The organism is Kitasatospora sp. NPDC023118, assembly GCF_055560875.1.
This window is the reverse complement of sequence record NZ_JBVHHW010000040.1, coordinates 1-56,194: the sequence shown is the minus strand read 5'-3', so window position 1 is coordinate 56,194 and position 56,194 is coordinate 1. Positions and strand designations below refer to the sequence as shown.

The window sequence follows — 56,194 nt, the reverse complement described above, 5'->3', positions numbered from 1 at the left end:
GAAACCGGCTAAAAAATCATGCCGGGTGCACGTGGATGGCGGATTCTTCCAACGAGCCAAAGACCTTACATGAGTCTCCGGAAGATGCGAAGCGGGCAGGATGTCTACACCACTGATTCGTTGAGAATTCCGGGGAGGACGTGACCCCTCCGCGTGCGCCACCCCATCGCGCCACCCGGGGAGAATCACCAAGCGGGTGCGAGCGGTTATGAACATATGACCACTGCCCCGACGGGTGGGGAATTTTCGGGAGCACCATACGGAATCTTTAATCCGGCAGCCCGGGTGGATCGACCGAGGAATTCCAGGTAGCATGCAGGAAATGAGCTATTAAAGGTCGCCCGGATTGCGGATATTCGATGGGCCATCCCCGTCGTTGACCGGGGCATGGGTGTAATTCATCAATGGCAAAATTTGCCCCCGGCAGACCGGGACCCCGTATGCAGCGTCGGCACCTGGCTTTTTGTGCCCGATCGTCGAAATGCCGCAGGAGACGTGCAGTGCGGCTACCTGGCACGCAACGGGGAGCGCGTCGTCCTGGCGCACTGCTCCCGACTGCTGGCCGACTTCCTGCGTACGATCCGCCACCTCCAGGAGAGCCACGCCCAGCGTGCCGGCTCCTCGGCCCCGGCCGAATGCTGACCCGCGCGACTCGGCGACGGGCGAGCAGGGCAGCGGACGGCACAACGTTGGGAGTTGGCGATGTACGACCCGATGGGCGAGTCCTCCGCCTGGTTCAGGACCGGGGCCAGTGTCCTCGGCGCTCCGACCACCGAGGGGTGGGTCAATTGGGAGAGCGGGCAGCCCGGGCCGCGCCACGCCTACGCGTCGCTGGACGACCTCAGCCTGCTCGACACCGTGCCGCACCAGGCGACGCGGGAGCCCGCTCCGGCCGTCCGGCACCGCCGCGAACAGTCGGTGACATCGTGGCCGCTGGTCTTCCGCAAGCTGTTCGGGGTGCTGACGGCCGTAACGGTCACCGCCGTCTGCGTGCTGGACTGGCTGCTCTGCTACAACCCGCTGCGCGACCTCGCCGGACCCCGGGTGCCGCACGGAATGGACCACCTGTGGCCGGTGATCATCTACGGGCCGTGGCTGGTGGGCAGCCTCTCGACGCTGCGCAGCACGCTGGAATCACGCAGGCTGGTGCACGCGTGGGTCGTGGTGGTCGTCTTCTCCGGCATCGCGACGGGGCTGTGTTCCTTCGAGGTGTACCGGACGTCTCTCGATCCGCTCGACATCGTCGTCGCGGGCCTGCCGCCGATCACCTCGGCCGTCTGCTTGCACCAGTTGGTGCGTCAGCTCGCAGCGGCCTCTCGTCCCCGCCGCCCGTCGCCACGGCACACCGACCACCGGGCGTCGCGGCGGCGAAGGCGCTGAGCCCGGCGCGGCGGCGGCGATCCCCTGTCGATCCGGGCTTCTACTCGACGGGTCGGGTATGTCATCATGCGATGACATCGTCTGATGACATCGCATGATGACAGCCGTCAGACACTCGATCTCCGACAAGGGAGGGCGCGTCCATGGAGACCCGAACGGGCCTGTCGACGCGACGTGAGCGGGCCCTGGTGCCCGTGCTGGTGTTCCTCAGTGGCGTGGTGGCGGTGATCAGCAGCCTCGGTGCGCCGATGATCCCGACCATCGCGGCCGTCGACCACGTGTCGCTCGCCGAGGCACAGTGGTCGCTGACCATCACGATGCTGGTCGGGGCGGTCGCCACCCCGGTGCTCGGACGGCTGGGCGACGGGCCGGCCCGGCGTACGGCCACCCTCGCCGCCGCCGCCATGGTGGTGGTCGGCAGCGTGCTGGCCGCGCTGCCGCTCGGCTTCGACTCGCTGATCGCCGGGCGCGCCCTGCAGGGGGTCGGGGTCGGGCTGACCCCGCTGGCCATCGCCACCGCGCGGGACGCGCTGCCCGGCCCGGCCTCCCGCTCGGCGGTCGCCCTGCTCTCCATCACCACCGTCGCCGGCGTCGGCCTCGGCTACCCGATCACCGGCTTGATCGCCCAGTCCTTCGGCCTCTACGCGGCCTTCTGGTTCGGCGCCGTGATCAGCGCGCTCGCCCTGGCGCTGGCCGTCCTGGTGCTGCCCCCGACGACGGACCGCGAACGACGACCGCTGGACGCGCTCGGCGCGGCGCTGATCGGGCTGGCGCTGGTCGGACTGCTGCTGGTGCTCAGCGAGGGCGAGAGCTGGGGCTGGGCCAGCGCTCGGCTGTGGACGGTGGCGGGCGTCTCGGTGCTGCTGCTGGTCGGCTGGGTGTGGCACGAGCTGCGCGCCGCCCACCCCCTGGTGGAGCTGCGCAGCCTGACCAACCCCGTGGTGCTGACCGCGGACGTGGCCGCCCTGGTCGCGGGCGTCGGGATGTACCTGCTGTTCTCGCTGGTGATCCGCTACGTCCAGACCCCGGCCAGCACCGGCTACGGCCTGGGCGCCTCGGTCGTGGTGGCCGGCCTGGTGCTGCTGCCGTTCTCGGCGCTCAGCCTGCTGTCCAGCAAGGTGGTCCCGGCCCTGGCCCGGCGCACCTCGTCCGCCCTGGTGCTGCCGCTCGGCTGCGCGGTCTCACTGGTCTCGGTGCTGGTCTTCCTGTTCGCCCGTGACCACCTGTGGGAGCTCCTGGTGGTGATGGGGATCGCCGGGCTCGGCGTCGGCTGCACCTTCGCCGTGATGCCGGGGCTGATCGTCAACGCGGTGCCCGCCGACGAGGTCGGCAGCGCGGTCAGCTTCAACCAGCTGCTGCGCACCGTCGGCTACTCCACCGGCAGCGCGTTGTGCGGCGCCGTCCTCCAGGCGCGCACCGCGCCGGGGCAGCTGCTGCCCGCCGACAGCGGCTACCGGGACGCGGCGCTGATCGGCTGCGCGGTGTGGGTGGTGATCGGGCTGACTACGATCGTCCTGCCGCGGCTCAGTGCCGCGACCGCCGCCCGCAAGGGTGCCCGCGTGGACGAGGAGCTGATGGTGGAAGAGAGCATCGCCGACGGCGTGGCCGGCGAGGGCGAGGTGCCCGTGCTGCGGGCCGGAGCCGAGCGGTGACCGAGGCGGCCCCCGGGGCCGACGGGCCCACCGTCGCGGACGGCGGACAGCCGGAACCCGCGACCCCACGGCGCCGGGACGCCGCCCGCAGCCGGGAGCTCCTGATCCGGGCGGCGATGGAACTCTTCGCCGACCGCGGCTTCGAGCGCACCACCATCCGGGAGATCGGCGACCGGGCCGGCGTCGACCCGGCGCTGATCGCCCGCTACTTCGGCGGCAAGACCCAGCTCTACCTGGCCACCGTGCGCATGGAGCTGGGCGACTCGGCACCGGCCGACCTGCTGGACGACGACCGCCTGCGCACCCTGGTGGAGCGGCTCACCCGCCGCGGCCCCGGCCCCTCCTTCATGGCCGCGGTCCTGCCCGGCGACAACACCGAGGTCCAGCAGTCCGCGCGCACCTACCTCCACGAACGGATGGTCGAGCCGCTGCACCGCCGCTTCGCCGCCGAACACGTGGACCGCCCCCAGCTGCGGGCCGAACTCGCGGCGGCCGCCTTCGCCGGGATCATCCTGGCCCGCTCCAGCGGAGCCTTCACCGAACTCGCCAAGGCCGAGCCCGAGGAGCTGTTGCCCCTCCTCCACGACCTCCTGGCCGCCAGCCGCCCGACCGCCTAGCGGGGGCGGCCGGCCCCCACCGCGGCCTCGGGCCGGCGCGTCGCCTGAGCGGGCCGGTCCGCTAGGAGGGCTGGTCGACCAGCAGCTGGACGCCGTCGAGGATCCGGGCGAGGCCGAACTCCAAGGGGTCGACCGGGTCGGGGGCGAAGGCGCCGGCGGCGATGGCGCGGGTGAGAGTGGGGAAGCGGTCGGCGTGGCGCTCCAGGAGCTCGCCGGTGAGGCGGTTCCACTCCCGGCTGTGCTGCTCGTCGAAGTCGAGGTCCTGCTGGACGAGCGTACGGACCAGGCCCGCGACCAGCACGAAGACCCGGTGCTGCTCGGCCGCGGTCAGCCCGCTGGGCTCCAGGGCGGCGAGGGCCGCGTCGAGCCAGCCGAGCTGGTTGGGGCCCATCAGCTGACGGCGCATGGCGGTGGCGGCCAGTAGCCAGGGGTGGGCGCGGTGGGTCGCCGCGGACCGGCGGGCCCAGTCGGTGATCCGCTCCCGCCAGCCGGTCCCGGCCGTCGACGGGTCAGGGGCCTCGGCGAGGACGGACTCGACCATCAGCTCGATCAGTTCGGCCTTGCCGGGCACGTAGCGGTAGAGCGCCATCGCCGACACGCCGAACTCGGCGGCGACCTTGTTCATCGAGACGGCGTCCAGCCCCTCGGCGTCGGCGATCACCACCGCGGCCGCGGCGATGCGCTGGGGGGTCAGGCTCGGCTTGGGCCCCCGGGTCGGCTGGTCCTGCTCGCCCCACAGCAGTGCGATGCCCGCGCGCAGGTCACGCGCCTTCTCCCTGGCCATCCGACGCTCCCTCTCAGCTGGTGTTCCGCGGTGCCCGTTGACACCGCCCAGAACTGTATATACCTTAAACGCATCTGCTGACGCGATAAACAGTTTGGGAGACACGCCGTGCTTGCCACCATCGCCACCCTCTCCGCCGCCGCTCTCACCGCTCCCGTCGCCGGACTGCTGGGCTACCGGCAGCTCAAGCGCGCCGCGTTCGCCGAGCGGCTGCGGATCACCGGCCCGAAGGGGATCGAGGAGGCGGGCTTCGTCCGGATCGGCGGCATCGACCAGTGGGTCTCCATCCGCGGCGAGGACCGCGACAACCCGGTGATCCTGGAGATCCTGGGCGGCCCCGGCTCCTCCAACCTGGTCTTCATCCCCCGCACCCGGGGCTGGGAGAAGCACTTCACGATCGTGCGCTGGGACATGCGCGGCGCCGGCTTCACCTTCGCCGCCACCGGCCCGGAGGGGCAGGGCGAGCTGAGCTTCGAGCGGCTGTACCACGACGCCCTGGAGGTCACCGAGCACCTGCGGACCCGGCTCGGTGTCGACCGGCTGCTGCTGGTCGCCAACTCCTTCGGCACCGTCCTCGGCCTGCGGCTGGCCCGCAACCACCCCGAGCTGTACTCGGGTTACGTCGGCACCGACCAGAACATCATCGACGGCGGCCGGGAGCGCTCGGCCTACGACGCGCTCGTGGGCCGACTGCGCGCGGCGGGCCGCAAGAAGGAGAAGGAGCTGGCCACCGCCCTGGCGATGGGCGCCGACCGGTCGACGTGGACCACCAAGGACGTCGGCGAGTACAACAAGCTGGTCCTCACCAGCGACCCGCTCTCCTTCGACACCATGAAGACCGTGGTGGTGCGCTCACTCTGGTTCTCGCCCCTGCACACCCTGCGCGGCCTGCGGTCGTACCTGAAGGCCATGGAGTTCTCCGAGCGCCTCCAGCTGGAGGCCGCGGCCTTCGACGAGCGCGCCGAGGGGACGGAGTTCCGGATCCCGTTCTTCGTATTCCAGGGCGACAGCGACGTCCTCACCCCGCCCGAGCCGGCCAAGCGCTTCTTCGACGAGGTCACCGCGCCGGTCAAGGAGTTCGCGCTGATCCGGAACGCCAGCCACTTCGCGGGCTTCCGCCACCCCGACCAGTTCCTCGACCTGATGCTCACCGTGGTCCGTCCGGCGATCACCGACCGGCCGGTCGCGCGCTGAGCGCGGCGGCAGCCGTCACTCGGCCACCACGGCTATCTCGTGCCTCGCCGCCACGGCGGAGCCCGGGCGGGTGCACCGCACCCGCCCGGGCCGTCGATCACCGTCGATCACCGTCGCTCACTGCCTGCTGACGCTCAACTCCCGCTCAGCGCCTGCACATCGGCGTACCCCGGCACCGGCCCGACCGGCCCGCCCGAAGCGACGGCCGCCGCCGTGGCCACCGCCGCCGCCAGCGCCGCCCGGTAGAGCAGCGAACCCAGGCTGACCCGGGCCACCCCGAGTTCGGCCAGTTCGGCGAGGCCAGGGCCGGTCGGCGTCAGCAGGATGTTGAGCGGGACGGCGACCCGGCCGACCAGCCGGGCGATCACCGCCGGTTCGGTCACCCCGGGGACGAACACGCCGTCCGCGCCCGCCCGCTGGTAGACCTCCAGCCGCCGGACGGCCTCCGGCTCGGGGTCGTCCTGCCCGCACCAGTAGGTGTCGGTGCGGGCGTTCACGAACAGCTCCGGCACGGCCGCCTTCACCGCCGCAACCTTCGCCGCGTGGACGGCGGCCGGTGTCAGCGTGCCGTCCGCCCGGCCGTCCTCCAGGTTGATGCCGACCACCCCGGCCTGCGCCAACTCCACGGCCAGCTCCGCGACTTCGTCCGGGTCGTCGCTGAAGCCGGACTCCACGTCGACGCTGAGCAGGAAGTCGTCGCGGCCGAGCCGGCGGGCCAGCCGTACGGTCTCCGCGCGGGTGGCGGCGGCACCGTCCGGCAGACCGGCGGCGGCCGCCACGCCCAGGCTGGTGGTGCCGATCGCCGGGTAGCCCTCGGCGGCGAGGGCGACGGCCGAGGCGTGGTCCCAGGCGTTCGGCAGCAGCAGCGGGCGGCCGGGCCGGTGGTGCAGTGCGGCGAACGGGGTCATCGGGTGCAGTGCGGCCAAGGGGGTCATCGCTCCACCTCCGGGTTCAACTCGCCGACGGAGTCCGCGTAGTAGCCGGACGCCCGGGCGAGGTGGCAGACGATCTGACGGAAGCTCCAGCCCGCACCGGCGAGTCGTCCAGGTGATCCTCCGGCAGCGCGGCGACCCGCTGGGACCAGATCCGCCCGAGCCGGGTGAGCCGGCTGCGGGCCTCGTCCAGGTCGGCGACGGTGAACGGCGCGAGGTCGGCCGGGGTGGTGACGTTGGAGGCGTGCCAGTGGTCGGGCTCGGCCGGCTCGCCGGCCAGTCGGGCCTCCAACTCGGCCAGGTGGTCCAGGAGATGGTCGGCGACCCGGCGAACCACCTTGTGCGGGGTGTAGGTCCGCCCGTCCGCGTTCACGATCGGGCGCCCGTCCCAGGTCGTCCAGGTGGCGGCGAGACCGAGGACGTGATCCATCATCTCCGGGATCAGCACGGCGAGTTCGGCCTGATCGACGTCCCGCGAGGGCGGCACCGAGTCGTCCGCCGGGTCCGAGGAGCCGTACAGGATGCCCTCGGCGATGACCAGCGCGTGCGAGCGGCCCGGGCAGAGCCGGGGCTCGGCGCCGAAGGCCAGCGGCTCGCGGTCCGGCTGCTGGGCGGCCGCGACGTCCAGCAGGACGTGCGCCCCGGCGGGTACGGCGACCCCGCCGACCTCGGTCGCCCGGGCGGCGAAGCGGAGCATCGTCCGGACGGGCGAGTCCTCCCGCAGGGCGCCGGCCAGGCCGTCGGGGTGCCGCCGGGCGTGCTCGACCAGGGCGGCCGTGGCGTCACAGGCCTGGACGAGCAGGCCGATCCGGTTGGCCGCAGTCTCCTCGTCGGCGTCCCCCATCGCGGGCAGCAGCCGGGCGACCGCCGCGTCCGCCTCCGGGTCGTCCGGAGCCGGCTCGAAGTACGCCCGGGACACCACCGTCACGTCCCGCGCGACGGCCTCCGGCTCGGCCAGCCCGAGCGCCGCCGCCAGCACCCGGACCACCCGCAGCCGGACGTCCGTCCCGTAGCCGCCCGCCGCCGCGACCCGCAGCGCGGCCGGGTCCAGCCGTTCCAGGTCGGCCAGCACCAGCGCCCGCCGCCGGGCGTGCGGCCCGCCCGCGCTGAACCGGGCGACGGCGGCCCGCAGCCAGGCCACCGTGCCGTACGGGCCGGGCGTCGCGGGCGGCGGGACCAGCGCCGGGTCGGCCAGGGCCGCGGTCACGTCCTCGTACCGGGAGAAGTCGATCCGGATCACCGTGGGATCGCTCATGCGCCCACCTCGCTTCGCTCGGCGAGGGCATTCGCCCACGCGCACCTCTCGGTGATTCGCTCACTGCGCTCGCTCATGCGGCCATCGTGGCCCCGGCTCGTTTCGGTCCCGGCCGAACTGTGCCGGGGCGACCATGGCGGTATGCCCGACCATGGACGCATGCCGCTGGACCACCGGGGCTCCGCGCTCGCCGCCCTCGCCGCCCTGCTCGCCGACCCCACCCGCGCCGAGTTCTGCTCCGCGCTGCTCGACGGCCGCGCCTGGACGGCCGGCGAGCTGGCCCGGACCGCAGGGGTCGCGCCGTCCACCGCCAGCGAGCACCTCTCCCGGTTGATCGCGGGCGGGCTGCTGGCCGAGGAACGGCAGGGGCGGCACCGGTACGTCCGACTGGCCACCCCGGCCGTCGCCACCCTGATCGAGGACGTCACCGTCTTCGCCGAGACGGTCTTCGCCGAGGCCGCCGAGCTGCCGGACCGGGCGCCCCACACCCTCCGCGAGGCCACCCGGCAGAGCGCCGAGGCCCGCGCCCGGACCTGCTACGACCACCTGGCCGGCCGCCTCGGCGTGGCCCTCGCCGACGCGCTGCTCGACCGCGGCCTGGTCAGCGACGACGCCGGCCTCGCCGTCACCGAGCGCGGCCGCGCCTGGCTGGCCGCGCAGGCGATCGAACTTCCGCCGCGCGCGGGCCGCCCCGGCGGGCGCCCGGTGGTGCGCGGCTGCCTGGACTGGACGGAGCGCCGCAGCCACCTCGGCGGGGCGCTGGGCGCGGCGCTCTGCCGCACCGCCCTGGACCGCGCCTGGGTGGAGCGGATCGGCTCCGGCCGGGCCGTGCGGGTCACTCCGGACGGCGGCCGGGCGCTGCGCGAGCTGCTCGGGGTCGAGGTGTCCTGAGCCCCCGAAGTGCCCCGAGCCCCCGAGCCCCCGAGGCGGCCTGAACCCGCTCACCCCATCGACTTCGCCCCGTCCAGCGACTCCCGGATGATGTCCGCGTGCCCGGCGTGCTGCGCGGTCTCCGCGATCAGGTGCAGCAGCACCCGCCGGGCCGACCAGCTCGCCCCCGGCTCGAACCAGGGCGCCGGCGGCAGCGGGCGGGCGAGGTCCAGGTCGGGCAGGCTGCGGACCAGTTCGTCGGTGCCGCGCGCCACCGCCTCGTACGCGTCGAGCAGCCCGGCCAGCGTCTCGCTCTCCGTCATCCGGAACTGCGCCGCCCAGTCCCCGTCGCCGCTGCGCATCGCCTCCGCGCCGCCGGTGATGAACCGCGCCCAGCGCGCCTCGACCGCGGCCACGTGCTTGATCAGACCGCCGAGGCACAGCGCGCTGACCGTGGTCTGCCGGGCCGCCTGCTCGTCGGTCAGGCCCCGGACGGTGCGGCGCAGCAGGCCGCGGTGGTTGTCCAGGGTCTCGACGAGGTCCTCCCGCTCCCCCATCAGACGTCCACGGTCCTGGGCTGCTCGCCCACGGTCCGGCCGAGGTCGATCAGGCCGAAGGCCGCACCCTGCTGGTCGCCGACCGCCGCGAACCGGCCGAACGGGCTGTCCATCGGCCCGAAGTACACCGTGCCGCCGCGGGCCGTCAGCCGCTCGATCGCGGCGTCGGTGTCGTCCACGGCGAAGTAGACGCTCACGTACGAGGGCGCCTCGGGCGGCAGAAAGTCGCCCTCCGCCCCCATCCGGCCCAGCACCGGCCGGTCGCCGACCTGGAACATCCGGTAGTCCACCTGCTCGGAGTCCATCTTCTTGGTGCCGTACGGGAAGACCGCCGGGAAGAAGGCGTCGGCCTTGCCGGGCTCGCGGGTGACGATCTCGGCCCAGCTGTACGCGCCGGGCGCGCCCTGCTTCTCGAAGCCCTCGTGGGTCCCGCCCTGCCAGACACCGAACACGACCCCGCCCGGGTCCTTGGCGAGCACCATCGTGCCGACGTCGCCGATCGCCACCGGGCCCATGACCACCTCGCCGCCGTTGGTGCGGATCCGCTCGGCGGTGGCGGCGGCGTCCGGGGAGGCGAGGTACAGGCACCAGACGGACTGCGCCTGGTAACCGGGCATCGGCGGCACGAGCGCGGCCACCGCCCTGCCGTCCGAGTACGCCGTCGTGTAGGTGCCGAACTCCGACGAGCTCTCGCCGAAGGTCCAGCCGAGGACGTGGCCGTAGAAGGCTTTGGCGCCCTCCACGTCGGTGAACATCGCGTCGGCCCAGCAGGGTGTGCCCTCAGGTAGCGCAGCCATCTCTCAGCCCTTGTCCGTGACGATGCGGGCGCGCGTCGGAAGGCGCGCGGCCCCCGACTCGTCAGCCTAGCCACGACGAGGCGCACCCGCGCGGGCTTGCACGCGTGGGTGCGCCTCGGGTGTGCCGCCTCAGTTCGCCGGGACGACCCCGGTCAGCGGCGGGCGCAGCGAGGCCGTGCCGAGGCCGGTCGGGCCGAGCGGCACCGCGCCGGTCACGGCGGCGGCGCTCGGCTCGGCGTCCGGCGCGGCAGCGGGTACGGGTACGGGTACGGGTACGGGCACCGGCGGGACGGGGGCGGTCGGGACGGCCGTGGCCACCGGCACCTCAGGTGCCCCGGGCGTTCCAGGCACCTCAGCCACCACCCCGGGGGCCGCCGCCCGCGCCCGGACCGCCTCCGCGAGATCCCGCTCGGCGCCGAAGTGCCGTTCCAGGTCCTCCGTGCGGTAACGGCGGCAGTCCTGGTGCCACTTCAGGACGCCCGCGAGCCAGTTCTCCAGCTCCTTGACGTACCCGCCGAGCAGCTCCCGGGCGGCCGCGTCCAGTCCGAAGTCCTCGTACATCACCGGGAGTTCCCGCTGCGCGACGTGCTGGAACTGCTCCAGCCGGGAGTGCATCAGGTCGTCGACGATCCGGACCGCCGACGGATAGTCGCAGTTGAAGAAGTTCTGCACCACCAGCACGATGTTGTGCAGCTCGCCCTCGTACTCGACCTCCTTCTGGTACGAGAAGACGTCGTTGATCATGCACCCGTAGTCCATGGCGGAGTTCTCCAGCGCGCGCATCGAGCCGTGCCGGTACACCTCCTCCGGCACGGTCCGCCCGTGGCCGAGGCGGGCCAGCAGTGTGGTGAGCTCGGAGCCGAAGGTGGTGCGGCGCATCTCCAGGTAGTCGACCGGGTCCGGGATCCGGTTCTGGATCTGGTTACTGAGCTCCCAGATCCAGCTGGCCGTCATCACCTCGACCGACTCGCGCAGCCGGCCCCGGGCCTCGACGGCCATCGGGCCGGCGGTCCGCTCCCAGATGTCGGCGAGGCCGCGCTCCAGCGCGTTGACCGGCTCGGGCACGGGGCCACCGTCCAGCGGCATGAACAGCGACAGCCGGGCGTTGGCGGCCTTGGCGCCGGCCAGGTCACGGGTGCGCCCGAAGACCTTCGGGTAGTAGTCGTCCGCCCAGGTGCCCCAGGCCAACCAGGCCGAGGAGATGTCGAGTTGGTCGGCGGTGGCGTCCGGGTGAATGCCGGCCGCGCAGAGCGGGAGGTCGTAGTCGCGCATCGACTCGGCGTCCCAGATTCCGGAGCCGGGGACGTCGGGGTGCCCGGCGAGCATTCCGACCCGCTCGGCCCACTCGATCACCCGTTCCCGGGCGCCGTCCAGGTGCGGGCTCAGCGACAGGCTGAACGGCAGCCTGAACTCGGGCAGTCGGGACGGGCCGACGGGCTGGAACGGCACGTGGCCGTGCGAGCGCGCCCGCCGCTCGGCGGGGGCGACGGGGGCCGCCGCCTTCTCAACTCCCTTGCGCAGGACGTCCAGCGCCGAGGTTCCGATGCCGCCGATCGCGTACTGGTCCCACCAGTTGCCGGAACCCGGCAGGCCGGGCAGGCCAGGCAGGGCGGGCAGACCGCCGCCCGTTCCGGGTGTCACCTCGTCGGCCGAACCGGCCGCCGCACCCCCGCCGTTCATGTAGCGACTGGAGCGCATGTGCCACTCGTGCCCGCCGGCCTGCCAGTCCTGCAGGCCCTTGACGTACGCCGTCACCCGGGCGCGGCCCTCGGCGTCGAGCCCGGTCTCCGCGAACAGCACCGGCAGTTCGGTGAACACGGTGTTCTCGAACTGCTGGAGCCGCGAGGTGAGCAGGTCGTTGACCGCCTCGGCGGCCTCCTGGGTGGAGCACTCCAGGAAGCGCTCCAGCACCAGGATGCCGTTGCTCAGCTCGCCCTCGTCCTCGACCTCGCGCTGGTACGAGAAGATGTCGTTGCGCAGGTGCACCCCGTCGGAGAAGGCGTCCATCAGCACCCGCAGCGCGCGCGAGCCCGAAACCTCCTTCGGCACCTCGGCGTCGGCCGCGTACTCGACCAGCTGCGCGGACCACGGAGCGCCGCCGACCTTGCGGCGCATCTCGATGTACTCGACCGGGTTGGCCACCCGGCCGGCGTTGATGTTGGACAGCTCCCACAACGACTCGTTGAGCAGGTTGCGGGTGCTCTCGGCGAACCGGATCCGCCAGTCCTCGCCCATCGCCGGCACGGTGCGCCGCCACAGGTCGGCCAGGCCCGCCTCGACCGGGTTCTCCGGCTCGGGCGTCGGGGTGGTCGGGTCGGCCGGCATGAACAGCGGCAGCCGGTCGAGGTGCGCCTTGCCGCCCTCGCGGTCGTTGGTGCGCTTGTACATGTCGAGGAAGTGGTCGTCGAAGAAGAAGACCCAGACGTACCAGTCGGTGACCAGCGACAGCGCCTCGGCGGAGGTGTCGGGGTGGGTGTAGGAGCAGAGCAGCCCGTAGTCGTGGGCCTCCAGGTCGGCCTGATCCCAGATGCCCGATCCCTCCAGCATGCCCATCTCCCGGGCCCAGTCGGTGGAGTGGGCCCGTGCCTCGTCCAGATGGGGGTTGAGGCGCGCCGGGTGCGGCACGTAGAAGGACGGCAGTTCGAACGGCTGGGTCACGGCGGGCGAGCCTTTCTGGACGCGTCGTTTGGACCAAGAATGACCCGCCGTCATGTCGCCGCACCGGCACAACAGAAACAGTCATATGAGATGACCAGCCTGCTCGAACCTCCACTCGAACTCTCGCCCGAGCGATCGAGCAGCCCCGGATCGTCCGTACGGGGCCCGGATCGCCGCCCCCACCAGCGCATTCACCCCCGCGCGCACCTCACCACGACCACCCGCCCGGCCGAGCGCACACCCACCCCCGCGCGCACCTCACCCCGCCTCGACCGCCCCCAACTCGCCACTGGAACACCACCACAGGGGCGGACCGCCGAGCGGTCCGCCCCTGCGCTGGTGGCCACGTCAGGCCGCGAGCCCCAGGATCAGGGAGGCGGCGACGGGTGCCATGTAGATGAGGGGGAAGGGGATGTGGGCGTAGGCACGGGCGCGGACGACGGTGATGACGGCGCCGAGGAAGTAGAGGATGACGCCGACGGCGGCGGCGTAGCCGAGGGCCGGGACGGCGAGGCCGACCAGGAGGCCGAGGGCGCCGGCGGCCTTGGCGACGCCGAGCCAGGTCCACCAGGCGCGCGGGACGCCGTACTCGGCGAGGGGCCCCACGACGTACTCGGCCTTGGCGAAGACCGAGTACGCCGAGAAGCCGACCATGAGGGCGCCGAGGATGGTGACGATGGTGTGGGCGACGGACATTGGTGTGCTCCCCGTTCGGTGGCTGGTCGGTCGGACACAGCACTGACCCGGCGCGCGCCGCGGATGTGACAGGCGCGGACAAAAATTCTTCCGCGTCCTTCCGAAGGGCCCCCAACAAGCGTTCCGCCAACGAACAATGCAGGCCTGACAAGGCCGGGGTACCAAGACTTCCACCGCTACGGGCGTGTTGACGGCGCCCGCCCCGGCCGCGTCCACCAGACTGGGCGCCGACCCGACGTCAACTCCGAGGAGGGCAAACCCCATGAACGTCACCGTCCGGCTCGCCCAGCAGCCCGAGGCCGACGAACTGCTCGGACGGAGTGCGCTCGCCGCGCTCGTCGGCATGCTGCTGGACCAACAGGTTCCGATGGAATGGGCGTTCACCGGCCCGCTGACCATCGCCCAGCGCCTCGGCCGGGACGACCTCGACGCCCACGAGATCGCCACCTACAGCCCGGAGGAGTTCGTCGCCCTCCTCTCCGCGAAACCGGCCGTCCACCGCTACCCGGCCGCGATGGCCAAACGGGTGCAGCAGCTCTGTCAGTTCCTCGTCGCGCAGTACGACGGCAACGCCGCCGCGCTATGGAAGGACGCCCGCACCGGCAAGGAGCTGCTCAGCCGCCTCAACGCCCTCCCCGGCTTCGGCAAGCAGAAGTCGCAGATCTTCCTGGCCCTGCTGGGCAAGCAGTACGGGGTACGGCCGGAGGGCTGGCGCGAGGCGGCCGGCGCGTACGGCGAGGAGGGCTCGCACCGCTCGGTCGCCGACATCACCGGCCCCGATTCCCTCACCCTGGTACGGGAGTTCAAGCAGGAAGTGAAGCGCGCCGCGAAGGAGGCGAAGGCCGCCACCAAGCCCCGCACCACCTCGCGGGCGACCGCCGCGGCCGTGCCCGGCACCCGCTGAGTCGGCCGGAGGACGACGACGCCGAAAACCGATTGCCCCGCTCCGCCCCGCCGGGCGACGCTTCCGGCATGACCGCATCCACCCCCGCGCGCCACAGCGTGTCCGCGTTCTTCACCTCCGACGGGCGCCTGACCGGCGTCCCCCGCAAGGCGGCCCGCCGGGAGCAACTGCTGGCCCATCTCGCCGAGACCCTGTTCGAGCCGGGCCGCAGTTACACCGAGGCCGAGGTCAACGACGCCCTGCACACCGTGCACGACGACGCCCCCGCCCTGCGCCGCGGCCTGGTCGAGGCCGGCCACCTGGCCCGCCCCAAGGACGGCAGCAGCTACCAGCGGGTCCGGGCAGCCGAGCACCCGTAGCGGGCGTGCGGTCCGAGATACGCCGAGGGCCCCGGCCGCACACACGCGCGACCGAGGCCCTCGTCGAGCCGGGCGTCAGACCAGCACCGGCTGCTGCTCCTGCTCCTCCGCCGCGTCCCCCGCAGCGGCGGCACCCCCCGCCGCCCGCTTCCGCGGCAGCGCGAACATCAGCAGGAACACCGCTAGCAGCACCCCCGCGACCCACCACAGCGCGTTGGTGAACGCCCCGCCGAAGGCCGTCCCGACCGCGTCCGACGCGACCACGTCGTCCATCGCCCCGAAGAAGGCCACCGACACCAGCCCGAGCCCGAGCGCGTTCCCCACCTGCTGCACGGTGTTGATCAGCCCGGAGGCCGACCCGGCGTGCCGGCGCGGCACCTCGGACAGCACCGCGTCGGTGATCGGCGCGACGATCAGCCCCATCCCGAGGCCCATCACCACCAGCGGCAGGGCCATCTGCCAGGGCGCGATCGACGTCCCGTACCGGTCCGCCTCCCAGATGTAGGTGAGCACGCCCGCCGCCATCACCAGCGCACCCGCCTGGAGCACCTTCCGCCCGAACCGCGGCACCAGCTTCTGCACCGAGAGCCCGGCCGCCGTGGAGACCGCGAGCGAGAACGGGATGCCGGTCGCGCCGGCCTTGAGCGGGCTCCAGCCCAGCCCGACCTGCATGTAGAGCGTCCAGACCAGGAAGAAGATGCCGAGCGCCACCCCGAAGGCCAGCTGCACGCAGATCCCGGCCGCGAAGCTCTTCACCCGGAACAGCGACAGCTCCACCAGCGGCGATCCGTCCCGCCGGGTCTTGGCCTTCTCGTACACCACGAACAGCGCGAACACCGGCAGGCTCCCGGCCATCGACAGATAGCCCCAGAGCGGCCAGCCGGCCTCCCGGCCGTGGGTCAGCGGGTAGATCAGCATCAGCAGGCCGAGGCTGGCCAGCGCCACGCCGACCAGGTCCAGCTTCAGCGCGTGCTCGGCCTTGGACTCGTCGATGTAGCGGCGGCCGAGCAGCAGCCCGGCGATGCCGACCGGCAGGTTGATCAGGAAGATCGGCCGCCAGGCCAGGCCCAGCGGGTCCCATTCGGTGAGCAGCGCGCCGATCATCGGACCGGATACCGCGCCCAGTCCGACCACCGCGCCGAACATGCCGAACACCTTGCCGCGCTCCTCCGCCGGAAAGGTCGCGTGGATGATCGACAGCACCTGCGGCACCATCAGCGCCGCCGTGCCGCCCTGCAGCAGCCGCATCGCGACCAGCATCTCCGGACCGGAGGCCAGTCCGCACAGCGCGGAGGCCACGGTGAAACCGCCGATCCCGATCAGGAACAGCCGCTTGCGGCCGTGGATGTCGCCCAGCCGGCCGCCGGTGATCAGCCCGATCGCGAAGGCCAGCGCGTAGCCGCCGGTGACCCACTGGATGGCGCTGAAGGAGGCGCCGGTGTCCTGCTGGATGCTCGGGATGGCGATGTTGACGATGGTCACGTCCACCAGGTCCATGAAGGAGGCGACCATCACGATCGCCAGCGCGATCCACCTCCGCCTGTCGGCTCCCGCCGTGGTCATTCCGTACTCCTCGCTCTTCTGCTGCACGTCCACGAAGGTAGGGGCCATGTAGGCCAGGACCTGTCCCAGTTCATCCGGCATTCTGGACGGCATGACCGACACCCCGGCCCGGCTGCTGAACCTGCTGTCCCTGCTGCAGACCCCGCGCGAGTGGCCCGGCAGCGAACTCGCCGAGCGGCTCGGCGTCAGCCCCCGCACCATCCGGCGCGACATCGACCGGCTGCGCGACCTCGGCTACCCGGTGCAGGCCACCATGGGCGCGGTCGGCGGCTACCGACTGGTCGCGGGCACCGCGATGCCGCCGCTGCTGCTGGACGACGAGGAGGCGGTGGCCATCGCGGTCGGACTCCGGGCGGCGGCCGGACACGCGGTGGTCGGCATCGAGGAGGCCTCGGTACGGGCCCTCGGCAAGCTGCTCCAGGTGCTGCCCGCCCGGCTGCGGCACCGGGTGGGCACGCTCAACAGCGCCACCGTGCCACTGCTCACCGGGGACGGCCCGACCGTCGACCCGGAGGACCTCACCATGCTCGCCCGCGCCGTCACCGCCAAGGAGCGGCTGCGCTTCTCCTACCGGGCCCGCGACGGCGCCGAGACCCGGCGCAACGTCGAACCCGAGCGCCTCGTCTCGACCGGCCCCGCTGGTACCTGATCGGCTACGACCTGGACCGCGAGGACTGGCGGCTCTTCCGGATCGACCGCCTGAGCGAGCCCTTCGCCACCGGCGCCCGTTTCACCCCGCGCCCGCTGCCCGCCGAGGACGCCGCCGTGTTCGTGGCGAGCAGGCTGCGCGGCCAGTCGCCGACGCACACCATGGTGGCCACCGTCCACCGGCCCGCCGCCGAGGTCGACGGCTGGATGCCGTGGACCGGGGACTACGAGATCGAACCGATCGACGACCACAGCTGCCGCCTGCGCTCCCGGGCGGACTCCCTGCGGTGGCTGGCGGCGGGGCTGCTGATGCTGGACTGCCCCGTCGAGGTGCACGAGCCGCCGGAGCTGCGCGAGCACCTGCGCAGGCTCGCGGACCTGGCCGACCACGCGGCGAACCGGCCGGGTCAGGACCGGGGCCAGTGACTCAGGCCGGGACCCGGTACCAGCCGTTGCCGCAGCGGAAGCGGAGCACGCCGTCCCGGCCGTAGGCGTGGTGCCGGTCCAACTCCCCCGGCAGGTCCAGCCGCTCCCGGCGGACCTCCCGCCAGCCCTTCCGGCTCTCCCGTACGCACCGGACCAACTCGCCGTCGGGCTGCAGGAAGACGGCCCGGTCGTCGGCGATCGCGAAGCCCACCGGCTGCCGGACCGGCAGCCGCATGCTGAGGGGCGGCCCACCGCCCGGGTCGGCGGCGGTGAGGAAGGCGCGCTCCCCGTACCAGGCCAACCAGACCCGCCGCCCCTCGGTGGCGGCGGCGAGGCCCTCCATCGGATCGTCGGGCAGGTCCTTGAAGTCCGGAACCCAGACGGTCCGCCCGGCGCCGTCCAGGCCCAGCAGGCCGCGCCGGGCGAGCGGGTTGTCTCCGTAGCGACCCTCATCGCCGAAGGCCAGCCAGATCCGGCCTTCACGGTCCGTCACCAGTGCCTGGACGTCGTCGCCGAGCTGCAGCCGCCGGGTCGGCCGGCCGTCCGGTGCGAACACCAGGCCGTTGAGCTCCCAGCCGTCCGCCAGCTCCTCCGCCCGACCGTCCACCACCAGCGGCCGACCGCCCGGCAGCAGACCGAGGTACGTCGGGTGGTGGAGCGGGACCCGCGGCAGATCGAGCCGCCGCTCACCAGCCCGTGCGACGGTCACCAGACAGGCGTCGTACGGCGGTTCCGGTTCCGGTCCGGCCGTCAGCAGGACCAGCAACTCCCCACCCGGCCCAGCCGTCCAGGTCGCGGCCCGGCGGCCCGCCCGCCAGTCCTCCTCGGGCAGCCGCCAGACCTCGACCGGACGATCGGACGTCGACACCGCTCCTCGCTCCTCAGACCCCGTACTCGCCGGTCAGCAGCGCCCGTCCCAGGGTGTGGAAGGTCAGGTTGAAGCCGACCTGGGCCGCCGGGGTGTCGGCGGTGACGTCCAGCTTCTCCACGTCCAGCGCGTGCACCGCGAACACGTACCGGTGCGGGGCGCCGGGCGGCGGGGCGGCGCCGTCGTACTTGTTGCCCGGGAAGTCGGTGCGGCCGTGGAAGGAGGCCGCGCCCGGCAGGCTCTCGTCCGACGAACCCGCGCCGCGCGGCAGTTCGACGGTGTCGGCGGGCAGGTTGAGGGCGAGCCAGTGCCACCAGCCGGAGCCGGTCGGCGCGTCCGGGTCGTAGCAGGTGACGGCGATGCTCTTGGTGCCCTCCGGCAGGCCCGACCAGGCCAGCTGCGGCGAGAGGTTGCCGCCGGAGTAGATGAACTCCCGGCCCAGCGTGCCGCCTTCGACGAAGTCCTGGCTGCTCAGCGGGAAGGACGGCACCTGCGGCAGGAACTCGTACGGCAACGGCGGACGAACACTCATGGGGTGCACCTCTCACGGTCGGAATGACACGGGTCACTGTAATGGGGTGCACGTCCGATCCGGCCACCCCTACAGTCGACGTCATGGCCTCGAAACTCGCCCAGCTGTTCTCGGATTCCCGCCGCGCGCTGCTCACCATGCTCGGGATCCAGGCCGTCATCTGGTCCGTCCAGGTGGTGAACTGGCTGGACGACTACGACCTGTCCAAGGAGTTCGGCCTGCGCTCGGAGCAGGTAGGCGACCTGCCCGAGATGTTCACGATGCCGTTCCTGCACTTCAGCTGGGACCACATCATCTCCAACTCCTGGCCGCTGTTCGTGCTCGGCTTCCTGGCCGCCTACCGCGGCATGCGGACGTTCCTGCTGGCCAGCCTGGTGATCGCGGTCTCCGGCGGGCTGACGGTCTGGCTGCTGGAGAGCCCGAACACCGTGACGGCCGGAGCGAGCGGCATGGTCTACGGCTACCTCGGCTACGTGGTGCTGCGCGGCGTCCTGGACCGCAACGTGCTGGACGCCGTCGTCGGCATCGCCGTCGCCGCGGTCTACTGGACCATCCTGATCGGGGTGCTGCCGATCGCCCACGGCGTCAGCTGGCTGGGCCACCTCGGCGGGCTGATCGGCGGACTGGCCGCCGCCGTCCTGCTCCGCAACCAGACGCAGCCGAAGCCCGCGCCCGCCGCCCCGGCCCCGGACAGCCCCAACGCCGCCCTGCTCAAGCAGCTCGACGACCTCGGGCTCTGAGCCAAGCCAGGTCTAGACCAACCCCACCCCTGCGGCTAGCGTGAACAGCCCGCCCGCGCACCTGTCTTCCCCTGCTCCGGAGCCGCACCGTGGAGTCGTCCGTCCTCGCCTTCGCCACCGACCTGCTCGACGAGGGCGCCGACACCTTCTTCGGCAACCTCACCGACCGCGCCGGAGTCGGCGGCGTCACCCTGGCCTCGGTCTACCACGGGGCCCGCGACGTCTTCCCGCACAATCCCCGCCGGGTGATCCGCTACCTGGAGCCGGGCGCGGCCTACTTCCGCCCCGACCCGGCGCGCTGGCAGGGCCGGCGCCTGGCGCCCGTCCCGTCCACCGCCATCGGCGACCGCGACCCCTTCGCCGAGGCCGCCGCCGAGGCCGGCCGGCGCGGCCTGAAACTGCACGCCTGGACGGTGTTCTGCCACAACGACCGGCTCTGCTTCGCCCACCCCGACTGTGCCCCGGCCAACGCCTTCGGCGACCGCCAGCTCACCGAACTCTGCCCGGCGAACCCGGAGGTCCGCGAGTACGCGCTGACCCTGGTCGACGAACTCGCCCGCTACGGCGTGGACGCGATCCGCGCCGAGTCCCTGCACTTCCACGGCCTGCGCCACGGCTACCACCACGAGCGCTACTTCGAGGAGCTGGGCCCGACCGCCGAGGCCCTGCTCGGCGTCTGCTTCTGCCCGCACTGCCGCGCCGCCGCCACCCGTGCCGGCGTCCCCGCCGAGCAGGTCGCCGAGGCGGTACGGACCGAACTGCGCCACCGGCTGGCCGACCAGGAGGCCGCCGCCGAGCCCGCCGATCTGAGCGCCCTCGCCGACGGCGCCTTCGCCGCCTACGTGGACGCCTCCGCCGCCACCGTCACCGCGCTCGCGGCCGACCTCACCGAGCAGGCCCGCCGGCACGGCATGCGGCTGAGCTTCATGGACGGCGGCGGCCCCGGCAAGGGCTGGCTGTCCGGCATCGACCTGCCCGCCCTCGCCGGGGCCACCGACCAGATCGAGACCCTCGGCTACGCCAGGACTCCGGAGGCCGTCCGGGAGAAGCTCGCCGCCTTCGCCCTGCACGGCGTCCGCGCGCAGCGGATGGCGGTGATCCTGCGCCCGATGACCTCGGACTGCGACGGCCCGGAGAACCTCGCCGCCAAGATCGCCACCCTGCGTGGACTCGGCGTCCCCGAGGTCGAGTTCTACAACTACGGCCTGATGCGGCTGTCCTCGCTCGACCGGATCGGCGCCGCGCTCTCCAGCTGAGGGCGCACCGCCGCCGCTTGGACGTCCCGAACCGGCTGCGCAGGATCTCCTGCGCGGGATCTCCTGCCCGAGCTGCTTCCCGGCCGAGCGCGCGACGGCCGGGTGAGGGCGGCGGACAGGTGAGGGCGGCCGGCGGGTGAGGGCGGAGGACATCGGGCACACTCCTGGGCGGATCGGGACACGGGATCGGGACACTTCGCGTTCAGGACCGGAATCCGATCGGAACCGGGGCCGATGTTCGCGACATTTCCCGTCAAACAGCCGCATTCGTCCATCTGCGGTTCACACCCGCGCGCGTGGCGGCGTCGCGGCTGCTGCGCCATCCGCCGCCCAAACGGTAGGCTTTCCGTGTGATCTTCAAGCGCATCGGCAATGGGCGGCCGTACCCGGATCACGGCCGGACGAGCACCCGCCAGTGGGCTGACGTCGCCCCACGTCCGGTGCGGCTCGACCAGCTGGTGACCACCAAGGGCCAACTCGACCTGGAAACCCTGCTGGCCGAGGACTCGACCTTCTACGGGGACCTCTTCGCCCACGTGGTGAAGTGGCACGGCGACCTCTACCTGGAGGACGGGCTGCACCGGGCCGTACGGGCCGCGCTGCAGCAGCGCCAGGTGCTCCACGCCCGCGTCCTCGAGATGGACTGACGACGCCCCACCTCAGAGCGCCGGCCCCCAGGACACCGGCCCCAGGCCAGCGGCCCCGGGGCATCCACGCAGGCTTCACGGACCGCCCCCTCGCCATCCGGCGGAGGGCGGTCCACGCGTACCCGGGTACCTCCTTTCGGGTACCGGCGTACTCCACATGATGATCGTTTAGTACCTTCTCAGCTGTACGGCACTACTCTGCTGACTACGGCTGCGACCAGGGGATCCGCCCGCACGTGGGTGGCGCCTCTACCCGGCCCACCCGTCATCCCGACCCCGCCCTGGCACGAGGGGGAGACAAACCGTGAGCATGTTGACTCCCCAAGGCCTCAAGGGGAAGCAGTACCGCATCACCGGCAACGCCTACCCACGGCTGGGCCGGCCCCCGAAGAAGAGCCGCAAGGTGATCGCCGCGCTCGCCGGCCTGCTGGCGCTGGCCCTGATCGCGCTCGGCGGCGTGCAGCTCTACGACATCTTCACCGGCAAGGACAAGAACGCCTCCGCACAGGCCTGCGCGACGTCGTCCGGCAAGCCGCTGGCCGCCCCGGCGCCGGGCGCCACGCCGGGCGCCCCCGCGGCCTCCGGCGCCACCGGCCCCGCCACCGGCCCCGCCACAGCCGGCGCCCCCGGGGCCCCCGGCGGCGACCCGCACGTCATCCCACAGGCCTCGGCCGTCACGGTGAACGTCTACAACGCCACCACCAAGGCCGGCCTGGCCGGGCGGACCGCCGACGAGCTCAAGAAGCGCGGCTTCACCATCGGCAAGGTCGGCAACGCGCCGGCCGAACTGGACAAGAAGGTGCCCGGGACCGCCCAGGTGATCGCCGGCCCGGCCGGCGCCGGGGGCGGCACCCTGGTCGGCGCGCAGATCGCCGGGGCCACCGTCACCGCCGACGCCCGCACCGACGCCAGCGTGGACTTCGTGATCGGCGACAGCTACAACGCCCTGCTGGACGAGACCCAGGCGGCGGCCGCCCTCGCCCTGGCCACCAAGCCCTCCCCCACCCCGAGCGCCACCGGCAGCTGCTGAGGCCCGACGGACACGCAGGAGCCCCCGGCAGACGCAGTGCCGGGGGCTCTCGGTCGTTCGGAGTCGTGCCTGAAGGGGGCCGTACGCAGCAGGCCGGTCGTAGCAGGTCGGTCGTAAGCGGGGACTCAGCCCGCGGTGCCGTACAGCCGGTCGCCCGCGTCGCCCAGGCCGGGGACGATGTAGCCGTTCTCGTTCAGCCGCTCGTCCAGGGCCGCGGTGACCACGGTGACCGGCAGATCGGCCAGCTCGCGGCGCATCACCTCGACGCCCTCCGGCGCGGCCAGCAGCACCACGGCGGTGACGTCGGTGGCGCCGCGCTCGATCAGCATCTTGATCGCGACGACCAGGGTGCCGCCGGTGGCCAGCATCGGGTCGAGCACGTAGACCTGGCGGCCGGAGAGGTCGTCCGGCATCCGGGTGGCGTACGTGGAGGCCTCCAGGGTCTCCTCGTTGCGCACCATGCCGAGGAAGCCCACCTCGGCGGTCGGCAGCAGGCGGGTCATCCCGTCCAGCATGCCGAGGCCGGCCCGCAGGATCGGCACGACCAGCGGACGGGGGTAGCTGAGGCGGGTGCCGAGCGTGACCGCCACGGGCGTGGTGATCTCCACCTCGTCGGTGCGGACGTCCCGGGTGGCCTCGTAGGCGAGGAGGGTCACCAGCTCGTCGGTCAGGCGACGGAAGGTCGGCGAGTCGGTGCGCTCGTCGCGCAGGGTGGAGAGCTTGTGGGCGACCAGGGGGTGGTCGACGACGTGGAGACGCATGTATCGAGGTTAGCCCGGTCCCGGACGCCTGTACGACACGCCGTGCCACAGCCGCCCACCAGCCGGGGTGACACTGCCGTGACACGCCGTGACACATCGCGAATGTCCGGACGGAACCGTCTCCTGTGGTATCAACCCGCCCGTTCTGGGAATGTCACGTCTTATGACGAGCAACCCGAATGCCGGGGACGGCTCGGCGGACGAGCCCGTCGGCGGGGCGGCCCTCGGCGCCGGCCCGCCGCACGACCCTCCGGAGACCGAGGCGGAGCGCCGCAGGCGACGGGCCGTCTTTCTGCGCGAGCTCGCCGAGGCCCGCGAGCTGAGGGAGCGGGTCCAGCCCAGGCGGACCAAGGAACGGCGGATGCGCGAAGCGATGCGGATGCGAACATTCCGGATCTGACGCGGCTCTGACGCGGTTCCGTCGGGGAGCCGACGCCGATCCGACGGGGATCGGAACCGGGTCCGACCGGGGTCCGACCCGGGTCCGCGATGGCCGCCGACTCGACCGACCCGACCCCGACGGACGTTCGGACCAAATTTCGACCGCGTTCGGACACTCCCGGCCCGGCTCCGCTGTCCGCCACCTGGTCCTTCCGACACGACCTGCAAAGACGCGCTGCCGAACACCCCCCGCAAGGGCGGGCTTTCTGTCACGATTCCGATGGGACGGTCCGAACAAGCGGACCGCCTCTGGCGCGGGGGCGGCCAGATTTCCGCGTTGCCCGAACGCGCCGACAGCCGAGACCGATGATCTTGGGAGTGTCCCTGGTGGCGTACTTCGCTGCAGTGCTTGCTCGCACCGAGGACGGGTGGGATGTGAGCGAGACGGAACTCGACGACGTCGAAACCCTGGCCGATCTGGCCGACCTGGCCCGCGACTGCGCACAGGACGACGACAGCGTCCTGATCTTCATCGAACAGGAGGACTCCTGGTTCGCCATCGTCCGGGTGGACGGTGAGGAGGACCCGCGGATCTTCGTGTCGGACGGCGCCGCCGCCGCCCGCAGCTCCTACGGCTCCGTCCTCACCGACGAGCTGGTCGACCAGGCCGGCGAGAGCGAGTTCGGCGACCTGGACCACCTGCTGGACGAGGCCGAGGACGCCGAGGACCAGGACGACGAGGACGCGGACGCCCGCGGCGGCGTCCCGGTCGGCCCGCTCGGCGACGCCCACCTGCTCACCGAGTTCGGCCTCGCCGCCGACGAGCTGCTCGCCCTCAGCGGCGAGGGCGCGGTACCCGGCGACGCCCTGGAGGAGATCGCCGAGGCCCTGGGCTGCGGCGAGGTCCTGGAGGCGGTCCGGTAGCGGGCGGATGCCCGACACTGGATGCCATGCAGCCCGCATCCACCCCACTGACCGTCCCGTACGTCCCCCCGCTGCCCGCCCCCGTCCGCCCCGACCCGGTCCGCGACCGCTGGGCGGCGCCGATGCGCCTCGCCATCGCCGAGGCCGCCCTGGCGCCGGCCACTGGTGACGTCCCGGTCGGGGCGCTCGTCCTGGGCCCGGACGGCGAGGTGCTCGGGCGCGGCCACAACGAGCGCGAGGCGGTCGGCGACCCGACCGCGCACGCCGAGGTGGTCGCGATCCGGCAGGCGGCGGAGAAGATCGGGGAGTGGCGGCTGAGCGGCTGCACCCTGGTCGTCACGCTGGAGCCCTGCACGATGTGCGCCGGCGCCATCGTGCTGTCCCGGATCGACCGGGTGGTCTACGGCGCCCTCGACGAGAAGGCCGGCGCGGCCGGCTCGCTCTTCGACGTGATGCGCGACCGCCGGCTCAACCACCGCCCCGAGGTGATCTGGGGCGTCCTCGCCGGGGAGTGCGGCGAGCAGCTGCGCGCCTTCTTCGACACCCACCGCTGAGCTTCGACACCCCCGCCGAGCCCTCGGCCACGGTCCCGCCGATAACGGATTTCGTGACCGCGCCACCCGTCCGGTAGAGTTCCCCTCGGTAGCGTGTCCGAGCGGCCAAAGGAGCACGCCTCGAAAGCGTGTGTGGGGGCAACTCCACCGTGGGTTCGAATCCCACCGCTACCGCTGGAAAGCCCGAGGGCCCGTCCGATCCGGACGGGCCCTCGGCGTTTCCGCGCACCCTCGGACGCGGAAACGGCTCCGCACTCCGGGCCGATGACCACCATTGCCCGGCCCGTACGGAGCCTGGAGGGGGAGCGGCTCGGGGGGACTGACCGCTCCCCCGGCGGAGTCCCACAACCGGTGCCGCGTCGGGGGGACGTCGCGGCGCCCGGTCCCACAGCGGGGAGCTCCGGATCCACGCACCGGGGGATTCCTGCCAGCTCCCCGGTACGCCATCCATCCTGCCGCCCCGGTCCCGTCCGGGCACCCGGAGAAAGGCCCCGGTCGCGGGGACCTTCGTCCTGTCGGACGAACGCGTCGCACACTTGATAGCCCGTCCGGTGGATAAGCTGCCCTGCAGGGCCGCTCGGGGACCCGAATGGCGGCGGCCCCACCGCAGGGAGGAAGGTCACGATGGCGCAGGCGAAGAAGATCGGCATGATCCTCCTGCTCATCTTCGTGCTCTACTCGATCATCACCTCACCCGCCCGCTCCGCCGAACTCGTCCAGCTCGGCTTCGAAGGCATCTCGAACGCGGCCAAGGCCGTCGGCACCTTCATGACCGGCCTGATCAAGTAGCGGTCGGCCCGACAGCCGGACGGCCCGCGACCGGCCCGGGTACACCGGCTACGGTGGGCGGGACCCTCTACCCCCGTCCGCGAGGAGCGGCAATCGTGATCCGGCACCTGGTCCTGTTCAAGCTCAACGAAGGCGTCACCAAGGACGAAGAGCGCGTGCTCGCCGGCGCCAAGGCGTTCGCCGAGCTCGGCTCGCTGATCCCCGAGCTCCGCGAGTGGGAGTGCGGCTGGAACACCACCGAGCGGGACATCGCGTACGACTACGCGATCAACAGCCTGGTCGAGGACCGCGAGTCCCTGCAGGCCTACCTGACCCACCCGGCCCACCAGGCCGCGGCGGGCCGGTGGCGCGAGTTCGCCACCTGGGTGATCGCCGACATCGAGGTCTGATCCCCACCCGGCCGTCCCCCGGACGGCCCGCGCCGCCCCGCCCGGCCTCCGGGCGGGGCGTCCTGCTCCGTCCAGGAACAACCCTTGCGGCGCTTCGGCGACGGGACCGGTGGAGGCCGGGCGCCCCACCAACACACCTCCATCGGGTGCTTGCCCGACCTGTGCCCACCTTGTGATGCTATGACCGGTTTTGCCGGACATGGCGAGGTGGTGAAGCAGCCGCGACACCCGATCCGCAGGGCCCGCCGTTGTCGACTTTGGGAGGGGTGACGTGTCCGTGGACGAGGTGCTGGCTGCGATCATCAGCCCGGCCGGCGAGCTCCGCCCGGACGGGCTGCGCGGCGCCGGCGGCCGGCCGGCCGTGGACGTACGGACGCTGACCCGGGTGCTGTTCGAGCGGCTCGCCGAGCTGCCGCCGGACGCCCCCGAGCGGGAGCGGGTCCGGGCCGCCCTGATCGAGGTGAACATCCCGCTGGTCCGCTACGCGGCCACCCGCTTCCGCAGCCGCAGCGAGCCGATGGAGGACGTCGTCCAGGTCGGCACCATCGGCCTGATCAACGCGATCGACCGCTTCGACCCGGAGCGCGGCGTCCAGTTCCCCACCTACGCGCTGCCGACCATCCTCGGCGAGATCAAGCGCTACTTCCGGGACAACGTCCGCACCATGCACGTCCCGCGCAGGCTCCAGGAGCTGTGGGTCCAGGTCAGCAGCGCCATGGAGGAACTGACGGTGCTGAACGGGCGGGCCCCCAAGGTGCCCGAGATCGCCGCCAGCCTGCGGATCCCCGAGGAGGACGTCCGGGCCTGCCTGGACGCCGGACGGGCCTACAACGCGGCGTCCCTGGAGGCCGCGCAGGAGCACGAGGGCGGGCTCGCCCTGCTGGACCGGCTCGGCTACGAGGACTCCGCGCTCGCCGAGGTCGAGCACCGCGACATGGTCCGCCACCTGCTGGTCCAGCTCCCCGAGCGGGAGCGGCGGATCGTGATGCTGCGGTTCTTCGCCAACCTCACCCAGTCACAGATCAGCACCGAGCTGGGGATGTCCCAGATGCACGTCTCCCGGCTGCTCTCGCGGATCCTGACCAGGCTTCGCACCGGCAACTCCTGGGAAGAGTGAGATCGCAGCGCGTTACCCCGGCGTGACATCTTGCGACGTTCGGGTTTGCCGTGGATCGTGTTCCGGTATGCAGGGGGTTGGGCCCTCGCCGGGAACCTCCGCGCGACGGCCCCCGTTCAACTGTCAGTCACAAGGGGGTGGGTGCATGTCCGGAGAGCTGGGCACTGCGGAGATCCACGCTGGTCAGGCCAAGGGCACCGTGGTCACCGAGGACCGGATCCCGCACCAGCGGGCCACGTCTCTCGAAAGGCCCGTCGCCGAGACGCCCGGCCCCGGAGCTCCGCCCGAGACGCCGCCCGGCTCCGGGCTGGACACCCGGACGCTCTCCCGCTCGCTGTTCCTGCGGCTGGCCGCCCTGGAACCGGGCAGCGCGGAGCACACCTACGTCCGCGACACCCTGATCGAGCTCAATCTGCCGCTGGTCCGGTACGCCTCGGCGCGCTTCCGCAGCCGCAACGAGCCGATGGAGGACATCGTCCAGGTCGGCACCATCGGCCTGATCAAGGCGATCGACCGCTTCGACCCGGAGCGCGGGGTGGAGTTCCCCACCTTCGCGATGCCGACCGTGGTCGGCGAGATCAAGCGCTTCTTCCGGGACACCAGCTGGTCGGTCCGGGTGCCGCGGCGCCTCCAGGAGCTGCGGCTGGCGCTCACCAAGGCCGGGGACGAGCTCTCCCAGCGGCTGGACCGCTCCCCCACCGTCGCCGAGCTGGCCACCTGCCTGGGCGTCAGCGAGGAGGACGTGGTCGAGGGCCTCGCGGTGGGCAACGCGTATACCGCGAGCTCGCTGGACTCCAGCCCCGGCGAGGAGGACAGCGAGGGGCCGCTGGCCGAGCGGCTCGGCTACGAGGACCTCGCGCTGGAGGGCGTGGAGTACCGGGAGTCACTCAAGCCCCTGCTGGCCAAGCTGCCGCCGCGCGAGCGCCGGATCATCATGCTGCGCTTCTTCGGCAACCTCACCCAGTCGCAGATCGGCGAGGAGATCGGGATCTCCCAGATGCACGTCTCCCGGCTGCTCACCAGGACGCTCACCCAGCTCCGCGCGGGGCTGATCAGCGAGAGCTGACCCCTCGCCGACTCAACCGCCGCCGCCGTCCAGCAGGTTGGTCCGCAGCCCGGTCAGCACGCCCTCGTCCAGCCCGAGCCCCTCCCGCCAGAACACGTCGAAGCCGCTCCAGCCGGCCTCGACCTCCGCGAAGGCCGCGTCCAGGTAGGCGCGGTCGGCCCGGAAGACCGGCAGGAGGAGCTCGGGCTCGCGCATCAGGCCGCGGCTGCCGAAGTCGTCCAGCACCCTCGTCACCACCGGGGCGGAACGCTCGTTGGTGAGCAGGTAGTCGGCGAGCACGGTCTCGCGGTCCACGCCCAGGGCGGTCAGCACCAGCGCGGCGGCCCAACCGGTGCGGTCCTTGCCGGCCGAGCAGTGGAACAGCAGCGGCACCCCGTCCGACGCGGCCAGCAGCCGCAGCAGGTCGGCGAAGCGCTCCCGGGCCTGCGCGTCGGTGACGAACCAGCGGTAGAGGCCGGTCATCATCGCGGCCGCCCGACCGCCGCCGAGCAGGGCGCGCTGCTTGCGCGCGCTGCGGTCGGACAGGGCGCTGCGCAGCGTCAGGTGGATGTCGAAGTCCGTTGCCAGCAGCGGAAGATGGTGCAGGGTCACGCTGTCCGGAAGACGGTCCGGGCCGGTTTCGCGAATCTCCTCGGCGCTGCGCAGGTCCACCACCCGGCGCAGGCCGAGCGCGCCCAGCGGTCCGAGGTCCTCGGCGGTGACATGGTTCAGGCCATCACTGCGCAGGGCCACTCCATCGCGGATCGCCCGCCCGTCGGCCGTCCGATAGCCGCCCAGATCCCGGGCGTTGACCGCGCCGCGCAGGCCGAGACTGCGCCCGACCAGCTCCGCTGCGTCCGGCTCCGGGAGCGCATTCCGTGCGTCTCCGATTCGCTCGGACTCGATCTGTCGATCGGTCACCCGCGCGCCTCCATTGCATATTCAGACTGTCACATGGCACAGCGGTGCCCGATATTGCATGAACCTGCCCGTCGGACCGGCGAGATGTGCAAGAGTGTCATGCGCAACGACGACAGTGTAGGCGTCCTGCGGAACCACCTGAGCCGCACACTCGGTAACCAGCTGTAGCGCTCGGCTTCCGTTTTTTCATTTTCAATTCATTATTTGCGCGGGCGGTCCGGTTGCGGTCACAATCAGCGCCTCCATGGCTTCGCCATGAACGTTGGTAACAGGTTCGCTGCACTCTCGCCCAATTGGTCCCTCGCACAGTCGACCCTCGACCAGGATGGGCGCCGGGCAGCCTGCTGCCCGCGAACAGCTACACGGGCGGGCGAGCGCAGAGCAGCGCTGCGCCGGCCCCAAGGGGAGGATCAACCATGGGTCGAGCGACCCGAAGAGTTGCCGCTTGCGCAGCGGCAGTTCTGCTGGCCAGCGGCCTGCAGACCACCCTGGCCCACGGCGACACCACGCCGCCCAGGATCGACCTCACCGTCCTGGTCATCGACGACGGGGGTCCGTCCGTCGCGGCGATCACCGCCGAGTTGAAGAGCCAGGGGACGCCGTACAAGGTCGTCAGCCTCAATGACCCCAACCGCCCCGTCATCGACTCGGCTTTCCTTAGCGACACGCTGAACGGGCAGCCGCGGGGGAAGTACCAGGGCATCGTGCTGCCCAACGAAAACCCCTTCCCCAACAGTGCCGCCGAGATGACGGCGATCGCGACCTACGAAGCCGCTTTCAACGTGCGGCAGATTGACGCGTACACCTGGGCCAGCCCGGCCGTCGGTCTGAACTACGCGCAGAATCCCGGTTTCGTCGGGACCCTCGACGGATTCCAGGCCGCCACCACCGCGGCCGGAACTTCGGGGCCCTTCGGGTACCTCAAGGGCAGCGTGCCGTTCGAGGACAACGACCCGAACGTCAGTGAGAGCTACGGCTACCTGGCGACCCCACTCGCCAACCTGCCGTCCGGCGCCTCCTTCGTCCCGCTGGTCGACGCGCAGATACCCAACTCGACCACCCGCGGTTCGCTGGTCGGTGAGTACACCCACGACGGCCGCAAGGAACTGGTCGTCACCTTCGTCTACAACCAGTACCAGCAGCAGTTCCGGCTGCTGGCCCGCGGCATGGTCGACTGGATCACCCAGGGCGTCCACCTCGGCTACGACCGCAACTACTTCGCCACCCACGTGGACGACGTGTTCCTGGCCGACGACCGCTGGGACACGGTGCTCAAGTGCACCCCCGGCGACGTCACCTGCCCGCCCGGCACCCCGGACAGCGCCAACCCGATCCGGATGACCCCGGACGACGCCAACTACCTCAAGCAGTGGCAGACCGCCAACAACTTCACGCTGGACATGGTGTTCAACGGCGGCGGCAGCGAGGACTGGAAGGCCGACCACCAGACCACGGTGGACCCGACCGCCAACCAGATGATCAGCGACCAGAACAGCTACCGCTGGGTCAACCACACCTACACCCACCCGTACCTGGGCTGCGTGCAGGACGTCAGCGTGGTGCCGTGGCGCTGCACCAAGGACGCCTCGGGCAACACCGTCTGGGTCGACCAGAACACCATCTCCACCCAGATCAAGAACAACTTCGACTGGGCCGCCAAGAACGGCCTCAACGTCGACCCGCAGGTGCTCGTCACCGGCGAGCACTCCGGCCTGCTGACCGCCCCCCAGGAGACCAGCGACAACCCGAACCTGGCGCCGGCGCTCGCCGCCAACGGCATCAAGTTCACCGGCAGTGACGCCTCCCGCGAGCCCGCCCAGCGGCCCGTCGGCCCGTCCACGCTGACCGTGCCGCGGTACCCGATGAACGTCTTCTACAACGCCGGCACGGCGCAGGAGGAGGCCGACGAGTACAACTGGATCTACACCAGCAAGGCCAACGGCGGCAGCGGCGTCTGCGAGAACAACGCCAACTCCACCTGCCTGCCCAAGCCGCTGGACACCACCACCGGCTACCAGTCGTACATCGTGCCGCTGGAGGCCCGGATCGACCTCGGCCACGTGCTGAGCAACGACCCGCGGCCGCACTTCGTGCACCAGTCGAACCTCTCCGAGGGCCGCATCCTGTACCCGGTGCTGGAGAAGATCCTCGGCACCTACCGCTCGCTGTACGCCGACAACACCCCGATCGTGAACCTCGGTGAGCGCGAGATCGGCCAGGAGTTCCAGAAGCGAGCGGCCTGGAACGCGGCCGTCGCCTCCGGCCGGGTGACGGCGTACAAGATCGGCAACAACGTCACGGTCAGCGCGCCGGCCGGTGTTCAGATCCAGGCCACCATGCCGACCGGAACTTCTCAGAAGCTGGCCATCGGATCGACCGCCTTCGGTTCGGCCTACGCCGGTACGCTCTCCGGCTGGGTGTCCCCGAGCGCCCTGCAGAGCAGCGTCGCCCTGCAGCTTCCCTCCGGCAGCGCGCCGGCCGCCCCGGCCGCCGTCGCGCCGAGCGTCGCGGCCAAGTCCGTCCCGGCCCCGGCCCCGGCGGACAAGAAGGTCGTGCCGCAGGGCGTCGCCACCCCGGTCCCGGTGGGCCCGAGCGACACCACCCGCAAGCCCGCCGCGTCCCTCGTCCCCGGCAGCGGAACCCCGGTGCCCGGCAAGGGCGTCGCCAACGGCGGCGACGCCCGGAAGAACGGCGCCAACGGCCAGGGCGGCCAGAGTGACAAGTCCGGCAAGGCCTCTGGGGGGACGGCCTCGCACGGCAGCACCACCGGGCGCTCCGGCAACCGGTAACCCGTACCACCCGCTGACGGGGTCGGGCCGGGCAGCCGGCCCGGCCCCGCCACGGCTCCCGCTCCGGCCACCCAGGCCGGACAACCGACGCTAGAACAGGAGGGGGGACAGGAGATGCGCGTCACCCTGCTCACCGAGGGGACGTATCCGCACCAGCACGGCGGCGTGAGCGTCTGGTGCGACCAGCTCGTTCAAGGCATGCCGGACGTCGACTTCGACGTCATCGCCGTCACCGGCACCGGCCAGGAGGCACTGGCCTGGGAACTGCCGGCCAACGTACGGTCGGTCACCACCGCACCGCTGTGGGGCCCGGCCGCGGAGGCGGGTCCGCCGCGCGGCAAGGAGATGCGGCGCTTCCTCAACGCGTACGAGCGCTTCCTGCACTCCATCCTCGACCCGGTCTACACCACCCACTTCGGCACCGAGCTGTACGGCTTCGCCGACCTCGCCCGGCGCGGGCTGCTCAGCCCGGCGCTGCGCAGCGAGCGCGCCCTGCGCACCCTCCAGCACGTGTGGACCCGTGACTACCTGCCCACCGCCGTCTCCCGACCCACCCTGCACGACGCGCTGAACGCCACCGACCTGCTGGAGCACGCCCTGCGGCCGCTCTCGGTCGACCCGCCCACCAACGGCGTCGCCCACGCGGCCAGCGGCGGCCTGGCCACCCTGCCCGGGCTGATCGCCGCCCAGCAGTACGGCGTACCGTTCCTGCTGACCGAGCACGGCATCTACCTGCGCGAGCGCTACCTCGGCTACCGCACCGGCCCCTACCGCTGGCCGGTCAAGGCGCTGCTGCTCGGCTTCTACCGGATGCTCGCCGAGGAGAGCTACCGGCAGGCCGCGCTGGTCACCCCCGGCAACCGGTACAACCGGCGCTGGGAGGAGCGCGGCGGCACGCCGTCCGCCCACATCCGCACCGTCTACAACGGGGTGGACCCGGCCGCCTTCCCGCCGGCCGGGCCCGAGCCCGCGACGCCGACCCTCAGCTGGGCCGGCCGGGTCGATCCGATCAAGGACCTGGAGACGCTGATCCGGGCCTTCGCCATCGTCCACCGTGAGATCCCCGAGGCGCGGCTGCGGCTCTTCGGGGGCACTCCCAAGGGCGGCGAGGCGTACCGGGACGGCTGCATAGCCCTGGCCGCCGAGCTCGGCATCGCCGACTCGGTGGCCTTCGAGGGCCGCGTCGCCGACATCACCGACGCGTACGCGGCGGGCAACGTGGTGATGCTCTCCAGCATCAGCGAGGGCTTCCCGTTCACCCTGATCGAGGCGATGTCCTGCGGCCGCGCGACCGTCTCGACCGACGTCGGCGGCGTGCGCGAGGCCGTCGGCGACACCGGCCTGGTCGTCCCGCCGCGCGAGCCCGAGCCGATGGCGGCCGCCGCGATCGAGCTGCTGCGCGACCCCGAACGGCGCGCCCGGCTCGGCGAGGGGGCCCGGCTGCGGGTCATCGAGCAGTTCACGCTCCGCCAGAACATCGACGGCTTCCGGGGCATCTACACCGAGCTCCTCGGCACCTCCCGCTGGATGCCCGGCGGCGTGGTGGCCGTCACCGACGAGGTCCCCAGCCCCGACTGGAACGAGCAGTTGGCCGCCGCCCGGCCCCAGCCGAGCGAGGTGGGCGCGTGAACGAGCGAAGCGAGCGAACCATCGACAGGGGCGCGTATCGCGAGGTGGGCGCGTGAGCGAGCGAAGCGAGCGAACAATCGAAGGGTGCGCGTATCGCGAAGCGGCCGCCGAGCGCAGCGAGGTGGGCGCATGAGCGGTCCGATCAGGCTGGTGCCGGACGAGGGCGGCGCCGAGCGGACGATGCAGCTGCGCACCCTGCCGCTGAAGCTCCGCCGCCCCGCCCCGCCCGTCGAGCCCGAGCCCACGGAGCAGCTCGGCCTCTCCGCCGACCCGCTGGACGAACTCGCCGAGCGCCTGCGGGACATCTGCGCCGATGCCGTCCACCCGTACGAGATCGCGGCCATCCTGGAGTCCGACGGCCTCTCCGACGAGCAGGCCGCTCTGCTGTACGGCCGCCCCGACGCGTTCACCGTCGCCGAGGAGCTGTTCGAGAAGGTCGAGCGCCGCTACCCCGGCCCGAGCTCCGAGTTCGCCAACCCCTGGCGGGCCGACCCCTGGCGCTGCGTGGTGCGCGGCCTGGTGTTCGCCCTGCCCGGGCTCGGCTACCTGCTCGGGGCCAACCTGTTCGCGACCACCCGGATGCGCTTCGGCCTGCCCTCGGGCATGCTCGCGCTGTCCATCGCCACCCTGGTCAGCTGGGGCTTCAACCAGGCGCTGGCGCACCGCGCGTACCGTTGGCTGGGCCGGCTGCGCCGCCGGGAGGCCGCGGTCTGCCTGGCCGTCGGCGCACCGGTCGGCGCACTGCTCGCCTCAGCGGCCGCGTACGTGGTCGGCGGGCCGCTCGGCGCGCTGTGGTTCGCCGCCGGGCAGTCCTGCTACCTGGGCGCGGCCACCGCGCTGCTGGTGCTCGGGCGGGAGAAGTTCCTGCTGCTGGCACTGGCACCGGCCTCGGTCGGCGCGGGCGTGGTGCTGGCGGTCGACGTCCCGCAGGTGGTCCGTACGGTGGTGCTGCTCGCCTCGGTGGCGCTGGCGGTCGGACTGGCCGTCCGCGAGCTGCTGGTCGCCGCGCGCGGCGGCGAACGGGACGGCGTGGAGCTGAGGCTGGCGATCAGCCAGGAGGTCCCGCACCTGCTGTTCGGCCTGGCCTGCGGCGCGCTGACGCTGATCGCCGGCCTCGGCGAGACCATCCACCAGGCCGTGCACGCCGCCTCCCACGTCGTGCACACCCCGGCGCAGCTCGTGCACGCCCGTCCCGCGCACGAGGTGAAGACCACCCCGACCGGCCCGGCCATGGTCGCGCTGACGCTCAGTCTCGGCCTGGCCGAGTGGCTGCTGTTCCGCTACCGGGCGATGGCCGTGGCCGCGCTGCGCACCAGCCACACCACCGGGCAGTTCACCCGCCGTACCGGCGGGATCCTGCTCGGCTGCCTGTTCATCTATCTCACCACCGTGGCCGCGCTGGACGCCGCCGCGACCGTGCTGTGGCCGGGCGCCCCCTCGCTCGGCGTGCCGCAGCTCGGCGCGATGCTGCTCCTGGGCGGCTCGCTCTGGCTGGCGCTGCTGCTGAACGCCTTCGGGTTCAGCTGGAGCACCGCCCTCATCTGTCTGGCCGCCGCGGTCGCCGAGAGCGTCGGGCTGCTGACCGGTGCGGACCCGATCGTCCTGCAGCTGATCGGCTGCGGGGCGGCCGCACTCGTCCTCACCGCCATCGCCGGGCCCGCGCTCGGCCGCACCACCCAACACCGCTGAAAAGTCCGCCTCAGCCGAGGCACCACCGGCCGACCACCACAGAGCGTCGCGCCGTCCCCGTACATCGAGAAAGCGAATCCCGCATGAGCAGCGTCGCGGTTACCGGAGCCGAGGGCTTCATCGGCTCCCACCTCGTCGAGACCCTGGTCGCCGACGGGCACCACGTCCGCGCGATGGTCCAGTACAACTCCTTCTCCTCCTTCGGCTGGCTGGAGACCCTCTCCGAGGAGGTGCTGGACTCGGTCGAGATCATCCTCGGCGACGTCCGGGACCCGGGCTCGGTCAACGGCCTGGTCAAGGGCACCGAGGCGGTCTACCACCTGGCCGCCCTGATCGCGATCCCGTACTCCTACCGCGCCCCCCACTCGTACGTGGACACCAACGTCACCGGCACCCTGAACGTGCTGGAGGCGGTGCGCCACCTGGAGATCCCGCGCCTGGTGCACACCTCCACCAGCGAGACCTACGGCACCGCGCAGACCGTGCCGATCACCGAGGACCACCCGATCAACACCCAGTCCCCGTACGCCGCCTCCAAGGCCGGCGGGGACCGGCTGGCCGACAGCTACCACGCCAGCTTCGAGACCCCGGTCGTCACCCTGCGCCCGTTCAACACCTTCGGCCCGCGCCAGTCGATGCGCGCCGTCATCCCCACCGTGATCGCCCAGGTCGCGGCCGGCCAGACCGAGATCACCCTCGGCGACCTGCGCCCGACCCGCGACTTCATGTTCGTCAAGGACACCGCCAACGCCTTCCGCACGGTCGGCACCGCGCCCGCCGAGACCGTGGTCGGCCGGACCTTCAACGCCGGCACCGGCGGCGAGATCTCGGTCGGCGACCTGGTCACCCTGGTCGGCAAGCTGATGGGCGTGGACCTGGTGGTGAAGGAGGACGAGCAGCGCATCCGTCCGACCAACTCCGAGGTCATGCGCCTGGTCGCGGACGCCACCCGGCTGCGCGAGGCCACCGGATGGGCGCCGCGGTTCACGCTGGAGCAGGGCCTGGAGCAGACCATCGAGTTCTTCCGCGACCCGGCCAACCTGGCCCGCTACAAGACCGACATCTACAACGTCTGACCCGCCTCGAACGATCATGCTCGTCCTGGCAACCGGGATTCGTGTCCTACACATCCTTTCCGTGGGGGAAACACCATGCACGCAGTGATCCTGGCCGGCGGTAAGGGCGTCCGCCTCCGCCCCTACACCACCGCGCTTCCCAAGCCGCTCGTCCCGATCGGCGACCAGCACGCGATCCTGGAGATCGTGATGCGCCAGCTCGCCGCCGCGGGCTTCAAGACCGTCACCCTGGCCATCGGCCACCTCGGCCACATCATCCGCGCGTACGTCGGCAACGGCTCCCAGTGGGGCCTGCGGGTCGGCTACGCCGTCGAGGACAGCCCGCTCGGCACCATGGGCCCGCTGCTCACCATGCAGGACCGCCTGCCCGAGCACTTCCTGGTGATGAACGGCGACATCCTCACCGACCTGGACTTCGCCGGGGTGCTCAAGCACCACGAGGCGTCCGGCGCCCCGCTGACCATCGCCACGTACGCCCGCCAGGTGAAGATCGACTTCGGTGTGCTGACCGCCGACTCCGGCACCATCACCGGCTTCCAGGAGAAGCCCAGCATCGACTACCGCGTCTCGATGGGCGTGTACGGCGTCTCGCGCTCGGCGCTCGCCAAGTACACCCCCGGCCTGCCGCTGGGCTTCGACGAGCTGGTGCTCGACCTGCTGGCCGCCGACACCCCGCCGGCCGCCTACGACTTCGGCGGCTACTGGCTGGACATCGGCCGCCCGGACGACTACGACCGGGCCAATGCCGAGTTCGCCGGCATCCGCCCGGTGCTGATGCCCTTCGAATCGACCGGCGTCGCGCCGGGCGTCGCGGAGCTGCCGATCCCGGCCGTCCGCACCGCCGCGGACGACACGGTCGAGGAGCCCGCCGCCGCGGGCGCCGAGAGCGACGGACGGGCCGCGTGAGGATTCTGCTGCTCGGCGGCGACGGCTTCCTCGGCCGTCACGCCTCCGCCGTCCTGCGGTCGCTGCCCGGGGCCACCGTGCTGACCGCGGGCCGACGCCCCGCCCACGACCTCCGGCTGGACCTGGGCACCGCCCAGGCCGGCCCGCTCGGCGAGGAACTGGCCGCACTGGCCCCCGACGTGGTGGTCAACTTCGCCGGCGCGGTGGCCGGCAGCGCGGTCAAGCTGGCCGAGGTGAACGCCCGCGGCCCGGCGGTGCTCTGCGAGGCGCTCTCCCTGGGCGCCTCGAAGGCCCGCCTGGTGCACATCGGTTCGGCCGGCGAGTACGGCGTCTGCGCCGAGGGCAGCTCGCTGTCCGAGGAGGCCGACGCCCGCCCGGTCGGCGTGTACGGCGCGACCAAGCTGGCCGGCTCCCTCGCGGTGGCCGGCTCGCCGCTGGACGCGGTGGTGCTGCGGGTGTTCAACCCGGTCGGCCCGGGCGCCCCGGCGGGCTCGCTGCCCGGTCGGCTGGCGGCCGAGCTGCGCCGGGTGGCGCCCGAGGGCGCCGATGCCGTGGTCACGGTCGGGGACCTCTCCGCCTACCGCGACTTCGTCGACGCCCGGGACGTCGCCGAGGCGGTCGGCCTGGCGGTCGCCGCCGACCGTCCGCTCCCCCGGGTGCTCAACCTCGCGTCCGGGCGGGCCCGTCAGGTCCGGGCGATCGCCGACGGACTGGTCGCGGCGGCCGGCTTCACCGGCCGGATCGACGAGAGCGGCGCCGGCTCCGAGCGCTCGGCCGCGGTCTCCTGGCAGCAGGCCGATGTGTCGGCCGCCGCCCGGGAGCTCGGCTGGCACCCGGAGACGGACCTCGCCGACACCCTGCGCGACCTGTGGCTCAGCACCGCCGAGCACCCCCCGACCCCGGTGGTCGCATGACCGGGATCACCTCCGACGGCCGCCTGCTGGTGCCGCTGTACGTCCACCCCGCGGTGGACCCGGCGGCCTGGCGGGCGGTCGCCGCCGCCGACCCCGCCCGGATCGCCGCCGTGGTGCTCAACCTCGCGGACGGTCCGGGCGAGGTACCGGACAGCGTCTTCGCCGAGGCCGCCGAGGAACTCCGCGCGGCCGGCCTGCCGTTGGTCGGCTACACCGACACCGACTACGGCCGCAGGCCGCACGCGGCCGTGGTCGCCGACATCCTGACGTACCGTCAGCGGCACGGCATCACCGGCGTGTACCTCGACCAAGTCGCCACCCACCCGGGCGCGTTGTCGCATTACCGGCGACTGGCCACGGCCGCCCGGGCGGCCGGCTGCGGCACCGTGGTGTTCGGCCACGGCGAGCACCCGGACCCGGGCTACGCCGAGGTCGGTCTGGCCGACCTGCTGGTCACCTTCGAGGGCGACTGGGACACCTACCGCACCATGACGCTGCCGCTGTGGACCGGCCGCCACGCGGCCTCCCGCTTCTGCCACCTGGTCTACGACGTCCCGGCCGACGCCGCCCTGGACGCCTCCGCGCTGATCGCCGCCCGGCGCGCGGGCGTCGGCTGCGCCGTACCCGGCGCCGGCGAGAACCCCTGGCGCACCCTGCCGTACGGTCTGACCGCCGCTGAACTGACCTGACCCGATCCGGAGTTCGACTACCGTGAACCGCCGTACCCGGCTCCTGCCGGCCGCCCTGGCCCTCGCCACCGCCACCGCCCTGCTGGTCAGCTCGTGCAGCAGCTCCGGTTCGGAGGACGACCAGGACTCGGCCGACGGCAGCCCGAGCAACTCTCCCGCGGCCACCGCGCCGAGCACCCCCGGCACCCCGTCCGCCACGGACACCCCGAGCACCCCCGGCACGCCCGGCGCCACCACCGCTCCCGCCACCCCGCCGGGAAGCAGCACCCCGCCCGGCACCACCGCCCCGGCCCCGGCCGGGGCTCGCTGGCAGCCCACCCCGGGCCTGGCCTGGCAGTGGCAGCTCGGCGGCACCGTGGACCAGTCGGTGGACGTCCCGGTCTACGACATCGACGGCTTCGAGAACGACGCCTCGGTGGTGGCCGCGCTGCACGCCAAGGGCCGCAAGGTGATCTGCTACATCAACGCCGGGTCCTGGGAGGACTTCCGCCCCGACTCCAACACCTTCGCCAAGGCCCTGCAGGGCTCGGACACCGGCTGGAAGGGCGAGAAGTGGTTCGACATCCGCAAGCTCGACCAGCTGAAGCCACTGATGGCGGCCCGTTTCGACATGTGCAGGAGCAAGGGCTTCGACGCCATCGAGCCGGACACCATCGAGGCCTACAACCAGAACAGCGGCTTCCCGCTGACCCCCGACGACCAGCTCGCGTACAACCGCATGCTGGCCCGGCTCGCGCACGAGCGCGGCCTGGCCATCGGCCTGAAGAACGACCTGGACCAGATCCCCGCGCTGCTGCCGGACTTCGACTTCGCGGTCAACGAGGAGTGCTCGCAGTTCGACGAGTGCGACCGCGTCTCGCCCTTCATCAAGGCGGGCAAGGCGGTGTTCCACGTCGAGTACAAGCTCGACACGGACCAGTTCTGCGCCAAGACCAAGGCGCTGGGCTTCAGTTCGATGCAGAAGAAGCTCGACCTCAACGCCTGGCGCAAGCCCTGCTAGGGCCTGCGTTTCCCGTCGCGCGGGTGACCCGGACCAGGGTCACCCGCGCGAGGGTCACTTGACCGCGAGCCAGACGACGGCGCCCAGGACGACCAGGGCGACGACGGCGACCAGCGCGATGACGCCGGTGCGACTCTTGTTGTTGGTGCTGCCGTAGGTGGAGACGGAGCCCGGTGCCTGGCGCGCCGGACTCTCGTCGACGAACGCCCGGAACATCTGGGTGCTACCGGCGGGGTCGTAGTCGTTGTCAGCCATGGCACGGACTCTAACGAATCAGCCCACCTCAGGCACACCCCGGACCCCTCCTCCGGCGGCCGCAGCACTCCCCCGTGCGACGGGCGGGTGAACAGCGCGCAACTCCCGGAACTCGCTGCCGGGCAGTCGGGTTGACTGCTGACGTGACCGGAAGCCACAGCCGGGTCAGCTGGAGGCGCTGGACTCGGTCGCCGCCGAGCACGACGCGGCCCCCGCCGCCGTCGCCCTGGCCTGGCTCGCCGCCCGCCCGACGGTCGCCGCCCCGATCGCCAGCGCCCGCACCGTCGACCAGCTGCCCCCCGCTGCTGGCCGCCACCGCGCTGAAGCTCACCCCGGAGCAGACCGCCCTGCTGGACGCCGCCTCCCGGTGAACACGACCGGGCCCCCGGCAGCGGAGCGCTGTCGGGGGCCCGGTGCCGTGTCCCGGGCTACGGCCGCCCGAAGTGGGTCGGGTAGTAGCCCGAGTTGAGCGTCGATATCCGGACGGTCTTGCCCGGCCGGGGCGCCTCCACGAACGTGTCGTCGCCCAGGTAGATCCCCACGTGGTGGATCCCCGAGGCCCGGCCGCTGTCCGACCAGAACACCAGGTCACCGCGGCGCAGCTGCCCCGCGCTGATCGGCGTGGTCGCCGCGTACTGGTCGTCGGCCACCCGCGGCAGGCTTATCCCGCTGCGCCGGTAAGCCTGCTGGACCAGCCCGGAGCAGTCGTAGCCGGACGGGCCGTTGCCGCCCCAGACGTACGGCTTGCCCAGCTGGGCGAGCGCGTAGTCGATGGCCGCCTCCGTGCTCCCGGCGGACGCCGTGCCGTCCGAGGACGGCTGGCTGGGAGCCGGGGCCGAACCGCCGCCGGACTGCCCGGTGCGGCTGGCGTAGACGTCGTAGTGGCTGGTCCAGCGCCACTCACCGCTGCCGCTCTCGAACCAGTACTTCGAACCGTCCCAGCCCTGGCGCAGCCCCCAGGAGGAGGCCGAGCCGTTCGAGACGGCCTTGGCCGCGGAGCCGCCGGAACCGCCGGAACCACCGGAACCGCCGCCGGGCTGCTGCCCGGTGCGGCTGGCGTAGACGTCGTAGTGGCTGGTCCAGCGCCACTCACCGGCGCTGTTCGTGAACCAGTACTTCGAACCGTCCCAGCCCTGCTTGCCGGCCGCGGCGTGCGCGGACCCGGCACCGGCCGTCAGGCCGACCACGCCGGCGCTCGCCAGCACGGTGGTGGCCAGGCAGGCACTTCGCACGGCGCGGTGTATTCGGCTGCCGCCGGGCGCCGCCGCGGCGCGGGCGGTGCGCGGCCGGCCCGCGCAGTTCGGGCAGCCGCAATCCGCCATCGCGGGGATGCTGCCGAGGCGCTCCTCGAAGCCGATCAGACCGGGATCCGCGTCGAGGTCGAAGTCGGGTTCGGCGTACGCGCCGGTGGCTATCCTCATGCGGGTCGTCCTTCCTTCCGCCCGGCCCGGGCGGCCGGGGGCGGTACCGAGGCGGCCACTGCGGCCGGGGCGACGAAGGCGACCAGCAGCTGCTCCATCAGCGCGCTGCGGGCGGCCTCGTCCAGTTCGTGCGCGGTCGCGCGCTCCAGCCGGCGGACGGCCAGCGCCGCCACCTCGACCGCGTCGTCGACCAGCACGGTCCGCAGGCCCGCGTCCAGGTCGGCCAGTCGGCGCCGGCGCATCGACTCGGCGACCTCGGGCGCGTAGTCCAGCGCCAGCGGCTGCACCGAGTAGACCTCCAGGCCGGCCGGGGCGGCCTCGGCGGCCAGCGCACGGGTCATCTCGTCGGCGAACCACTGCCCGTCGCGCAGCGCGGGCCCGGGCGCCGCGTTGCTGTCGCACGGCAGGATGGACGCGGTGCGGGTGAGCACCGCCTGGACCTGCTCACGCAGGTAGCGCTCGTGGTCCTCGATCGCCATCAGCGCCCGCGCGGTGTCCTTGATCCGCCAGACGATCAGCAGCCGGACGACGATCGGGGTCCCGGTGCGGTCGACCACCTTGACCGGCTCGCTGCGCCAGTGCCGCAGCCGCACGTCCACCCGGCGGCGGCGCAGCAGCGGGTTGACCCACACCAGCCCGGTCCTGCGCACCGTGCCCCGGTAGCGGCCCCAGCGGGTCAGCACCCGGGTCTCTCCGCCCGCGTTCGCCAGCAGGCCGGCGAGCACGAACACCACCAGCAGGCCGGCCACGCTGACCGCGGCGATCGCCTGGGCGTCCACCTCGGCCCGGCCGCTCTCCTTGGCGGCGGAGCCGCGCAGTTCGGGCAGCGCGTCCCAGTGCGGGATGACTCCGGTGCGCAGCAGCACGTACGCCACACCGGCCAGGCCCAGCAGGACCACCAGCAGGGCGACCCAGCCGGGCAGAGTGGTGGCCTTGTGCTCGCGCAGCGCCTGGTCGGCCCGCGGGGGGCGGCGCGAGCTGGCGGCGGCGGGCGCGCCGGCGACGACCTCGGGGAGTTCGACGGTCTCCGGGGCGGCCGTCTCCAGCGGATCCCGCAGGTCGGCCGGGCTGGCGGGGGACGGGCCGGGGACGACGGCCAGCGGAGTGGTCGCCGGTCCGCGGTCGGCCGGCAGGAGGACCGGCTCGGCGGCCTCGTCCGCCTTGACGGTCGAGACCCTGTTCAGCGGGCTGGCGCCGGAGGTGGAACGTTCCGGCAAGGCCGGAGGCAGCACCTCGGGCAGGCTGTCGGGTCGCTGCGAAGAATCGCGGGTGACGTCCATGCACGGATCCTCTGGGTCGGTGTGTCGCGCAACGGGCGGCCCGGATCTGACGGGCAGTGCCGGAATCAGGCTAGGTTCATACGTCATCAAATGCGACATTTAAGCTGAGGTGTGTCGACATTTACTGACGAATCATCCAAAGCCGACCTGACGCGCAGACACATGAGTGGGCGAAGCGTGGGACACCCCCGGCCGGAGGCCGGGGGAGAGCTGGGCGCACGAGTGGGTGGTCGGGGCGGTTCGGCGCAGGTCAGCGCCGTCGGGCACCTGGTCCACGGGCGAACACCCGACGGATGATCAGCCCCAGTCCGGTGAGTACCAGCAGCACCCCGGCGAGCGCGCCGTGCCGGCCGGCCTCCCGGGACTGACCGACGGGCCCCTGCGCGGCCCCGGTCGACGCCGCCTCGGTCGACGCCGCCTCGGTCGGCGGCACGGGCTGCGGCCGGGCACTGGACCTGCCCACCTCGGGTTTGCCCTGGTCAGCGGCCGACCGGGGCTCGGCGGCCGCGGTGGCCGCCGGGGAAGTCGCCTGGGGCGCAGGGGTCCCGGGAGCCGCGGGGATCGGGACGGCGGGGGTGATGGGCCTGGACGGAGCGGACGGCACCGGCACCGCCGCGCTCTGGCTCGGCACAACGGGCGTCGCTGAAGCGGGAGTTGCGGTGCCGGACACCGCCGGGGCGGAAGCGCTCGGACTGGCCGCCGCCGAAGCCGACACCGCCGGACCCGGCGCCGCAGCGGCGACCCGGACCCGCACCGGGTCCACCGACGTCCCGTTCCCCGCCAGGTCGGTGGCCGTGGCGGTCAGCCACTGCTCCCCGTCCGTCAGCTCCCGGTTGGCGGTGCAGGTCCAGCTTCCGTCCTGCGCCACCGCCGCCCCGCACAGCACCGTGCGGTCACCCGAACCCGTCGCCCCCGCCCGCGCCGTGACCAGCACGTTGGATCCCGGCTCGGCCCGCCCGCCGAGCTTCGGCCGGCCGACCTTCAGCACCTCCCCCGCAGCCGGCGAGGTGAGCACCGGCCTGGCCGGCGGCACGGTGTCGACGACCAGCGTGACCGTCTGCCCCACCGTCCGGTTGCCCGCCGCGTCGACCGCGACCGGGGCGAGCTGGTGGCTCCCGTCCGCCAGGTTCTCGACCGGCAGGCAGGACCATCCGCCGTCCGACCGGACCGCGCTGCTGCACAGTTCGGTGGAGGTGGACCGGTCGGTGACCGAGACCGTGCTGCCGGCCTCGCCGCCGCCGGTGAGCTGGAGCCCCGGGTCGTTGGTGTAGGCGGGGAGGGTGAGCACCGGCGCGGCCGGTGGCGTGGTCTTCACGGTGACCTTGACGGCCTCACCGCGCAGCACCACCCCTCCGCTGGTGGTCTCCACCGGGGTGAGGCTGTGCGGGCCGGCCGGGAGCGCACCGCCGGGGCGGCAGGACCAGGTGCCGCCGCGCTCGACCCGGGCCTTGCAGAGCGGGTCGTCGCCGTCCCGGATCTCCACCGAGGCGCCGGCCACCGCGCCCTCGCCGCGGATCTGCGGGCGGGCGTCGGCCAGCACGGTGCCGTCGACCGGCTCGGCGATCTCGGGCCGCGCGGCGCCGACGGTCAGCTTGATCCGCTGGTCGGAGACCTGCCCGGAGTCGGCGAAGCCGCCGGAGGGGACGAGTTGGCTGGTGTCGCGGCCGATCCGCAGCCGGGCCCAGGTCTCGCCGGGGGCCGCGCCGGACGGCACGGTCCACTCCAGGATCGCGGTGTCGGCGCCGGCCCGGACCTCGGTCTGCACCCGCTCGGCGGGGTCGAAGCGGCCGCTGTGGTCGAAGTCGATCCAGCCGGCCAGGGTCGCGGGCTGGTCGCTCACCGCGACCGGGACGGTGACCCGGTAGTAGTGGCCGATCGCGGCCTCGGCGGGGAAGCCGATCGACGGGTCCGCGCCCTGGTACTCGCCGCGGCCGGGCTGCCGCTTGGGCGGCGTCGGGGCGGCGTACGGGCTGGCGAAGGGGTTGGCGCGCCGGGCGGCCCCGTGGTCGAGCTGGACCAGCGGCTCGTCGTCCGTGGCGGCGGTGGCGGCCCGGCCGCGGTCGCGCCGGGACGGGGTGACCGCGTCGGCGCCCAGGAAGAGGTCGGAGACCACGTGCGAGGCGTTGCCGTAGGCCTGGGGCGCGGTGCCGAGGTCCTCGTCCACGGTGACGGTGTAGGCCTGGCGCAGGACGGGCGGGGCGGTGGTGCTCCCGGCCCGGGAGGTGGAGCGCTGCTCGACCCGGAACACCGCGGTGCGGAAGGTCCCGGCGAGCTCCAGGGTGCCCTCGGCGGCGGATCCGGCCGCGCCGTCGGTGGAGCCGTCAGCGCTGCGGGGGGCGAGGGAGTTGCCGTCGACCGTCCAGCCGGGCCAGTCGGTGCGGTCGACCAGGGTGGGGGCGGCGGGCGAGCCGCCGGTGAGGGTCAGCCGGGCCGCGGTACTGGTGGTGCCGGATTTCCCCGTGGCGACCGCGGCCAGTCCGCTGAGGTGCAGCCGGGGATTGCGGACCGGTCGGGAGAAACTCAGTCGGAGGGTTCCGACGGTGCGCCAGGAACCGTCCGTCTGCGGATGGTCCGGGACGGGGCCGAAGGTCTGCGCCGGATCCCCCGGACGCACTCCGTCCGTGTACACCGCGGCGGAATGCCCCCCTCCGGAACGGTCCGCCAATTGACCCGGCTCGGCGGTGACGGCGGCACCGGGCACGGCCGCGAAATCGAACTGGACGGAGAGCCCGGACGGCAGGACCGCCCGGCGCTCGCCCGACCAGGTGTCAGGGGACTGCTGGGCCAGCGAGAGCGGGGCGTTCAAACCGGTCAGCAGCCCAGCCGCGAGAACGGTCAGGGCGGCAGCTGTGCGGGGAAACCGTCGGCTCATCCGGCTCTCCTTCACGGTCGGCTGCCGGGTGTCGGGCAGTCCGGGCACAAGATCCGACAAAACGGAATCACGACCCCGGACCGGCCATACCGCGACACCTGCGCTTTTGACCGTGTCCCACCCGTTTGGCAGCTGTCCGGGCGGCAGGACGGTATGCACCCGAAGGGCTGCATTTCATCCATTGGGCGGCAACAGGTCCCACCCGAACGGCCGGACCCGACCGGACGCCCGGAATGGACAACACCGGCCGATCCGGCGGCACCGACGTCCGGTAGCTGACCATTCGTCGAGAGGCCCTGTTCGAATTACCCGCCCGCTCAGTAGAGTCGGGCCCCGTGACTGTGGACCCCGTACTCGTCAAGCGCAGTTTCGCGGTCGTGGAACCGCACGGCCCGGCCGTCGCCGAATACTTCTACCGGCATCTGTTCGAGCACGATCCCGGTGTCCGCGGCCTCTTCGCCGAGCACCTGGACGAACAGCGGGACCGGCTGTTCGCCGCGCTCGGCGCGCTCGTCACCCACCTGGAGGACACCGACACCGTGCTCGGGCTGCTCCGCGACCTCGGCGCGCGGCACGCCCGGTACGGCGCGCTGGTCGAGCACTTCCCGGCCGTCGGCGCGAGCCTGCTCGCCACCCTGGCGCACTACGCCGGGGACGCCTGGACCGAGGAGACCGAAGCCGCCTGGACCGCCGTCTACGCGGTGGTCGGCGACACCATGGGCGCGGCGCTCACCGAAGCCCGGCCGGCCTAGCCGGGAGCGACGCGGTGCCCTACGACCCCGCGGTCATCCGCGCCAGCTTCGCCGTCGTCGAGCGCCGCGCCGACCACCTGACCACCTTCTTCTACACCCACCTGTTCAGCCACAACCCCGGGCTGCGCCCGCTCTTCCCCGACCGGCTGCACGAGCAGCGGGACCGGCTGTTCGCCGCGCTCACCCGGATCGTGCTGCGGCTGGACGAGCCCGGGCGGCTCACCGAGTACCTGCGGGCGCTCGGACGCGACCACCGCAAGTTCCAGGCCGCGCCCGAGCACTACCCGGCGGTCGGAGCCAGCCTGATCGCCGCGCTGCGGCAGTGCTCCGGCCACTCCTGGACGCCCGAGACCGAGAAGGCCTGGACCGAGGCCTACACCGTGATCGCCCAGGTGATGACCGAGGCCGCCGCCGACCTCCCGGAGCACCACCCGGCCTGGTGGGAGGCCGAGGTCGCCTCCCGCCGCCGGGCCGCGGCCGACCTGGTCGTGCTCACCCTGGCCCCGATGCGTCCGTACCCCTTCACCGCCGGCCAGTACGTCACGCTCAGCAGCCCCCGGATGCCCCGGGTCTGGCGGCCGTACTCGCTGGCCAACGCGCCGCGCCCGGACGGCAGCCTGGAGCTGCACGTACGGCGGGTGCCCGGCGGGCTGCTGAGTCCCGTCCTGGTGGAGGACGTGATGCCCGGCGAACTGCTGCGGCTCGGGCCGCCGCTCGGCGACGCGGTGCTCGCGCCCGCCTCGGACCGGCCGCTGCTGCTGGTGGCCGGGGGCAGCGGCTGGGGACAGACCAAGGCGCTGGTGGAGCAGCTCGCCGCCGAACAGCCGGAGCGCACGGCCACCGTCCTGCTGGCGGCCCGCTCGGCGGCCGGGCAGTACGACCTCGACACGGTACGGCGGCTGCTCGCCCGCAATCCGCGGCTGCGGGTGCTGACCGCCGCCCCCGACCACTGTGCCGGCCCGGAGGGGGCCACCGCGCTGCTGCGGGAGACACTGCTCGGGTACGGCGACTTCACCGACTGGGAGGTCCACCTCAGCGGCCCGCCGGAGCTGGTCGCCGAGCTCACCGACCTCCTGCTCGCGCTGGGCGCCGACCCCCGGCTGGTCAAGCACGACCCGGCACCGGTGACCTTCAACCGGAACCGTCCGCTGACCAGCTCGGAGTGGTTCCTGGACCACCGGAACGTGCCGTGGATCAACCGGACCGAGCTGGAGTGACCGGCGCCGTGGAACGAAGAAGCCCCCGGCCGGTGGCTGGGGGCTTCTCGCTGGTGCGCTCAGCAGGATTCGAACCTGCAACCTCTTGATCCGTAGTCAAGTGCTCTATCCGTTGAGCTATGAGCGCAAGGAACGGGCGAACCCGATCTTGCGGAGTTTGGTGCGCTCAGCAGGATTCGAACCTGCAACCTCTTGATCCGTAGTCAAGTGCTCTATCCGTTGAGCTATGAGCGCTCGCCCTGGTGAACGTTGTCCTCGGGGCGTTGCGGGGACAACATTACATGACCTGCGACGTAGGACGAAATCGATTGATCCGGCACCTCCGGGCCGGCCGACGAGCACGCCCCGGTACATGCGAAGAGCCCCGCCGACAAGATCGTCGACGGGGCTCCCGGCTGCGGAGGCTGAGGGATTTGAACCCTCGATCAGGAATAACCCCGAAACCGCATTAGCAGTGCGGCGCCATAGACCGGACTAGGCGAAGCCTCCCCACATGGACCACGCCCGCGCGAGCGGACCCGTTCCGTGTGTCAGTGATGATGCCACAACCCTGGGGTTCGGCACCAACCACCGCCAACGTTACTAGGCGGGTCGTCCCCGCCGCAAAGAAGAATGAGATACTGCCGACTCCGGAGGAGCTGCCCTGAGCCGAGGAGACCTGTCGACGTGAGCAGCAGGCCGATCCGAGGCGCTGCTCGCCTCGCCGCCATACTCGACGCCCTGCCCGACGCGTTGTTGCTGGTGAACAGCAACGGCACCGTCGTGGACGCCAACAGCGCGGCCGTCCAGGCGCTGCAGGCGCCGGGCACCTCGCTGGTCGGCATGGGCGTGCTGGGACTGCTGCCCGAGTTCGACCCCAGCCGGATCCCCGGCTCGATGCGCCCGGCCACCCGCGACGGCGACGCCCTGGACCGTCCGGTCCGGATGACCGCCCACCGCACCGACGGCACCACCTTCCCCGTCGAGGTCTCCGGCAACGACTTCGCCGACGACGACGGCTACGCGCGCTCCCCGCTCGCGCCGTACGACCCGTACGGCGAGGGCTCGCGCCCGCCGTCCTCCTCCGACCTGCTCCTGCTGCTGGTCCGCGACCTCTCCGGCCGGCTCGGCGTCGAGGCCGAGCTGCGCCGCCAGCACAAGCAGACCGAGATGATCCTGCGGGCCGCCGCCGAGGGCGTGCTCGGCGTGGACCTCGAAGGCCGCTGCGTGCTGGTCAACCCGGCCGCCGCGCACATCCTGGAGTACCGGGCGAGCGAGCTGGGCGGGCGCGAGCTGCACCCGCTGATCCAGCACTCCCGGGCCGACGGCACCCCGCTGGCACTGGAGGAGTCCGCTCTGCTGGACACCCTGACCTCCGGGCGCAAGCACCGGGTGCGCGGCACCGTGCTGTGGCGCAAGGACGGCCGTCCGGTCACCGTCGACCTCACCACCGCCCCGGTCCGGGACGGTGACCAGCTGGTCGGCGCGGTGATGACCTTCACCGACCGCAGCCGCGAGCTCGCCCTGATCGCCCGCAACGAGCACCTCACCGCCGTCCTGGAGAGCGAGCTCGGCAGCGCTCTGACCACGCTGAACCAGCGGCTGGACGCGCTCGCCGCCGACCCGGCCGGGCAGCTCTGGCCGGAGGCCAACTGGACCCTGCGCCGGCTCGCCGACGAGTGCCGCAGGTTCGGCAAGCTGATCGACGGCGTGCTCGAACACCAGCGCTCCGAGGCCGGCGAGAGCGGCCCGGCGGAGGGCAAGGACGCCAAGGCCGACAAGGACTCGAAGGACGGCAAGGGCGGACGGAAGGCCGCGGAGCGGCTGCCGGTCGGCCTGGACAAGGTGGTCCGCCGGGCCGTCGAGGAGGCCGGCGGGCTGGTCGGCCCCGGCCGGGTGCGCTTCTCGGTGCACGCCGCCGCGGTCGAGGTGATCGCCGACGAGCGACGGCTCGCCCAGGCGCTGGCGCACCTGGTCGCCGACGTCAGCGGCGTCGGCCTGTCGCTGGACGCCCCCACCTCCCCCTCCCCCGGCCTGGCCGTCCCCGGCCTCTCCGTTTCCGGGCTGGGCGGCCCGACCGCGCCGGTCTCGGCCCCCGAACCGCCGACCGTGGTGCTGGCCGCCGCCCAGCGCGGCGAGGTCGCCCGGGTCGAGATCCGCGGCCCCGGCATCGGCGGCAGCCCCGTCCACCTGCCGATAGCCCGCGCGGTGGTCGAGCGCCACGGTGGCGTCCTCCAGCCACACGAGCTGCCCGGCAAGGCCGGGACCACCTACGTCGTCGAGCTGCCGCTGGACCCGGCCGCCGCGAAGGCCGCCGCGGAGCGCGCCGCCGCCGAGGGCCGCTCGGACCGGCCCAAGGAGACCGACAGCGCCGTCCTGCCCGAACTGCCGGGCATCCCGCAGCTGCCCAGCAGCGGCGAGGCGGCCGCGGCCGCCCCCGCCCCCGCCGCCGCTCCCGCTCCCGCTCCCCAGCAGCCCGGCGACAAGGCCCCGGAGCCGGAGCAGGCTCCCCCCGAGGAGCCCCCGGCCGAGCGGCGCGGTCGCCGCGGCAGGCCCGCCCCCGAGGAGCAGGCCACCGCTGCCCCCACCGACCCCGCGGCCACCATCGCCCCGGCCGTCCCGGCCGACCAGTGGCCGAACGCCCCCGCCCGGGTCGAGCGGGCCGTCCCCGAGCAGTGGAACGGCACCGGCAACGACCCCGCGTACGGCCGCCAGGGCCTGGCCGGCCCGGACGCGCGGCAGAGCGACCCGTGGGGCACGGACGACGGCCGCTCCGGCCCCGCCTACGCCGTGCCCGTCGAGGGCGGACGCCCGCGGCAGAGCCGGCCAGGCCCTGGCGACCGCGAGCCGCTCGCGCTCGGCCCCGCGCCCTCGGACGCCCCCGCGCAGCCGGCCGCCGCCCCCGCCGAGGACGGTGGCGAGGCCAAGCCGCGCCGACGCCGCGCCCTGCCCTCCGCCGAGGACTCCTCGGGCGGCTTCGCGCTGCCCGGGATCACCGACGCCCCGGTGTACCCGGGCCTCGAGCACGCCCTGCCCGCCGGTCCCGCGCCCGCCCCGGCCGAGCCGGCCGCCGCGCCGACCGGCCGCCGCCGTCGGCTCTCCGTGCCGCCCGGCCCCGCGCCGGAGACCGCTGCCGGCCAGGACTCCCAGAGCGCTCAGGGCACTCAGGGCACTCAGGGTCCCGGCACCGCGCTGGAGCCCGCCCGGCCCGCACTGCCCGCCGCCGAGGACCAGAGCGCCCCGCGCCCGGTCGGCAGCGGCCTGGCCGAGCTCGCCCCGCCGCGCCCGCTCGTCACCCCGCCGGTGCCCGCCGTCCCGCCGCAGCCGCCCGTACCGGCCGAGGCCCGGACCGCGCCGCGCCCGATGGCCGAGCTCCCGCCCGCCGACGGGGCGTCCTCGGCCGAGCAGCCGCAGACCACGGCCGGTGAGCTGGCCAACGCCCGCCGACTGCTGGTCTGGCCCGAGCCCGACCCGGCCACCAACCAGGCCCTCCGGGCCCGCGGCTACCAGCCGGTGATCGTCCGCTCCCGCGAGGAGGTGGACGCCCAGGTCGCCGGCTTCCCGGCGGCGCTCTTCGTCGACCCGCTGACCGGCCCGATCACCCGCACCGCGCTGCAGTCGCTGCGCACCGCAGCGCTCAACAACCGGGTCCCGGTGCTGGTCACCTCGGGCCTCGGCCAAGCCACCCGGGACGCCGCGTACGGTGCCGACCCGGCCGTGCTGCTGCGCGCCCTCGCGCCGCGCGACGGCGAGCACCACGCCCCGCGCGTGCTGCTGGTCGAGGGCGACCCGGACATCGCCGCCGCCATGATCAGCAGCCTGGAGCGGCGCGGCATGCACGTCGAGCACGCGACGGACGAGAACGACGCGGTCGCCCGGGCCGCCAGCGTGCAGCCCAACCTGGTGGTGATGGACCTGTTCCAGATCCGCCGCCGGCGGGTCGGCCTGCTGGACTGGCTGCGCGCCAACGACCGGCTGCACCGCACCCCGCTGGTGGTCTACACCTCGGTGGACCTCGACCCGCGCGAACTGCCCCGGCTGCGCACCGGCGAGACGGTGCTGTTCCTCGCCGAGCGCTCGACCAACGAGGACGTCCAGTCCCGGATCGTCGACCTGCTCGGACGGATGGGCGCGATGGGCGAGGCGGGCGTCGCCGCCGCGGGCTGAGCACGTCGCAGGGCCGGCCGCCCCGATCGGGGTGGCCGGCCCTCGCCCTCGCGCGGTCGCTCCTCGCTACTCCTTGCCGAGCACCGTGACGTCCAGCTCGTCGGCCGCGTAGCCGGCCCGGATCACCTTCTTGTCGAACTTGCCGACCGAGGTCTTCGGCACCGAGTCGACGATCGCCCAGCGCTCCGGCAGCTCCCAGGAGGCGATCCGCTCGGCCAGGAAGGCCCGGAGCTCCTTCAGCCCGACGGTCGCGCCGGGGCGCAGCACGACGGTGGCCAGCGGGCGCTCGCCCCACTTCTCGTCCGGGACGGCGACCACGGCGGCCTCGGCCACCTCGGGGTGGGCCATCAGCTGGTTCTCCAGGTGAACCGAGGAGATCCACTCACCGCCGGACTTGATCACGTCCTTGGCCCGGTCGGTGAGGGTCAGGTAGCCGTCGGCGGTGATGGTGCCCACGTCGCCGGTGCGCAGCCAGCCGTCCTCGGAGAACTTGTCGTCCGGGCGGACCGGGTCCTGCCCGGCGCCGCCGTAGTACGCCCCGGCGATCCACGGGCCACGCACCTCCAGCTCGCCCGCGGCGACGCCGTCGTGCGGCATCCGCTCACCGCCCGGGCCGATCAGCCGGGCCTCGACGGAGGCCGGGAAGAGGCCCTGGGTGATCCGGTACGGCCATTCCTCCTCGGGGGTGAGGCCGCCCGGCGGCTGGGCGAAGGAGCCGAGCGGGGAGGTCTCGGTCATGCCCCAGGCGTGCAGCACCCGGATGCCGTGGCGCTCGTCGAAGGCCTTCATCAGCGAGGGCGGGCAGGCGCTGCCGCCGATGACGACCATCCGCAGGCTGGACGTGTCGTAGTCGCCCGCGTCCAGCTCGTCCAGCAGGCCGCTCCAGATGGTGGGGACGGCGGCGCTGACGGTGGGACGGACGGCGGCGATCATCTCGGCCATCGGCTTGGGCTGGAGGAAACGATCCGGCATGAGCAGGTTGGCGCCGGACATGAAGGCGGCGTGCGGGATGCCCCAGGCGTTCACGTGGAACATCGGGACCACCGGCAGCGCGGTGTCGCGCGGGGTGAAGGCGAAGTTGTCGCCGGTGTTGACCTGCATGCAGTGCAGGTAGATCGAGCGGTGGCTGTAGAGCACGCCCTTCGGGTCCCCGGTGGTGCCCGAGGTGTAGCAGAGCACCGCGGCCTGGCGCTCGTCGATGTCCCGCTGCCACGGGTAGTCGACGGGCCGGTCGGCGATCAGCTCCTCGTAGTCGTGTATGCCGCCCGCGAAGCCGGCCAGCAGCGAGCGGTCGCCGGGGCCGGCCACCACGATGTGCTTGAGCGTGGGCGCGAGCTCCGGCAGCACGGCGGCGAGCAGCGGCAGCACGCTGCCGTTGACGATGATCACGCGGTCGGCGGCGTGGTTGACGATGAACGACAGCTGGTGGCCGGCCAGCCGCAGGTTGAGCGTGTGCAGCACCGCCCCCATCGCGGGCACGGCGAGGTACGCCTCCAGGTACTCCGTGTTGTTCCACATCAGGGTCGCGACGCGGTCGTCCCCGGTCACCCCGAGCTCGTCCCGCAGCGCGTACGCGAGCTGCGCGGCGCGGGCGCCCACCTCGGCGTAGCTGCGGACGACCGGCCCGGTGCCGTCCCAGGTGGTGACGGTGGAGCGGGCGTGGATCGTGGACCCGTGCTCCAGGATCCGGGTGACGGTGAGCGGTACGTCCTGCATCGTGCTGAACACGGGTCCTCCTCGACCTGGCGGCACTGGCGGCGTCCGCGGCGCGCCTACCGGTCGGTAATGCGCGCGGACGTGCCCGATTGTGCCGCCCCGCCCGCCCGCTGTCAGCATCCCGACCCCGTTGCACGGATCACTGATTCGCCCCGGTTTCTCCCGACGGCCGTCGCCTCGGCCCGGCGCGACCGTCCTCGGTGCCGGGCCCGGGTGGCTCGGCGGTGGCCGGCTCGGCTCGGCGGTGGTCCGTGGCTCGGCGGCGGTCCGGGTGGCTCGGCGGCGGTCCGGGTGGCTCGGCGGCGGACGCGGCGGTCCCAGGCGGCGGGGCTGTGGGTGAACTCGGCGCGCCACGCCGCGGGCCCCGCGCGAGTCCGCCCTTTCGCGCGCACCCGTCCGCATCCGCCCCGGTTCCGGTAACGAGCTTGCCGGTCAAGCACTCCTTACGGCAAACTCCTTAGCATGCCCACCTCCCATACCAGCGAAACCGCTACCCCCACCTCGGCCGCCGCCGTCGCCGAGGCCCTTGCCATGCCGCCCGCCCCCAAGGGCGAGCCTGCCGGCGAGCGGGGCAGCTGGCGACGAGGTGGGGAGTCCGGCTCCGCGGCACCCCCCGGGGTGGACCCCGGCCGATCCACCGGCCGGTTCGGCAAGGTCCTGCGGCGCCCGGAGAGGATCCCGGCGCCGCTTCTCTGTCTGGCCGCGATGTTCCTGGTGCAGACCGGCATCGCGCTGTCCAAGCCGCTCTTCGGCCCGCTCGGGGTCAGCGGCACGACCTTCCTACGGCTCGGCTTCGCCGCGGCCATCCTGCTCGCCGTCACCCGGCCCGAGCTGCGCGACAAGCGCCCGCGCGACCTCGCCGCGGCCGCGCTGCTCGGCACGGCCTCGGCCGGGATGACCTTCCTGTTCGCCGGGGCGGTCGACCGGCTGCCGATGGGCACCGCCGCGACCATCGAGTTCCTCGGCCCGCTCGCGGTCGCCCTGGTCTTCGCCCGGCGCGCCAGCCACCTGCTCTGGGCACTGCTCGCGGCGGCCGGGGTGGCGCTGCTGACCCTGCTCGGCGAGGGCGACGGCGGCGGCTCGCTCGACCCGGTCGGCCTGCTGTACGCCTTCGGGGCGGCAGCCTGCTACTCGGCGTACATCCTGTTCACCGACAAGGTCGGCGCCGCCTTCCAGGGTTTCCAGGGCCTCGCGGTGTCGATGACGGTCGGCGCGCTGACCCTGGCGCCGTTCGGGCTCGGCGAGGCCTGGGACGGGCTGACCGCGCCCGGCGCCTCGCCGCTGGTGCTGCTGGCCGCGGTGGCCGGGGTGTCGCTGCTGCTGCCGGTGATCCCGTACGCGCTGGAGATGACGGCGCTGCGCCGGATGCCGCAGCGGGTGTTCAGCGTGCTGGTCAGCCTGGAGCCGGCGGTCAGCGCGCTGGTCGGGCTGGTGGTGCTCGGCCAGCTGCTGGGCGCGGCGCAGCTGGCGGGGATCGGCTGCGTGGTGGCGGCCAGCGTGGGGGCCACGCTGGCCGGGCGGCGATAGGGCGCGCAGGGCCCTACGGCCAGAGCAGGGTGCGCGACCACTCCGGGCTGTGCACCGGGCCGGTGCGGGTGTAGCGCAGCCGGACGTGCCGGCGCTGGGCGTCGCCCTGCCAGAACTCCACCTCGTGCGCCCACAGCGTGTAGACCGCGTGCCCGGGCGCGACGGCGTCCGGGGTGGCCTCCAGCCGGCGACGGGCGACCGCCACCGCCTCGTCGTACTCGGCGAGCTCGCCCAGCGGCTCGCTCTGCCGCCCGACCAGTGCGCCGACCCGGGCGGCGGGCGAGCGGGTGGCGAACTCGGCGGCGGCGACCAGGTCGGCGGCCCGCTCAACGCTGCCGCGGACCCGCACCTGGCGGCCCAGCTGCGGCCAGTAGACGGACAGCGCGGCGGCGGGGTGACCAGCGAGCTGACGACCCTTCGGGCTGTCGGCGGCGGCGGAGAAGTTCCAGCCGGTGCCGGCCGCGTCGACGTCGCGCAGCACCAGCACCCGGGCGTCCGGCATGCCGTCCGCGTCGACCGTGGAGAGGGTGAAGGCCTGCGGGTCCAGCACCCCGGCGTCCAGGGCGGTGGCGAGCCAGTCCACGAACAGCGGGCCGGGCTCGGCGGGGGCGGCCTCGTGGTCGAACGAGGGCAGCGGGCGGGCCATCGGCGGGCGGCCGAGCAGCAGTTCGGGGACGGACCTCGGCTCGGGCCGGTGCTCGTCCAGCGGCGCCGGGCACGCCTCCGGCTCCGGTGCGGGCCTGGCCCCGTCCGGGCCGGTCAGGTCCTCGTCCTCCGCCGCCATCGCGCGCCCTTCCTTCCGGTTGCCGCGGTCGTCGCGCCGGCCGGGCCGTCCGTTCCGGGCCCGGGCACGTGGTGCGCTGTCGGAGCGCAACCGTACCGCCGTGGACCGACGGCTCCGGGCGCGGGCCCTCGGTGAACGGATCCGGGCCGCTCCGACGGGCCGGGTCCTCGTACGGGCGGGCGACTCCGTACGAAAAGGTGCCCCTATGGTTTTCGTCAAGCGGCGGTGACGGCCGGGGGTTCATAGAGGGTGCCGTCTCGGAGCATGGCGAAGAGCACGTCGATGC

General features: G+C 73.1%; 48 protein-coding genes, 4 tRNA genes and 3 pseudogenes. 34 read left to right on the top strand and 21 right to left on the bottom strand.

What is annotated here, in order from left to right; all coding sequences use genetic code 11:
- The first annotated feature begins 495 nt into the window (after window positions 1-495).
- From ACZ3UD_RS34025 to ACZ3UD_RS34010, 4 genes are all read left to right on the top strand, one after another.
- On the top strand, window positions 496-642 hold the full coding sequence (locus ACZ3UD_RS34025; protein WP_387613679.1) for a hypothetical protein: 147 nt from the start codon (window positions 496-498) through the stop codon (window positions 640-642).
- Window positions 643-702: 60 nt separating this feature from the next.
- The gene (locus tag ACZ3UD_RS34020; protein WP_465596672.1) at window positions 703-1,380 is read left to right on the top strand and encodes a DUF2637 domain-containing protein; all 678 of its coding nucleotides are present in this window, start codon (window positions 703-705) and stop codon (window positions 1,378-1,380) included.
- A gap of 143 nt (window positions 1,381-1,523) precedes the next feature.
- Complete coding sequence (locus ACZ3UD_RS34015; protein ID WP_465596669.1) at window positions 1,524-3,032, top strand: MFS transporter; 1,509 nt, start codon at window positions 1,524-1,526, stop codon at window positions 3,030-3,032.
- Complete coding sequence (locus tag ACZ3UD_RS34010) at window positions 3,029-3,649, top strand: TetR/AcrR family transcriptional regulator (protein ID WP_465596666.1); 621 nt, start codon at window positions 3,029-3,031, stop codon at window positions 3,647-3,649. Before ACZ3UD_RS34015 ends, ACZ3UD_RS34010 begins: the two co-directional genes overlap by 4 nt.
- 61 nt (window positions 3,650-3,710) lie before the next feature.
- On the opposite strand, the gene ACZ3UD_RS34005 is transcribed toward ACZ3UD_RS34010, so the two are convergent.
- On the bottom strand, window positions 3,711-4,433 hold the full coding sequence (locus tag ACZ3UD_RS34005) for a TetR/AcrR family transcriptional regulator (RefSeq protein ID WP_465596663.1): 723 nt from the start codon (window positions 4,431-4,433) through the stop codon (window positions 3,711-3,713).
- Window positions 4,434-4,541: 108 nt separating this feature from the next.
- Between ACZ3UD_RS34005 and ACZ3UD_RS34000 the strand changes: the two genes are divergently transcribed.
- Window positions 4,542-5,627: an alpha/beta fold hydrolase gene (locus ACZ3UD_RS34000; protein ID WP_465596660.1), complete on the top strand. Its 1,086-nt coding sequence runs from the start codon at window positions 4,542-4,544 to the stop codon at window positions 5,625-5,627.
- Between the two features lie 134 nt (window positions 5,628-5,761).
- Here the strand turns inward: ACZ3UD_RS34000 and ACZ3UD_RS33995 are convergent, their stop codons facing one another.
- A complete protein-coding gene (locus ACZ3UD_RS33995; protein ID WP_465596657.1) occupies window positions 5,762-6,562 on the bottom strand; it encodes an isocitrate lyase/PEP mutase family protein in 801 nt (266 codons plus the stop codon).
- A gap of 16 nt (window positions 6,563-6,578) precedes the next feature.
- Complete coding sequence (locus ACZ3UD_RS33990) at window positions 6,579-7,814, bottom strand: hypothetical protein (RefSeq protein WP_465596654.1); 1,236 nt, start codon at window positions 7,812-7,814, stop codon at window positions 6,579-6,581.
- A 141-nt stretch (window positions 7,815-7,955) separates the two neighbouring features.
- On the opposite strand from ACZ3UD_RS33990, the gene ACZ3UD_RS33985 reads away from it, so the two are divergent.
- Window positions 7,956-8,705, top strand: coding sequence for a helix-turn-helix domain-containing protein (locus ACZ3UD_RS33985; RefSeq protein WP_465596651.1), 750 nt, complete (start codon window positions 7,956-7,958; stop codon window positions 8,703-8,705).
- Between the two features lie 50 nt (window positions 8,706-8,755).
- Here ACZ3UD_RS33985 and ACZ3UD_RS33980 read toward each other — a convergent pair whose 3' ends face one another.
- The 4 genes from ACZ3UD_RS33980 to ACZ3UD_RS33965 all read right to left on the bottom strand — a co-directional run bounded on the left by ACZ3UD_RS33980 (window position 8,756) and on the right by ACZ3UD_RS33965 (window position 13,392).
- Entirely contained in the window at window positions 8,756-9,241 is a 486-nt protein-coding gene (locus ACZ3UD_RS33980) for a DinB family protein (protein WP_465596649.1), read from the bottom strand.
- Window positions 9,241-10,038 (bottom strand): VOC family protein, encoded by a 798-nt coding sequence (locus tag ACZ3UD_RS33975; protein WP_465596646.1) that lies wholly within the window; start codon window positions 10,036-10,038, stop codon window positions 9,241-9,243. Before ACZ3UD_RS33975 ends, ACZ3UD_RS33980 begins: the two co-directional genes overlap by 1 nt.
- A 129-nt stretch (window positions 10,039-10,167) precedes the next feature.
- Complete coding sequence (locus ACZ3UD_RS33970; protein WP_465596644.1) at window positions 10,168-12,696, bottom strand: terpene synthase family protein; 2,529 nt, start codon at window positions 12,694-12,696, stop codon at window positions 10,168-10,170.
- 348 nt (window positions 12,697-13,044) lie between these two features.
- Window positions 13,045-13,392: a DoxX family protein gene (locus ACZ3UD_RS33965; protein WP_465596641.1), complete on the bottom strand. Its 348-nt coding sequence runs from the start codon at window positions 13,390-13,392 to the stop codon at window positions 13,045-13,047.
- A gap of 262 nt (window positions 13,393-13,654) precedes the next feature.
- Between ACZ3UD_RS33965 and ACZ3UD_RS33960 the strand changes: the two genes are divergently transcribed.
- Window positions 13,655-14,296: an HhH-GPD-type base excision DNA repair protein gene (locus tag ACZ3UD_RS33960; protein WP_465596638.1), complete on the top strand. Its 642-nt coding sequence runs from the start codon at window positions 13,655-13,657 to the stop codon at window positions 14,294-14,296.
- 68 nt (window positions 14,297-14,364) lie between these two features.
- Window positions 14,365-14,655, top strand: coding sequence for a DUF2087 domain-containing protein (locus tag ACZ3UD_RS33955; protein WP_465596635.1), 291 nt, complete (start codon window positions 14,365-14,367; stop codon window positions 14,653-14,655).
- Between the two features lie 75 nt (window positions 14,656-14,730).
- Here the strand turns inward: ACZ3UD_RS33955 and ACZ3UD_RS33950 are convergent, their stop codons facing one another.
- The gene (locus tag ACZ3UD_RS33950; RefSeq protein WP_465596691.1) at window positions 14,731-16,218 is read right to left on the bottom strand and encodes an MFS transporter; all 1,488 of its coding nucleotides are present in this window, start codon (window positions 16,216-16,218) and stop codon (window positions 14,731-14,733) included.
- Between the two features lie 91 nt (window positions 16,219-16,309).
- Here ACZ3UD_RS33950 and ACZ3UD_RS33945 point away from each other — a divergent pair.
- Window positions 16,310-17,292 (top strand): annotated as a pseudogene (locus ACZ3UD_RS33945) (helix-turn-helix transcriptional regulator).
- 1 nt (window position 17,293) lies between these two features.
- Here ACZ3UD_RS33945 and ACZ3UD_RS33940 read toward each other — a convergent pair.
- Window positions 17,294-18,160: a hypothetical protein gene (locus ACZ3UD_RS33940; protein ID WP_465596632.1), complete on the bottom strand. Its 867-nt coding sequence runs from the start codon at window positions 18,158-18,160 to the stop codon at window positions 17,294-17,296.
- Window positions 18,161-18,173: 13 nt separating this feature from the next.
- Window positions 18,174-18,692, bottom strand: coding sequence for a YbhB/YbcL family Raf kinase inhibitor-like protein (locus ACZ3UD_RS33935; protein WP_465596629.1), 519 nt, complete (start codon window positions 18,690-18,692; stop codon window positions 18,174-18,176).
- 83 nt (window positions 18,693-18,775) lie between these two features.
- On the opposite strand from ACZ3UD_RS33935, the gene ACZ3UD_RS33930 reads away from it, so the two are divergent.
- From ACZ3UD_RS33930 to ACZ3UD_RS33915, 4 genes are all read left to right on the top strand, one after another.
- A complete protein-coding gene (locus ACZ3UD_RS33930; protein WP_465596626.1) occupies window positions 18,776-19,432 on the top strand; it encodes a rhomboid family intramembrane serine protease in 657 nt (218 codons plus the stop codon).
- A gap of 89 nt (window positions 19,433-19,521) precedes the next feature.
- The gene (locus ACZ3UD_RS33925) at window positions 19,522-20,688 is read left to right on the top strand and encodes a hypothetical protein (RefSeq protein ID WP_465596623.1); all 1,167 of its coding nucleotides are present in this window, start codon (window positions 19,522-19,524) and stop codon (window positions 20,686-20,688) included.
- Window positions 20,689-21,038: 350 nt separating this feature from the next.
- Entirely contained in the window at window positions 21,039-21,335 is a 297-nt protein-coding gene (locus ACZ3UD_RS33920) for a type II toxin-antitoxin system VapB family antitoxin (protein WP_030273186.1), read from the top strand.
- A 310-nt stretch (window positions 21,336-21,645) separates the two neighbouring features.
- Window positions 21,646-22,365, top strand: coding sequence for a LytR C-terminal domain-containing protein (locus ACZ3UD_RS33915; protein WP_465596687.1), 720 nt, complete (start codon window positions 21,646-21,648; stop codon window positions 22,363-22,365).
- Between the two features lie 125 nt (window positions 22,366-22,490).
- On the opposite strand, the gene upp is transcribed toward ACZ3UD_RS33915, so the two are convergent.
- On the bottom strand, window positions 22,491-23,126 hold the full coding sequence (gene upp / locus ACZ3UD_RS33910) for a uracil phosphoribosyltransferase (protein WP_465596620.1): 636 nt from the start codon (window positions 23,124-23,126) through the stop codon (window positions 22,491-22,493).
- A 163-nt stretch (window positions 23,127-23,289) separates the two neighbouring features.
- On the opposite strand from upp, the gene ACZ3UD_RS33905 reads away from it, so the two are divergent.
- From ACZ3UD_RS33905 to ACZ3UD_RS33870, 8 genes are all read left to right on the top strand, one after another.
- Window positions 23,290-23,526: a hypothetical protein gene (locus tag ACZ3UD_RS33905; RefSeq protein ID WP_465596617.1), complete on the top strand. Its 237-nt coding sequence runs from the start codon at window positions 23,290-23,292 to the stop codon at window positions 23,524-23,526.
- Window positions 23,527-23,873: 347 nt separating this feature from the next.
- Window positions 23,874-24,431 (top strand): tRNA adenosine deaminase-associated protein, encoded by a 558-nt coding sequence (locus ACZ3UD_RS33900; protein ID WP_465596615.1) that lies wholly within the window; start codon window positions 23,874-23,876, stop codon window positions 24,429-24,431.
- 26 nt (window positions 24,432-24,457) lie between these two features.
- Entirely contained in the window at window positions 24,458-24,985 is a 528-nt protein-coding gene (tadA, locus tag ACZ3UD_RS33895; RefSeq protein ID WP_465596612.1) for a tRNA adenosine(34) deaminase TadA, read from the top strand.
- A gap of 87 nt (window positions 24,986-25,072) precedes the next feature.
- Window positions 25,073-25,159, top strand: a tRNA-Ser gene (locus tag ACZ3UD_RS33890).
- A 450-nt stretch (window positions 25,160-25,609) separates the two neighbouring features.
- Window positions 25,610-25,774: a hypothetical protein gene (locus ACZ3UD_RS33885; protein ID WP_387613602.1), complete on the top strand. Its 165-nt coding sequence runs from the start codon at window positions 25,610-25,612 to the stop codon at window positions 25,772-25,774.
- Between the two features lie 95 nt (window positions 25,775-25,869).
- Entirely contained in the window at window positions 25,870-26,163 is a 294-nt protein-coding gene (locus ACZ3UD_RS33880; RefSeq protein WP_465596608.1) for a Dabb family protein, read from the top strand.
- Between the two features lie 277 nt (window positions 26,164-26,440).
- Window positions 26,441-27,280 carry a SigB/SigF/SigG family RNA polymerase sigma factor gene (locus ACZ3UD_RS33875; protein ID WP_380612981.1) on the top strand — a complete coding sequence of 280 codons (840 nt, stop codon included), beginning with the start codon at window positions 26,441-26,443 and terminating at the stop codon, window positions 27,278-27,280.
- Between the two features lie 145 nt (window positions 27,281-27,425).
- A complete protein-coding gene (locus ACZ3UD_RS33870; RefSeq protein ID WP_465596605.1) occupies window positions 27,426-28,346 on the top strand; it encodes an RNA polymerase sigma factor SigF in 921 nt (306 codons plus the stop codon).
- 12 nt (window positions 28,347-28,358) lie between these two features.
- Here the strand turns inward: ACZ3UD_RS33870 and ACZ3UD_RS33865 are convergent, their stop codons facing one another.
- Window positions 28,359-29,246 (bottom strand): tyrosine-protein phosphatase, encoded by an 888-nt coding sequence (locus ACZ3UD_RS33865; RefSeq protein WP_465596602.1) that lies wholly within the window; start codon window positions 29,244-29,246, stop codon window positions 28,359-28,361.
- 416 nt (window positions 29,247-29,662) lie between these two features.
- Between ACZ3UD_RS33865 and ACZ3UD_RS33860 the strand changes: the two genes are divergently transcribed.
- The 8 genes and pseudogenes from ACZ3UD_RS33860 (at window position 29,663) to ACZ3UD_RS33825 (ending at window position 39,938) form a co-directional block, all read left to right on the top strand.
- Window positions 29,663-32,035 carry a hypothetical protein gene (locus ACZ3UD_RS33860; RefSeq protein WP_465596599.1) on the top strand — a complete coding sequence of 791 codons (2,373 nt, stop codon included), beginning with the start codon at window positions 29,663-29,665 and terminating at the stop codon, window positions 32,033-32,035.
- A 114-nt stretch (window positions 32,036-32,149) separates the two neighbouring features.
- A complete protein-coding gene (gene pelF, locus ACZ3UD_RS33855) occupies window positions 32,150-33,664 on the top strand; it encodes a GT4 family glycosyltransferase PelF (RefSeq protein WP_465596596.1) in 1,515 nt (504 codons plus the stop codon).
- Window positions 33,665-33,793: 129 nt separating this feature from the next.
- A complete protein-coding gene (locus tag ACZ3UD_RS33850; protein ID WP_465596594.1) occupies window positions 33,794-35,353 on the top strand; it encodes a hypothetical protein in 1,560 nt (519 codons plus the stop codon).
- Between the two features lie 83 nt (window positions 35,354-35,436).
- Complete coding sequence (locus ACZ3UD_RS33845) at window positions 35,437-36,429, top strand: SDR family NAD(P)-dependent oxidoreductase (protein ID WP_387613588.1); 993 nt, start codon at window positions 35,437-35,439, stop codon at window positions 36,427-36,429.
- A 75-nt stretch (window positions 36,430-36,504) separates the two neighbouring features.
- Window positions 36,505-37,206: pseudogene (locus ACZ3UD_RS33840) on the top strand (nucleotidyltransferase family protein); the annotation flags it as partial.
- Between the two features lie 125 nt (window positions 37,207-37,331).
- Entirely contained in the window at window positions 37,332-38,249 is a 918-nt protein-coding gene (locus tag ACZ3UD_RS33835) for an NAD-dependent epimerase/dehydratase family protein (protein WP_465596592.1), read from the top strand.
- Window positions 38,246-38,938, top strand: a complete 693-nt coding sequence (locus ACZ3UD_RS33830) for a spherulation-specific family 4 protein (protein ID WP_465596590.1) — start codon at window positions 38,246-38,248, stop codon at window positions 38,936-38,938. Before ACZ3UD_RS33835 ends, ACZ3UD_RS33830 begins: the two co-directional genes overlap by 4 nt.
- 22 nt (window positions 38,939-38,960) lie before the next feature.
- Entirely contained in the window at window positions 38,961-39,938 is a 978-nt protein-coding gene (locus ACZ3UD_RS33825) for an endo alpha-1,4 polygalactosaminidase (protein WP_465596587.1), read from the top strand.
- A gap of 54 nt (window positions 39,939-39,992) precedes the next feature.
- Here ACZ3UD_RS33825 and ACZ3UD_RS33820 read toward each other — a convergent pair whose 3' ends face one another.
- The gene (locus tag ACZ3UD_RS33820) at window positions 39,993-40,193 is read right to left on the bottom strand and encodes a hypothetical protein (RefSeq protein ID WP_380608747.1); all 201 of its coding nucleotides are present in this window, start codon (window positions 40,191-40,193) and stop codon (window positions 39,993-39,995) included.
- A gap of 169 nt (window positions 40,194-40,362) precedes the next feature.
- Here ACZ3UD_RS33820 and ACZ3UD_RS33815 point away from each other — a divergent pair.
- Window positions 40,363-40,564 (top strand): annotated as a pseudogene (locus ACZ3UD_RS33815) (aldo/keto reductase); the annotation flags it as partial.
- A gap of 57 nt (window positions 40,565-40,621) precedes the next feature.
- Here the strand turns inward: ACZ3UD_RS33815 and ACZ3UD_RS33810 are convergent.
- The 3 genes from ACZ3UD_RS33810 to ACZ3UD_RS33800 form a co-directional block, all read right to left on the bottom strand.
- Window positions 40,622-41,614, bottom strand: coding sequence for a C40 family peptidase (locus ACZ3UD_RS33810; protein WP_465596583.1), 993 nt, complete (start codon window positions 41,612-41,614; stop codon window positions 40,622-40,624).
- Complete coding sequence (locus ACZ3UD_RS33805; RefSeq protein WP_465596580.1) at window positions 41,611-42,894, bottom strand: SPFH domain-containing protein; 1,284 nt, start codon at window positions 42,892-42,894, stop codon at window positions 41,611-41,613. The genes ACZ3UD_RS33810 and ACZ3UD_RS33805 overlap by 4 nt, the downstream gene beginning before the upstream one ends.
- Before the next feature lie 250 nt (window positions 42,895-43,144).
- Window positions 43,145-45,766, bottom strand: a complete 2,622-nt coding sequence (locus ACZ3UD_RS33800) for an Ig-like domain-containing protein (protein ID WP_465596577.1) — start codon at window positions 45,764-45,766, stop codon at window positions 43,145-43,147.
- A 335-nt stretch (window positions 45,767-46,101) separates the two neighbouring features.
- On the opposite strand from ACZ3UD_RS33800, the gene ACZ3UD_RS33795 reads away from it, so the two are divergent.
- Window positions 46,102-46,518 carry a globin domain-containing protein gene (locus tag ACZ3UD_RS33795; protein ID WP_465596574.1) on the top strand — a complete coding sequence of 139 codons (417 nt, stop codon included), beginning with the start codon at window positions 46,102-46,104 and terminating at the stop codon, window positions 46,516-46,518.
- Between the two features lie 14 nt (window positions 46,519-46,532).
- Window positions 46,533-47,735 carry a globin domain-containing protein gene (locus ACZ3UD_RS33790; protein ID WP_465596571.1) on the top strand — a complete coding sequence of 401 codons (1,203 nt, stop codon included), beginning with the start codon at window positions 46,533-46,535 and terminating at the stop codon, window positions 47,733-47,735.
- A 51-nt stretch (window positions 47,736-47,786) separates the two neighbouring features.
- On the opposite strand, the gene ACZ3UD_RS33785 is transcribed toward ACZ3UD_RS33790, so the two are convergent.
- The 3 genes from ACZ3UD_RS33785 to ACZ3UD_RS33775 all read right to left on the bottom strand — a co-directional run bounded on the left by ACZ3UD_RS33785 (window position 47,787) and on the right by ACZ3UD_RS33775 (window position 48,224).
- A tRNA-Arg gene (locus ACZ3UD_RS33785) sits at window positions 47,787-47,862 on the bottom strand.
- Between the two features lie 31 nt (window positions 47,863-47,893).
- Window positions 47,894-47,969, bottom strand: a tRNA-Arg gene (locus tag ACZ3UD_RS33780).
- A gap of 164 nt (window positions 47,970-48,133) precedes the next feature.
- Window positions 48,134-48,224: transfer RNA gene (locus tag ACZ3UD_RS33775), tRNA-Ser, on the bottom strand.
- A gap of 177 nt (window positions 48,225-48,401) precedes the next feature.
- Between ACZ3UD_RS33775 and ACZ3UD_RS33770 the strand changes: the two genes are divergently transcribed.
- Window positions 48,402-51,881 (top strand): hybrid sensor histidine kinase/response regulator, encoded by a 3,480-nt coding sequence (locus ACZ3UD_RS33770; RefSeq protein WP_465596567.1) that lies wholly within the window; start codon window positions 48,402-48,404, stop codon window positions 51,879-51,881.
- A 66-nt stretch (window positions 51,882-51,947) separates the two neighbouring features.
- Here ACZ3UD_RS33770 and ACZ3UD_RS33765 read toward each other — a convergent pair whose 3' ends face one another.
- On the bottom strand, window positions 51,948-53,609 hold the full coding sequence (locus ACZ3UD_RS33765; protein WP_465596564.1) for a long-chain fatty acid--CoA ligase: 1,662 nt from the start codon (window positions 53,607-53,609) through the stop codon (window positions 51,948-51,950).
- A 450-nt stretch (window positions 53,610-54,059) separates the two neighbouring features.
- Between ACZ3UD_RS33765 and ACZ3UD_RS33760 the strand changes: the two genes are divergently transcribed.
- Complete coding sequence (locus ACZ3UD_RS33760; RefSeq protein ID WP_465596561.1) at window positions 54,060-55,124, top strand: EamA family transporter; 1,065 nt, start codon at window positions 54,060-54,062, stop codon at window positions 55,122-55,124.
- 13 nt (window positions 55,125-55,137) lie between these two features.
- On the opposite strand, the gene ACZ3UD_RS33755 is transcribed toward ACZ3UD_RS33760, so the two are convergent.
- A complete protein-coding gene (locus tag ACZ3UD_RS33755) occupies window positions 55,138-55,908 on the bottom strand; it encodes a pyridoxine/pyridoxamine 5'-phosphate oxidase (protein ID WP_465596558.1) in 771 nt (256 codons plus the stop codon).
- Window positions 55,909-56,194: the final 286 nt, after the last annotated feature.

Excerpts from the sequence above, each read along its gene's own strand:
- ACZ3UD_RS34020 (WP_465596672.1), top strand. The coding sequence starts at position 703 with ATGTACGACCCGATGGGCGAGTCCTCCGCCTGGTTCAGGACCGGGGCC.
- ACZ3UD_RS34015 (WP_465596669.1), top strand. The coding sequence starts at position 1,524 with ATGGAGACCCGAACGGGCCTGTCGACGCGACGTGAGCGGGCCCTGGTG.
- ACZ3UD_RS34005 (WP_465596663.1), bottom strand. The coding sequence starts at position 4,433 with ATGGCCAGGGAGAAGGCGCGTGACCTGCGCGCGGGCATCGCACTGCTG.
- ACZ3UD_RS33995 (WP_465596657.1), bottom strand. The coding sequence starts at position 6,562 with ATGACCCCCTTGGCCGCACTGCACCCGATGACCCCGTTCGCCGCACTG.
- ACZ3UD_RS33990 (WP_465596654.1), bottom strand. The coding sequence starts at position 7,814 with ATGAGCGATCCCACGGTGATCCGGATCGACTTCTCCCGGTACGAGGAC.
- ACZ3UD_RS33985 (WP_465596651.1), top strand. The coding sequence starts at position 7,956 with ATGCCCGACCATGGACGCATGCCGCTGGACCACCGGGGCTCCGCGCTC.
- ACZ3UD_RS33980 (WP_465596649.1), bottom strand. The coding sequence starts at position 9,241 with ATGGGGGAGCGGGAGGACCTCGTCGAGACCCTGGACAACCACCGCGGC.
- ACZ3UD_RS33975 (WP_465596646.1), bottom strand. The coding sequence starts at position 10,038 with ATGGCTGCGCTACCTGAGGGCACACCCTGCTGGGCCGACGCGATGTTC.
- ACZ3UD_RS33965 (WP_465596641.1), bottom strand. The coding sequence starts at position 13,392 with ATGTCCGTCGCCCACACCATCGTCACCATCCTCGGCGCCCTCATGGTC.
- ACZ3UD_RS33960 (WP_465596638.1), top strand. The coding sequence starts at position 13,655 with ATGAACGTCACCGTCCGGCTCGCCCAGCAGCCCGAGGCCGACGAACTG.
- ACZ3UD_RS33955 (WP_465596635.1), top strand. The coding sequence starts at position 14,365 with ATGACCGCATCCACCCCCGCGCGCCACAGCGTGTCCGCGTTCTTCACC.
- ACZ3UD_RS33950 (WP_465596691.1), bottom strand. The coding sequence starts at position 16,218 with ATGACCACGGCGGGAGCCGACAGGCGGAGGTGGATCGCGCTGGCGATC.
- ACZ3UD_RS33935 (WP_465596629.1), bottom strand. The coding sequence starts at position 18,692 with ATGAGTGTTCGTCCGCCGTTGCCGTACGAGTTCCTGCCGCAGGTGCCG.
- ACZ3UD_RS33930 (WP_465596626.1), top strand. The coding sequence starts at position 18,776 with ATGGCCTCGAAACTCGCCCAGCTGTTCTCGGATTCCCGCCGCGCGCTG.
- ACZ3UD_RS33915 (WP_465596687.1), top strand. The coding sequence starts at position 21,646 with ATGTTGACTCCCCAAGGCCTCAAGGGGAAGCAGTACCGCATCACCGGC.
- upp (WP_465596620.1), bottom strand. The coding sequence starts at position 23,126 with ATGCGTCTCCACGTCGTCGACCACCCCCTGGTCGCCCACAAGCTCTCC.
- ACZ3UD_RS33905 (WP_465596617.1), top strand. The coding sequence starts at position 23,290 with ATGACGAGCAACCCGAATGCCGGGGACGGCTCGGCGGACGAGCCCGTC.
- ACZ3UD_RS33900 (WP_465596615.1), top strand. The coding sequence starts at position 23,874 with ATGATCTTGGGAGTGTCCCTGGTGGCGTACTTCGCTGCAGTGCTTGCT.
- tadA (WP_465596612.1), top strand. The coding sequence starts at position 24,458 with ATGCAGCCCGCATCCACCCCACTGACCGTCCCGTACGTCCCCCCGCTG.
- ACZ3UD_RS33885 (WP_387613602.1), top strand. The coding sequence starts at position 25,610 with ATGGCGCAGGCGAAGAAGATCGGCATGATCCTCCTGCTCATCTTCGTG.
- ACZ3UD_RS33870 (WP_465596605.1), top strand. The coding sequence starts at position 27,426 with ATGTCCGGAGAGCTGGGCACTGCGGAGATCCACGCTGGTCAGGCCAAG.
- ACZ3UD_RS33860 (WP_465596599.1), top strand. The coding sequence starts at position 29,663 with ATGGGTCGAGCGACCCGAAGAGTTGCCGCTTGCGCAGCGGCAGTTCTG.
- pelF (WP_465596596.1), top strand. The coding sequence starts at position 32,150 with ATGCGCGTCACCCTGCTCACCGAGGGGACGTATCCGCACCAGCACGGC.
- ACZ3UD_RS33850 (WP_465596594.1), top strand. The coding sequence starts at position 33,794 with ATGAGCGGTCCGATCAGGCTGGTGCCGGACGAGGGCGGCGCCGAGCGG.
- ACZ3UD_RS33845 (WP_387613588.1), top strand. The coding sequence starts at position 35,437 with ATGAGCAGCGTCGCGGTTACCGGAGCCGAGGGCTTCATCGGCTCCCAC.
- ACZ3UD_RS33830 (WP_465596590.1), top strand. The coding sequence starts at position 38,246 with ATGACCGGGATCACCTCCGACGGCCGCCTGCTGGTGCCGCTGTACGTC.
- ACZ3UD_RS33820 (WP_380608747.1), bottom strand. The coding sequence starts at position 40,193 with ATGGCTGACAACGACTACGACCCCGCCGGTAGCACCCAGATGTTCCGG.
- ACZ3UD_RS33810 (WP_465596583.1), bottom strand. The coding sequence starts at position 41,614 with ATGAGGATAGCCACCGGCGCGTACGCCGAACCCGACTTCGACCTCGAC.
- ACZ3UD_RS33805 (WP_465596580.1), bottom strand. The coding sequence starts at position 42,894 with ATGGACGTCACCCGCGATTCTTCGCAGCGACCCGACAGCCTGCCCGAG.
- ACZ3UD_RS33800 (WP_465596577.1), bottom strand. The coding sequence starts at position 45,766 with ATGAGCCGACGGTTTCCCCGCACAGCTGCCGCCCTGACCGTTCTCGCG.
- ACZ3UD_RS33760 (WP_465596561.1), top strand. The coding sequence starts at position 54,060 with ATGCCCACCTCCCATACCAGCGAAACCGCTACCCCCACCTCGGCCGCC.
- ACZ3UD_RS33755 (WP_465596558.1), bottom strand. The coding sequence starts at position 55,908 with ATGGCGGCGGAGGACGAGGACCTGACCGGCCCGGACGGGGCCAGGCCC.